This is a genomic window from Novosphingobium taihuense (assembly GCF_007830315.1).
GTDB lineage: Bacteria > Pseudomonadota > Alphaproteobacteria > Sphingomonadales > Sphingomonadaceae > Novosphingobium > Novosphingobium taihuense.
This window is the reverse complement of the sequence record NZ_VLKJ01000004.1, coordinates 169,652-226,486: the sequence shown is the minus strand read 5'-3', so window position 1 is coordinate 226,486 and position 56,835 is coordinate 169,652. Positions and strand designations below refer to the sequence as shown.

General features: G+C 63.1%; 49 protein-coding genes and 2 tRNA genes (2 of these 51 only partly in view). 24 read left to right on the top strand and 27 right to left on the bottom strand.

What is annotated here, in order from left to right; all coding sequences use genetic code 11:
• The 3 genes in view from IQ25_RS10410 to IQ25_RS10400 are tightly spaced (at most 6 nt apart) and all read right to left on the bottom strand, a layout consistent with a single transcriptional unit that may run on beyond the window.
• Positions 1-18: the 5' portion of a DNA polymerase III subunit chi gene (locus IQ25_RS10410; RefSeq protein WP_144905469.1), read on the bottom strand. Its footprint begins 414 nt before the window's first position; 18 of the gene's 432 nt are visible here — the first part of the coding sequence; it begins with the start codon at positions 16-18; its stop codon lies beyond the left edge, outside the window.
• Positions 18-173 carry a DUF2256 domain-containing protein gene (locus IQ25_RS10405; RefSeq protein WP_144905467.1) on the bottom strand — a complete coding sequence of 52 codons (156 nt, stop codon included), beginning with the start codon at positions 171-173 and terminating at the stop codon, positions 18-20. The genes IQ25_RS10410 and IQ25_RS10405 overlap by 1 nt, the downstream gene beginning before the upstream one ends.
• Before the next feature lie 6 nt (positions 174-179).
• Complete coding sequence (locus IQ25_RS10400) at positions 180-1,637, bottom strand: leucyl aminopeptidase (RefSeq protein WP_144905465.1); 1,458 nt, start codon at positions 1,635-1,637, stop codon at positions 180-182.
• Positions 1,638-1,735: 98 nt separating this feature from the next.
• Between IQ25_RS10400 and IQ25_RS10395 the strand changes: the two genes are divergently transcribed.
• The gene (locus IQ25_RS10395; RefSeq protein ID WP_144905462.1) at positions 1,736-4,018 is read left to right on the top strand and encodes an LPS-assembly protein LptD; all 2,283 of its coding nucleotides are present in this window, start codon (positions 1,736-1,738) and stop codon (positions 4,016-4,018) included.
• Between the two features lie 156 nt (positions 4,019-4,174).
• Positions 4,175-5,533, top strand: a complete 1,359-nt coding sequence (locus tag IQ25_RS10390) for a peptidylprolyl isomerase (RefSeq protein ID WP_144905460.1) — start codon at positions 4,175-4,177, stop codon at positions 5,531-5,533.
• Between the two features lie 6 nt (positions 5,534-5,539).
• Here the strand turns inward: IQ25_RS10390 and IQ25_RS10385 are convergent, their stop codons facing one another.
• Positions 5,540-6,559 (bottom strand): DNA topoisomerase IB, encoded by a 1,020-nt coding sequence (locus IQ25_RS10385; protein ID WP_144905458.1) that lies wholly within the window; start codon positions 6,557-6,559, stop codon positions 5,540-5,542.
• 90 nt (positions 6,560-6,649) lie between these two features.
• Between IQ25_RS10385 and yghU the strand changes: the two genes are divergently transcribed.
• Both yghU and IQ25_RS10375 read left to right on the top strand, forming a co-directional pair.
• A complete protein-coding gene (yghU, locus tag IQ25_RS10380; protein ID WP_144905456.1) occupies positions 6,650-7,516 on the top strand; it encodes a glutathione-dependent disulfide-bond oxidoreductase in 867 nt (288 codons plus the stop codon).
• Between the two features lie 100 nt (positions 7,517-7,616).
• Positions 7,617-7,691 (top strand) — tRNA-Gln (locus IQ25_RS10375).
• A 292-nt stretch (positions 7,692-7,983) separates the two neighbouring features.
• Here the strand turns inward: IQ25_RS10375 and IQ25_RS10370 are convergent.
• Positions 7,984-10,554, bottom strand: a complete 2,571-nt coding sequence (locus IQ25_RS10370; RefSeq protein WP_158637729.1) for a beta strand repeat-containing protein — start codon at positions 10,552-10,554, stop codon at positions 7,984-7,986.
• A 564-nt stretch (positions 10,555-11,118) separates the two neighbouring features.
• On the opposite strand from IQ25_RS10370, the gene IQ25_RS10360 reads away from it, so the two are divergent.
• From IQ25_RS10360 to IQ25_RS10340, 5 genes are all read left to right on the top strand, one after another.
• Entirely contained in the window at positions 11,119-11,496 is a 378-nt protein-coding gene (locus IQ25_RS10360) for a hypothetical protein (protein ID WP_144905453.1), read from the top strand.
• A 345-nt stretch (positions 11,497-11,841) separates the two neighbouring features.
• Positions 11,842-13,131 carry an adenylosuccinate synthase gene (locus IQ25_RS10355; RefSeq protein ID WP_144905451.1) on the top strand — a complete coding sequence of 430 codons (1,290 nt, stop codon included), beginning with the start codon at positions 11,842-11,844 and terminating at the stop codon, positions 13,129-13,131.
• Positions 13,132-13,187: 56 nt separating this feature from the next.
• Positions 13,188-13,703: a L,D-transpeptidase family protein gene (locus IQ25_RS10350; protein WP_144905449.1), complete on the top strand. Its 516-nt coding sequence runs from the start codon at positions 13,188-13,190 to the stop codon at positions 13,701-13,703.
• Between the two features lie 87 nt (positions 13,704-13,790).
• A complete protein-coding gene (locus tag IQ25_RS10345; RefSeq protein ID WP_246415484.1) occupies positions 13,791-14,834 on the top strand; it encodes a MarR family winged helix-turn-helix transcriptional regulator in 1,044 nt (347 codons plus the stop codon).
• A 147-nt stretch (positions 14,835-14,981) separates the two neighbouring features.
• Positions 14,982-15,713 (top strand): cupin domain-containing protein, encoded by a 732-nt coding sequence (locus tag IQ25_RS10340; protein WP_144905447.1) that lies wholly within the window; start codon positions 14,982-14,984, stop codon positions 15,711-15,713.
• A gap of 41 nt (positions 15,714-15,754) precedes the next feature.
• Here IQ25_RS10340 and IQ25_RS10335 read toward each other — a convergent pair whose 3' ends face one another.
• The 3 genes from IQ25_RS10335 to IQ25_RS10325 all read right to left on the bottom strand — a co-directional run bounded on the left by IQ25_RS10335 (position 15,755) and on the right by IQ25_RS10325 (position 19,484).
• Positions 15,755-16,381: an SCO family protein gene (locus IQ25_RS10335; protein WP_158637728.1), complete on the bottom strand. Its 627-nt coding sequence runs from the start codon at positions 16,379-16,381 to the stop codon at positions 15,755-15,757.
• Between the two features lie 86 nt (positions 16,382-16,467).
• Positions 16,468-17,997 carry a DUF4139 domain-containing protein gene (locus tag IQ25_RS10330; RefSeq protein WP_258537004.1) on the bottom strand — a complete coding sequence of 510 codons (1,530 nt, stop codon included), beginning with the start codon at positions 17,995-17,997 and terminating at the stop codon, positions 16,468-16,470.
• 8 nt (positions 17,998-18,005) lie between these two features.
• On the bottom strand, positions 18,006-19,484 hold the full coding sequence (locus tag IQ25_RS10325; RefSeq protein WP_144905441.1) for a DUF4139 domain-containing protein: 1,479 nt from the start codon (positions 19,482-19,484) through the stop codon (positions 18,006-18,008).
• 104 nt (positions 19,485-19,588) lie between these two features.
• On the opposite strand from IQ25_RS10325, the gene IQ25_RS10320 reads away from it, so the two are divergent.
• On the top strand, positions 19,589-21,346 hold the full coding sequence (locus IQ25_RS10320) for a cation:proton antiporter domain-containing protein (protein ID WP_144905439.1): 1,758 nt from the start codon (positions 19,589-19,591) through the stop codon (positions 21,344-21,346).
• On the opposite strand, the gene IQ25_RS10315 is transcribed toward IQ25_RS10320, so the two are convergent.
• Positions 21,329-22,231, bottom strand: coding sequence for a LysR substrate-binding domain-containing protein (locus tag IQ25_RS10315; RefSeq protein WP_144905437.1), 903 nt, complete (start codon positions 22,229-22,231; stop codon positions 21,329-21,331). The genes IQ25_RS10320 and IQ25_RS10315 overlap by 18 nt on opposite strands.
• Before the next feature lie 787 nt (positions 22,232-23,018).
• On the bottom strand, positions 23,019-23,885 hold the full coding sequence (locus tag IQ25_RS10310; protein WP_144905435.1) for a LysR substrate-binding domain-containing protein: 867 nt from the start codon (positions 23,883-23,885) through the stop codon (positions 23,019-23,021).
• Positions 23,886-23,986: 101 nt separating this feature from the next.
• On the opposite strand from IQ25_RS10310, the gene IQ25_RS10305 reads away from it, so the two are divergent.
• Both IQ25_RS10305 and IQ25_RS10300 read left to right on the top strand, forming a co-directional pair.
• Positions 23,987-25,381 carry a proton-conducting transporter transmembrane domain-containing protein gene (locus IQ25_RS10305; RefSeq protein WP_158637727.1) on the top strand — a complete coding sequence of 465 codons (1,395 nt, stop codon included), beginning with the start codon at positions 23,987-23,989 and terminating at the stop codon, positions 25,379-25,381.
• A 41-nt stretch (positions 25,382-25,422) separates the two neighbouring features.
• A complete protein-coding gene (locus tag IQ25_RS10300) occupies positions 25,423-27,981 on the top strand; it encodes a DUF2309 domain-containing protein (RefSeq protein ID WP_158637726.1) in 2,559 nt (852 codons plus the stop codon).
• 16 nt (positions 27,982-27,997) lie between these two features.
• On the opposite strand, the gene IQ25_RS10295 is transcribed toward IQ25_RS10300, so the two are convergent.
• The 3 genes from IQ25_RS10295 to IQ25_RS10285 are packed head-to-tail and all read right to left on the bottom strand — an operon-like array spanning position 27,998 to position 32,038.
• Positions 27,998-28,672, bottom strand: a complete 675-nt coding sequence (locus tag IQ25_RS10295; RefSeq protein WP_144905430.1) for a response regulator transcription factor — start codon at positions 28,670-28,672, stop codon at positions 27,998-28,000.
• The gene (locus tag IQ25_RS10290; RefSeq protein WP_246415482.1) at positions 28,669-30,120 is read right to left on the bottom strand and encodes an ATP-binding protein; all 1,452 of its coding nucleotides are present in this window, start codon (positions 30,118-30,120) and stop codon (positions 28,669-28,671) included. The genes IQ25_RS10295 and IQ25_RS10290 overlap by 4 nt, the downstream gene beginning before the upstream one ends.
• Positions 30,110-32,038 (bottom strand): potassium transporter Kup, encoded by a 1,929-nt coding sequence (locus IQ25_RS10285; RefSeq protein WP_144905428.1) that lies wholly within the window; start codon positions 32,036-32,038, stop codon positions 30,110-30,112. Before IQ25_RS10285 ends, IQ25_RS10290 begins: the two co-directional genes overlap by 11 nt.
• Before the next feature lie 170 nt (positions 32,039-32,208).
• Between IQ25_RS10285 and IQ25_RS10280 the strand changes: the two genes are divergently transcribed.
• The 4 genes from IQ25_RS10280 (at position 32,209) to IQ25_RS10265 (ending at position 35,659) form a co-directional block, all read left to right on the top strand.
• Entirely contained in the window at positions 32,209-32,616 is a 408-nt protein-coding gene (locus IQ25_RS10280; RefSeq protein ID WP_144905426.1) for a hypothetical protein, read from the top strand.
• A 90-nt stretch (positions 32,617-32,706) separates the two neighbouring features.
• Positions 32,707-34,698, top strand: coding sequence for a TonB-dependent receptor family protein (locus IQ25_RS10275; RefSeq protein WP_144905424.1), 1,992 nt, complete (start codon positions 32,707-32,709; stop codon positions 34,696-34,698).
• Between the two features lie 96 nt (positions 34,699-34,794).
• Positions 34,795-34,870, top strand: a tRNA-Val gene (locus IQ25_RS10270).
• Positions 34,871-34,984: 114 nt separating this feature from the next.
• Entirely contained in the window at positions 34,985-35,659 is a 675-nt protein-coding gene (locus IQ25_RS10265; protein ID WP_144905422.1) for an extensin family protein, read from the top strand.
• Positions 35,660-35,669: 10 nt separating this feature from the next.
• Here the strand turns inward: IQ25_RS10265 and IQ25_RS10260 are convergent, their stop codons facing one another.
• The 5 genes from IQ25_RS10260 to IQ25_RS10240 form a co-directional block, all read right to left on the bottom strand.
• Positions 35,670-36,290, bottom strand: coding sequence for a response regulator transcription factor (locus IQ25_RS10260; protein WP_144905421.1), 621 nt, complete (start codon positions 36,288-36,290; stop codon positions 35,670-35,672).
• 269 nt (positions 36,291-36,559) lie between these two features.
• On the bottom strand, positions 36,560-37,324 hold the full coding sequence (locus tag IQ25_RS10255) for a proteasome-type protease (RefSeq protein ID WP_144905419.1): 765 nt from the start codon (positions 37,322-37,324) through the stop codon (positions 36,560-36,562).
• 95 nt (positions 37,325-37,419) lie between these two features.
• The gene (locus IQ25_RS10250) at positions 37,420-38,232 is read right to left on the bottom strand and encodes a transglutaminase family protein (protein WP_144905417.1); all 813 of its coding nucleotides are present in this window, start codon (positions 38,230-38,232) and stop codon (positions 37,420-37,422) included.
• Positions 38,233-38,253: 21 nt separating this feature from the next.
• On the bottom strand, positions 38,254-39,201 hold the full coding sequence (locus IQ25_RS10245; RefSeq protein ID WP_144905415.1) for an alpha-E domain-containing protein: 948 nt from the start codon (positions 39,199-39,201) through the stop codon (positions 38,254-38,256).
• Positions 39,201-40,634 (bottom strand): circularly permuted type 2 ATP-grasp protein, encoded by a 1,434-nt coding sequence (locus tag IQ25_RS10240; protein WP_144905413.1) that lies wholly within the window; start codon positions 40,632-40,634, stop codon positions 39,201-39,203. Before IQ25_RS10240 ends, IQ25_RS10245 begins: the two co-directional genes overlap by 1 nt.
• A gap of 179 nt (positions 40,635-40,813) precedes the next feature.
• On the opposite strand from IQ25_RS10240, the gene IQ25_RS10235 reads away from it, so the two are divergent.
• Complete coding sequence (locus tag IQ25_RS10235; RefSeq protein ID WP_144905411.1) at positions 40,814-42,868, top strand: molybdopterin oxidoreductase family protein; 2,055 nt, start codon at positions 40,814-40,816, stop codon at positions 42,866-42,868.
• Here IQ25_RS10235 and IQ25_RS10230 read toward each other — a convergent pair.
• Both IQ25_RS10230 and IQ25_RS10225 read right to left on the bottom strand, forming a co-directional pair.
• The gene (locus IQ25_RS10230; protein ID WP_144905810.1) at positions 42,865-43,659 is read right to left on the bottom strand and encodes an esterase/lipase family protein; all 795 of its coding nucleotides are present in this window, start codon (positions 43,657-43,659) and stop codon (positions 42,865-42,867) included. The two genes, IQ25_RS10235 and IQ25_RS10230, sit on opposite strands and share 4 nt — an antisense overlap.
• A 158-nt stretch (positions 43,660-43,817) precedes the next feature.
• Positions 43,818-44,360 carry a DUF3617 domain-containing protein gene (locus IQ25_RS10225; RefSeq protein ID WP_158637725.1) on the bottom strand — a complete coding sequence of 181 codons (543 nt, stop codon included), beginning with the start codon at positions 44,358-44,360 and terminating at the stop codon, positions 43,818-43,820.
• Between the two features lie 120 nt (positions 44,361-44,480).
• Between IQ25_RS10225 and uvrB the strand changes: the two genes are divergently transcribed.
• The 4 genes from uvrB to IQ25_RS10205 all read left to right on the top strand — a co-directional run bounded on the left by uvrB (position 44,481) and on the right by IQ25_RS10205 (position 47,949).
• On the top strand, positions 44,481-46,670 hold the full coding sequence (uvrB, locus tag IQ25_RS10220) for an excinuclease ABC subunit UvrB (protein WP_144905407.1): 2,190 nt from the start codon (positions 44,481-44,483) through the stop codon (positions 46,668-46,670).
• 131 nt (positions 46,671-46,801) lie between these two features.
• On the top strand, positions 46,802-47,083 hold the full coding sequence (locus tag IQ25_RS10215; RefSeq protein WP_144905405.1) for a type II toxin-antitoxin system RelE/ParE family toxin: 282 nt from the start codon (positions 46,802-46,804) through the stop codon (positions 47,081-47,083).
• Positions 47,058-47,375 (top strand): HigA family addiction module antitoxin, encoded by a 318-nt coding sequence (locus IQ25_RS10210; RefSeq protein ID WP_144905403.1) that lies wholly within the window; start codon positions 47,058-47,060, stop codon positions 47,373-47,375. The genes IQ25_RS10215 and IQ25_RS10210 overlap by 26 nt, the downstream gene beginning before the upstream one ends.
• A 7-nt stretch (positions 47,376-47,382) precedes the next feature.
• Positions 47,383-47,949 (top strand): hypothetical protein, encoded by a 567-nt coding sequence (locus tag IQ25_RS10205; protein ID WP_144905401.1) that lies wholly within the window; start codon positions 47,383-47,385, stop codon positions 47,947-47,949.
• A gap of 3 nt (positions 47,950-47,952) precedes the next feature.
• On the opposite strand, the gene IQ25_RS10200 is transcribed toward IQ25_RS10205, so the two are convergent.
• The 4 genes from IQ25_RS10200 to tsaD are packed head-to-tail and all read right to left on the bottom strand — an operon-like array spanning position 47,953 to position 52,044.
• On the bottom strand, positions 47,953-48,498 hold the full coding sequence (locus IQ25_RS10200) for a hypothetical protein (protein WP_144905808.1): 546 nt from the start codon (positions 48,496-48,498) through the stop codon (positions 47,953-47,955).
• A gap of 12 nt (positions 48,499-48,510) precedes the next feature.
• Positions 48,511-50,007 carry a lipopolysaccharide biosynthesis protein gene (locus tag IQ25_RS10195; RefSeq protein ID WP_144905399.1) on the bottom strand — a complete coding sequence of 499 codons (1,497 nt, stop codon included), beginning with the start codon at positions 50,005-50,007 and terminating at the stop codon, positions 48,511-48,513.
• Complete coding sequence (locus IQ25_RS10190; protein ID WP_144905397.1) at positions 50,000-50,995, bottom strand: NAD(P)H-dependent glycerol-3-phosphate dehydrogenase; 996 nt, start codon at positions 50,993-50,995, stop codon at positions 50,000-50,002. The genes IQ25_RS10195 and IQ25_RS10190 overlap by 8 nt, the downstream gene beginning before the upstream one ends.
• Positions 50,992-52,044, bottom strand: coding sequence for a tRNA (adenosine(37)-N6)-threonylcarbamoyltransferase complex transferase subunit TsaD (tsaD, locus tag IQ25_RS10185; protein ID WP_144905395.1), 1,053 nt, complete (start codon positions 52,042-52,044; stop codon positions 50,992-50,994). The genes IQ25_RS10190 and tsaD overlap by 4 nt, the downstream gene beginning before the upstream one ends.
• A gap of 45 nt (positions 52,045-52,089) precedes the next feature.
• Between tsaD and hemC the strand changes: the two genes are divergently transcribed.
• From hemC to IQ25_RS10170, 3 genes are all read left to right on the top strand, one after another.
• Positions 52,090-53,025: a hydroxymethylbilane synthase gene (hemC, locus tag IQ25_RS10180; protein ID WP_144905392.1), complete on the top strand. Its 936-nt coding sequence runs from the start codon at positions 52,090-52,092 to the stop codon at positions 53,023-53,025.
• On the top strand, positions 53,022-53,714 hold the full coding sequence (locus IQ25_RS10175; RefSeq protein ID WP_144905389.1) for a uroporphyrinogen-III synthase: 693 nt from the start codon (positions 53,022-53,024) through the stop codon (positions 53,712-53,714). The genes hemC and IQ25_RS10175 overlap by 4 nt, the downstream gene beginning before the upstream one ends.
• A gap of 77 nt (positions 53,715-53,791) precedes the next feature.
• Positions 53,792-54,676: an MICOS complex subunit MIC60 gene (locus IQ25_RS10170; RefSeq protein WP_258537003.1), complete on the top strand. Its 885-nt coding sequence runs from the start codon at positions 53,792-53,794 to the stop codon at positions 54,674-54,676.
• Positions 54,677-54,804: 128 nt separating this feature from the next.
• Here IQ25_RS10170 and IQ25_RS10165 read toward each other — a convergent pair whose 3' ends face one another.
• From IQ25_RS10165 to IQ25_RS10155, 3 genes are all read right to left on the bottom strand, one after another.
• Positions 54,805-55,329 (bottom strand): hypothetical protein, encoded by a 525-nt coding sequence (locus tag IQ25_RS10165; protein ID WP_144905386.1) that lies wholly within the window; start codon positions 55,327-55,329, stop codon positions 54,805-54,807.
• Positions 55,330-55,551: 222 nt separating this feature from the next.
• Positions 55,552-56,769, bottom strand: a complete 1,218-nt coding sequence (locus IQ25_RS10160) for a UbiH/UbiF/VisC/COQ6 family ubiquinone biosynthesis hydroxylase (RefSeq protein WP_144905384.1) — start codon at positions 56,767-56,769, stop codon at positions 55,552-55,554.
• A protein-coding gene (locus tag IQ25_RS10155; protein ID WP_144905382.1) for an alkaline phosphatase family protein crosses the window boundary here: on the bottom strand, positions 56,766-56,835 show its 3' portion. It continues 1,610 nt past the right edge of the window; only the last 70 of its 1,680 coding nucleotides appear in the window; its start codon lies off the right edge, out of view — the gene reads right to left on this strand; it ends in the stop codon at positions 56,766-56,768. Before IQ25_RS10155 ends, IQ25_RS10160 begins: the two co-directional genes overlap by 4 nt.

Genomic DNA, 56,835 nt, shown 5'->3' with positions numbered 1-56,835 from the left:
ATAGAAATCGACGCGCATCAGCCTGCCACCTTGCCCTTGCCGCTGCGGCATCGATCGGAACAGAATTTGACGTTGTCCCAATCCCGCTCCCATTTCTTGCGCCAGGTGAACGGCAGGCCGCACGCGGCGCAAGTCTTGGTCGGCAGATCTGACTTGCGCCGCATCTTAGGCATGAAAAATCAGACCTCCAGCACGTCACGGACATAGCGGTCGAGCAGGCGGACACCGTACCCCGTCGCACCCTTGTCCCAAGTCTGGCCCGGCTTGTCGGCCCAGACCATCCCCGCGATATCAAGGTGCGCCCAAGCCACGCCCTTGTCGATGTAGCGCTGCAGGAACTGCGCCGCGGTGATCGAGCCACCAAAGCGGGGCCCAACGTTCTTCATGTCGGCGATCGGGCTATCGATCAGCTTGTCGTAAGCCGCGCCGATCGGGAAGCGCCAAAGCTTGTCGCCACTGCCCTTCCCAGCTGCATCCAGCTTGGCCGCCAGTGCATCATCGTTGCTGAACATGCCGCCATACTCGTGTCCGAGCGAGATGATGATTGCGCCGGTCAGCGTGGCGAGGTCGATCACGGTCTTGGGCGCATACTCCTTCTGGACCCAAGTCAGCGCGTCGCAAAGCACCAGACGGCCTTCGGCGTCGGTATTGATCACTTCGACCGTCTGCCCCGACATTGAGGTCACCACGTCGCCTGGACGCTGGGCGTTGCCATCGGGCATGTTCTCGACCAACCCGCAAACACCAATGACATCAGCCTTCGCCTTGCGCCGGGCGAGCGCGAGCATGGTGCCCGCAACGGCAGCCGCGCCGCCCATGTCCCACTTCATGTCCTCCATGCCGGCCGCTGGCTTGATCGAGATGCCGCCAGTATCGAAAGTCACACCCTTGCCGACGAAGGCGGTGGGCTTATCGGCTTCTGCCCCCTTCCAGCGCATTGCGAGCAGCCTGGGCTCGCGCACCGAGCCTTGGGCAACGCCCAGCAGTGCCCCCATGCCCAGCGCAGTCATTTCAGCCAGACCAAGGACGACGATCTCGACGCCCGTGCCTTCAAGTCGGGCCTTGGCACGTTCGACAAAGCTTTCGGGATAAATGATGTTTGCAGGTTCGGCGACGAGTTCGCGCGTAAACTCGACGCCTTCGGCCAGAGCAGCCTCGATGTCCCAAGCAGCAGCAGTGCCTTCAGGCGCGCCAACCGCCACGATCTCTGTCAGTGAAGGCTTCTGCTCCTGCGCCAGCTTCGTGCGATAGACATCATGCCGCCAGGCGCGAAGGCGCGCACCAAACAGAACCGAGGCAGCCTCTGTCCCGGTCAGACCCGTTCCAGTGAAGTCGATCGCCAGACCCGCTTCGCCCGAGGTCAGGTACTTGGCGGTGAGCGCAGCACCTGCCTTCTCGAGGTTGGCAGTGCGCTCTGCCGCGTCAGCCTTGCCTAGCCCGGCAAGGGCAAGACGCTTCACACCGCCTTCCCCCGCAACAAAGGCCTCGAACACTTGTCCGGTCTTCCCACTAAACCGCGCCACAGCCGCCCCTTCGCGCACCACCGCATCCAGGTCTGCTGGAAGCATATCCTGCGTCACCAACCGGGTGACGAGACGGGGGAGCGGGGCATCGCTGGTGCGGAACACGACCTTCATGGGAACTCCTGTCGGAAAGACGTCACGCTTTGACGCGTATCGGCTAGCGTGAAAAATGTGGAATTGCAGTTAGGGTGCACTGGTGCGATAGGCAACCCATGCAACCCGCCCGGCGGCCGCAGCCGCAAGCCCTTTATCGACGCTTGCGCCTTGCGCGTCTTGCAGCCACCCCTTCAGCGCTGGCGCTGTTGTCCTGCCTTGCGCCATACGCGCAAGCGCAAGAAGCACCACTGGCATCGCCTGCTGGCGACGAATCGTCTGTTGACGATCAGGTGCGCTTCGAAGCCGACAAGGTTCGGTACGACAGCAACGCCGAGAAGGTCTTTGCCGACGGCAACGTCGTCCTGCGCCATGAGACGCAGACCGTGCGGGCAGACAACGTGACGTGGGATCGGAATACCGGCCAGATCCTGGCCACGGGCAACATCCGCTTCGTCGATGAAGACGGCAACATCGTCTATACCGACAAGGTCGAACTGACCGACGAGTTCAAGGCAGGGGCGATTGAGGATCTGCTCGTGGTCCTGCGCACGGGCGGGCGGCTGGCCGCAGAGCGTGGCACGCGCGACGAATTCGGCAATATGACGCTCGAGAACGCTGCCTACTCGGGCTGTGCGGTTGAAGACGGCAAGGGTTGCCCGAAGAAGCCGAGTTGGGAAGTGACCGCAGCCCGCGTCTACTTCGACGCAAAGCAGAAGCGGGTAAAGTATAAGGGCGCGACACTGCGCATGTTCGGCGTGCCGATCCTGCCGCTGCCGGGCCTTGGCCACACATCGGACTTCCGCGCTGAAACCGGCTTGCTCATCCCTGATTTCCGCCTTGGCGCCGCCAACGGCGCAGAAATCAGCGAGACTTGGTACTGGCGCATCGCCGACAACCGCGATCTTGCCGTGACCGGCACGTTCTACACCGGTTCGCTCCCGATGCTGACCGCCAAGTATCGACATCTTACCGATCTTGGCGCGTTTCAGGTTACCGGCTACGCCACCCGCAGCTCGCGCATTCCGCTTGGCAGCACATCGACCGGAACGGCGAATGCCAGCCAACAGTCGTGGCGCGGCTATATCGAGGCGAACGGCAAGCTGCAGTTCTCGCCGCACTGGAGCCTGACGGGCAACGGCCGCCTGGCCTCTGACCGCACGTTCCTGCGTCGCTACGACATCAGCCGCGATGACCGGCTGCGCTCCTCCCTCAACCTCGAGCGAATCGACGACGACAGCTATCTATCTATCGCTGGCTGGGTGACGCAGACCGTGCGAGTCAACGATCCACAGGGCATGGTGCCTCTGGCCCTTCCCGCAATCGACTACCGTCGCCGCATGACTTTCGATGGGGTTCCCGGCAGGTTCGAGTTCGAGGCCAACAGCCTCGCCATCCTCCGCACCGCAGGACAAGACAGTCAGCGAGCCTTTGCAAAGGCGCAGTGGGACCTGCGCACGATAACTGGCCTTGGTCAGGAAGTGACTTTGACCGGATTGGTGCGAGGTGATGCCTATCACAGCGCCGAGAACGAACTCACCACGACCGCTGTCTATCGCGGCCTGCCAGGATGGCAGGCACGCGGCATCGCCACTGCCGCACTTGACGTGAAGTGGCCATTTGTCGGCGGCGTGTTCGGCGGCACACAGGTTTTGACCCCGCGCTTTCAGGTTGTTGCTACTCCAAGCGTGCGCAATTTCGAGATTCCGAACGAAGATTCACGCTCGGTCGATCTTGAAGACACGAACCTGTTCGCGCTCAGCCGGTTTCCCGGCCACGACCGGATCGAGGATGGCGTGCGCTTCACCTATGGCTTCGACTGGAGCTTCCAGCGGCCCGGCTTGCGCATCACTTCGACCATCGGCCAGAGCTATCGCCTGTCAAAGCAGGACACGCTCCTGCCAGACGGGACGGGCCTCACGAACCGGGCATCTGACTACGTCGGCCGCACCACCGTGCGTTTCGGCGACATCATCAAGTTCACGCACCGGTTCCGGCTCGACAAGGACAGCTTTGCCCTGCGGCGCAACGAGTTCGACGCCACCATCGGCAACCATCGTCGCTACATCGAGGCAGGCTATCTCAAGCTGAACCGAAATGTGGTCTCGACATTCGAGGACCTGCAGGATCGCGAGGAGTTGCGCTTTGCAGCACGCACCCCGATCACTCGCACCTTCTCGGTGTTCGGTTCGGCCATCGTCAACCTGACGAACCGCGACGAGGACCCTACGCGCACCTCGGATGGCTTCCAGATGCTGCGTCATCGCATCGGCGTCGCCTACACCGACGACTGCCTTGACCTTTCGTTCACATGGCGGAGGGATTACGTCAACATTGGCGACGCCGTCCGCGGCAACTCATTCCAAGTGTCGCTCTCGCTCAAAAATCTTGGGGTGAAGTAGCGACGATGCCATTCGATGGCGAGTTGCGGTTGCAGACTATTGCCCTTTTGCGTCCGATGCGCCACTCAGCTTGGGTTAAGCCGTGCGCGGCCAGAGAACCGGAATAACAGAAGGCCGCCATCCGAGCGCCAGTTCGACAGGACCAATTCCAAGACCATGACGTCCAAGCTGTACATCACCCGCAAGGCGATTTCGCGCACGCTGGGTTCCACCGCGATGGCGCTTGCCGCCTTCTCATCGGCCGCAGCGCCGGTCCTCGCGCAAGGTGCCAACACTCCGCTGAACATCCCGGCGAACCCGACGATGTTCGGCACAAACGATCCGAATGTGCGACGCGCCACTGCGATCATCAACGGCGAAATCGTCACCGGCACCGATGTCGAACAACGCCTGGCGCTGATCGTATCGGCCAATGGCGGCAAGATCGATGCCGAGGAAAAGGAACGCTTGCGCATGCAGGTGCTGCGCAACCTCATCGACGAGACGCTGCAGATCCAGGAAGCCAAGGCGGCTGACGTCCCTGCTGACGATGCTCAGGTTGACGCAACTTATGAGCGCGTTGCCACCCAAAACTTTGGCCAGTCCCCCGAAGCGATGGAAAAGTATCTGGCGCGCATCGGCTCTTCGGCAACATCGCTCAAGCGACAGATCCGTGGCGAACTGGCTTGGCAGAATCTGCTCCGCCGCAACGTCCAGCCGTTCGTGAACATCTCCGAAGGCGAAGTTCAGGAAGCGATCCAGCGCCTGCAGGCGTCCAAGGGCACCGAGGAATACCGCATCGGCGAGATATTCCTCTCGGCGAACGACGAGAACAAGGCTCAGGTTTTCGCGAACGCAGAAAAGATCGTCGAGCAACTCAAGCAGGGCGGCAGCTTCGTGGCTTACGCGCGCCAATACTCCGAAGCGTCGACCGCTTCGGTCGGCGGTGACCTTGGCTGGATTCGCCTTGCCCAGCTTCCGTCAGAACTTGGCGCGGCCGCCGGAACCATGGCACCCGGTCAGTTGGCAGGGCCTGTCGAAATTCGCGGTGGCTTCTCGATCCTGTACCTGATCGACAAACGTCAGGTGCTGACCGCGGACCCGCGCGATGCCCTGCTCAGCCTCAAGCAGATCTCGATCGAATTTCCCAAGGGCACGACCAGCGATGTTGCAACGAAGCGTGCCGCAGAGTTTGCAGCGACGGTGAAAGCGATCAAGGGCTGTGGCGATGCTGAGGCTCAGGCCAACAAGATCGGGGCAACGGTGGTCGCCAATGACCAGATCAAGGCACGCGATCTACCGGGCGCGCTGCAGGAAACCCTGCTAAACCTGCCCGTCGGCCAGACCACGCCGCCCTTCGGTTCGATCGAGGAAGGCGTGCGCGTGCTGATGCTCTGCGGTCGCGATGATCCGCAGGTGACCAGCGGTCCGAACTTCGACGAAATGATGGCCCAGATGGAAGATGACCGCGTCAATAAGCGCGCTCAGACCTATCTGCGCGACCTTCGACGCGATGCGGTCATCGAATACAACTGATCGGCGTCATCCGGCAGCGGAAAGCAATTCGACCGCTGCCGGACCATCTTCAAGAAAAGCAATCAGCCCGCGTTCATGCCGTGACAGCCAGCGCGAAGCGCGTGGTAGGCGCAATTTCTTGCGCCATTCCTCCTGACCTTCGACCAATGCCAGAACGGCGGGGTGCACGTAACTCTTGCGCGCGATTGCAGGCGTGTTGCCGAGATGGTCTGACACCTCCTCCAGCAGCCCTTTCAGAGGCATGCGCTCCTTGGCATTTGCGAGCACGGCAAAACCCAGGACACTGGCGCGCCATGTACGGAAGTGCTTGGCGGTAAAGTCCTCGCCCATGACTTCACGCAGCCACGCATTGACCTCTGCCGATCCGACTGGACAGGCACAGCCGGTTTCGTCGAGATACTGAAACAGGTGCTGCCCAGGCAGATCCTGCATCTTGCGCACGAAACGGACCAGACCACGGTCGGTAACGCGCATCTCCTGCTCCTTACCGGACTTCGCCCTGAAACGCAGACGCAGGACCTGTCCCTTCACCTCGGCGTGCCGCATCCGCAAGGTCGTTGCCCCGAAGGTGCTGTTGGCTCGCACATAAGCTTCATTTCCGATGCGAATGCCTCCGGTGTCGAGCAGGCGCACGATACTGGCAATACAGCGGTCACGGGTCAGGGCGCGGCAAGCCAGTTCTTCCTCCACCCGCGCGCGAACCAGCGGGAGAAGGCGTCCGAAAACAGCGCAACGGTCAAATTTCTCGCCTTCACGTTCAGCGCGAAAATCTGGGTGATAGCGATATTGCTTGCGCCCTTTGGCATCGACCCCTGTCGCAAGAATATGGCCGTTGGCGGCAGGACAATACCAGGTTTCGGTGTAAGCAGGAGGCAACGCAATCGCATTGAGTCTCGCAATCTCCGCCGGATCGCCAACCCTTTCACCGCGTGCGTTGATATAAACCCAACCCTTTCCCCGTCGCTTTCGTGTGACGCCGGGAAGGTTGTCATCGACATGCACGAGGTTTGGCGCTTTTCTCTCCATATGGCGGCGAACGGATACAGTACCCTTGCGGTTCCTCCGATGAGTCCTCAATATAGTATGCAAGACTAACGATTTTCGAAGGAGCCCCGGATGTCCGAAGAATATGTTCCACCCAAGGTCTGGACTTGGGACAAGGCGAACGGGGGGGCCTTCGCCAGCGTCAACCGCCCGATCGCCGGGCCCACGAGCGAGCGCGAGCTTCCGGTCGGCAAACATCCCTTTCAGGTCTATTCACTTGGCACGCCCAATGGCCAGAAGGCCACGATCATGCTGGAAGAGCTGCTGCAGCTCGGCTTTACCGAGGCCGAGTACGACGCTTGGCTGATCAAGATCTTCGACGGCGACCAGTTCACTTCGGGCTTCGTCGACATCAATCCGAACTCGAAGATTCCGGCGATGGTAGACCGTTCTGGCCCGGAGCCTTTCCGCGTGTTCGAATCGGGTGCGATCCTGATGCACCTTGCAGAAAAGTTCGGCGTACTGCTGCCAACCTCAGGCCCTTCCCGCGCTGAATGCCTATCCTGGCTGTTCTGGCAGGTCGGCTCCGCACCCTTCATCGGTGGCGGATTCGGCCACTTCTACAACTACGCTCCGATCAAGATCGAATATGCAATCGACCGCTATGCAATGGAGACCAAGCGCCTGTTCGACGTCGCAAACCGCCAGCTTGCCAGGACGCGCTTCCTTGCCGGTGATGACTACACCATTGCCGACCTCGCCACCTACACCTGGTTCGGCAACATCTACCGCGGCGAAGCCTATGGCGAGGCCGCGACGTTCCTTTCGATGCATGAGTACGAGAACGTGGGCCGCTGGGTTGCCGAGATCGACGCCCGTCCCGGAGTATTGCGTGGTCGCTTGGTGAACTCACAGAAAGGCATTGCCGAACGCCACGATGCCAGCGATTTCGATGCGCTGCCTCCCGAAAAGCTGCAAGGCATCGTCAAGGGTTTCTGAGTCAGGACGACCGCGGGACGGCAAGCCGGTAGGCACTGTCCCGCAAGTCCCTTATCCCTCTTTTCAAGCGCGCCGACCACGCTATAAGCGCGCCTCCTGTTGGGGCGTCGCCAAGTGGTAAGGCACCGGTTTTTGGTACCGGCATTCGCAGGTTCGAATCCTGCCGCCCCAGCCAGTTTCCAAAAAAGTGCCGACAGAACTGGAAGCAGGGGCCACCTTTCGCTCCCGCAGGGAATCCTTGTCGCACATGTGCGTCCCATGGCCGTGCGTGTCAGAACATGGTGAATAGGCCTGTCGAAGGCGGGCGCCACAAAGTGGGCATGACGTATTCAATCGACTCTGCTGCCGTGCATTCGGCGCCGCGCGACATGCTGTCCGCAAATGTGCCCTTACGACTAACAGGAAATAGAAAAAAGCGGGTCTGCGATGCAGACCCGCTTCTTCCTTTTCAGCCCATGATCGTCAGATCAGAACTTTATGCTGGCTCCGACGCCTGCACCGAAGGCGTCCTTCGAGAAGCCAACGTTCGCGCCGATGCCAACACCGCTCGAGGTGACGGCCTGCGCGCGGATCGCCGCGGCCCACTGGCCCTCGAAGGTACCGACGCCACCGGACAGGCCCGATTCGCCATTGGCGAGGTTCAGCGGAGCTGCCGTCGAAGCGAAGCCCATGGCAACACCCTGGAAGGCCTTGCGGTTGTTGATCTGCAACTGCCCGAAAGTGCTTTCAAGTGCGCTGACCCGGTTGCCCAGCGTGCTGAGCGCGGTGTTTGTCGCGAACAACTGCTGGCCGGTGACCGCATCGGTCGACGTGGCCGAGAGCGTGGCGTTGGCAAGGCCAGAGATCTTGCCGGCATTGCCGGAGTTGATCGTGACGCTGCCTGCCGAGATCGCGCCATTGGCCGAGACATAGTTGCCGGTGACCGTGAAGTTGCCGCCAACCGAAGCGTTCCCAGCAATGCTGGCGGTTCCACCAACGGTGAGGTTGGTGCCAACGCCCGTCGTGCCGGTGGACACCAGCGAGGCGCCCGTGACCGTTCCGGTGCTGGTCGAGATGTTGCCAGACACCGTGAAGTTGCCGCCAACCGAGGCATTGCCCGTCGTCGAGAGCGTGGTCGTGGCAATGTTGCCGGTGTTGGTCAGGCCGTTGGTAGTCGTCGCACCCGTGACCGCCAGCGCACCGCCGACAGAGGCATTGCCCGAAGTCGACAAGGTCGCCGTCGAGATATTGCCCGTGTTGGAGATGTTGCCGGTGTTGCTGATGCCCGCCGTGGTCGTCGCACCCGTCACGTTGAGGGTGTTGTTGACCGTAGTTGCACCGTTCAGCGTGGTTGCGCCGGTCACTGCCAGCGTACCGCCAACCGAGGCTGCACCGGTGGTCGACAGGGTCGTTGTCGCGATGTTGCCAGTGTTGGTGATGCCATTGGTGGTGGTGGAGCCGCCAACGGTAAGGTCGCTGTTCGCGCCGACCAAGGTCACGTCGCCGGTGACGTTCTGGTTGCCCGTCTGCGTCAGGTTGCCGACTAGGGCAACGTTGCCGTTCTGGGTCAGCGTACCGTTGTTGGTAGCGCCGGCCAGGGTCGTCGCACCGGTCACGTTCAGGGTGTTGTTGATGCTGGTCGCGCCGTTGGCAGTCAGAGTGTTGTTGACAGTCGTTGCGCCATTGAGCGTCGAGGTGCCGTTAAGTGTGGTCGCTCCATTCGAGGTTAGGCCACCGGAGCCTGCAACAACCGTGGCGCCCGAGATCGTTCCCGAAGCGGTCACGTTCTGCGAGTTCACGTTGGTGGCGTTGACCGTCGTGATGTTGCCGGTTCCAGCCGTAACGGTGCCGAAGTTGCCGTTGGCACCAGCGACAGTACCCGTGGTGGTGGTGATGTTTCCGCTCAGAGTGCTGATGTTGCCAGACTGCGTGCTGATCGAACCGGTGGTGCTTGCGATCGAGCCTGCACCGGTGGTGATGTCGCCACCGCTGGTGCTGATGTCGCCTCCATTGGTTGCAACACCACCGTTGAGCGACGACAGGCCCGTCACCGTCAGCGCGCCGCCTACAGTGGCATTGTTGGTTACTGCCAGACCGCCGGTGGTGGTCGTGCCGCTGTTGTCGATGGTGGTCGAGTTGACCGTCGTGATGTTGCCGGTGGTTGCGTTCAGTGCATCGACATTGTTGATGTCATCGCCGTTCATGTTCAGGTCGCCGGTCAGCGAAGCGCCTGAAGCCGTCACTGCGCCGGTGAACGTACCGTTGCCGGTGTTGTCGACCGTGAAGGTGGTGCCATTGGTCGTGTCGGACACGGTCATGCCGTTATTGTCCAAGACGACTGTCGTCGACGCGGTACCGCCATGCAGGGTGAGGTCGGTATTGGTGATCTGCACATAGCTGCCACCAACGGCGTTGTCGGCATCAAGCGTCAGCGAACCGCTGCTGCCGGAGACAGAACCAGTCGCGATGTTGCCAGCGTTGGTCAGCCCAGCGGTGGTGGTAGCGCCTGAGACGTCAAGCGTATTGGCCGTGATTGTACCGCCGGTAACATCACCCGTCAGGTTGCCCGTAACGTCACCGGTGAGATTGCCCGTGACATCGCCCGTCAGGTTGCCCGTGACGTCGCCAGTCACATTGCCGGTCACATCGCCGGTCAGGTTGCCCGTCACATCACCCGTGACGTTGCCGGTCAGGTTGCCGGTAACATCACCGGTCACGTTTCCGGTGACGTCGCCCGTCAGGTTGCCGGTAACATCGCCGGTCACGTTTCCGGTGACGTCGCCCGTCAGGTTGCCCGTGACGTCGCCCGTCACATTGCCGGTAAGAGTACCGCCGCCAAGATTGATGTTGCCACCGCCCGTCGTGATGGTTCCACCGCCCGTGCTGACACCGCCACCGCCGGTTTGCACATCGCCGCCTGCAGTCAGAAGGTCACCGCCAACGGTCGTGAAATCGCTGCCAGCAGAGGTAGTGGCGGTCTGCGCCAAGGCAGGACCGGCCATGACCACTGCAATGGGCAGAGTCGTGCTGCGCAACAACTTCGTCTTCAAATTCGCCATGTTAACCTCCCGGTATTTGGGCGCAAAAAATCGCTTCGCGAAATGCGAATTATTCAATGACAGCAGTAGTCATCCATTTCTTCTCGAATTAATATCTCCGAGAAGAATAAATAACTAATACCCATTCAATTTTTTCAAAGTGATGATTATCACCGATGCCTTAAGATCATCGCTTCAAAATGGATTGATCTTGATCTATTTCGGATGTCCCCTCACATTTTAGCGAGGTTAACTTGCCGCATGGCGAAGCCGAGTCAACGTTGATTGCCAGCTCTGACGCAGTAATTACATCGGTTTTGAACTTTGAACGGATGGAAAACCCGGGCGCTGATTGAGAAAGCCCCACGAACTAGGCCTAACTTTCGACATATTCGACCGCAGAGCGGTCAACATAAAATCCAGATTGGAGCAGTTACTCGCTGCCTATCCTGCGTCGCAGCATGGCGCACTCGGATCATTGCAGCTTAAAGGATTGATGTGGATGGAGGCGATTTCCCGACATGCTGCCTCGGGCGGCAACCGGCGGATTATCGAAAGGAACGAATTGTGACTTTTTCGGGCAGAATGCAGATACTTCTATCTGCCTTAGCCATGCTTGGCTCCACGGCAGCCAGCGCGGCCGGCTACGTCAATGATCGCAAGCAGTGGCTCTCGATGAAGCCCGAGGCCCGCGCCGCCTATGCCCAAGGGATGAACGACAGCCAGAATTTCATCTATGCTGATGACACGCTGGCCGAAGCCATGGTCAAGCGTGGCCGCACCAAGTGCCTGCTTGACCTTAAGACGGGGGCCGACACCCTCGCCGAGAACATCACCTTCATGTACAAGAACAACGACTACATGAGCCTGCCGCCATCTGCGATGTACATCATCACCATGGCCAAGATGTGCAAAGTCTACATCGATATCGAACGATCGACGTTCGGCTTGGGACCATCCTGAAGCATCTGCCGCGGAATCACTTCTTGTGGCAGCGGTTCCTCTTGCCGGCTGACTGCAGCGAATCCAATTTCCGCCGGTAGGTGCACCAGCCGGGCAAGCGTTGGCTCTGCGTCTCTCCATGGCTGCCTTGCCAGGATTTGCCGGCTCATCTCTCGTACAACTGGCCGTGGAGAAGTCCGGCAACATGCTGGCCGTCTTATGCACCAAGCTTGACTTTCGCCTGCCTCTGCCCCTAGGGCCCGCACCGAAAACCGGGGCTTACGCCCTGCTCATCCATCCCGTTTCGCCGAGTCCTGTCGAAGGGCGTCTTGAGGATCCACCCTGGCAGGGTGGAGGAGTGTATCCATGGCCAACGTAACCGTGATCGGCGCCCAGTGGGGCGACGAAGGAAAAGGCAAGATCGTCGACTGGCTCGCAAGCCGGGCCGACGCCGTCGTCCGCTTCCAGGGCGGGCATAACGCCGGTCACACGCTGGTCGTGGGAGATCAGGTTTACAAGCTCTCCCTGCTGCCCTCGGGAATCGTTACCGGCACGCTGTCGATCATCGGCAACGGTGTCGTGCTTGATCCATGGGCGCTCAAGGCCGAGATTGAGAAGCTCACGGCCCAGGGCGTAGAAATCGATGCAGATAACTTCGCCATTGCCGACAACTGTCCGTTAATTCTGCCCCTCCATCGCGACCTTGACGGGTTGCGCGAACAAGCTGCTGGCGCTGGCAAGATCGGCACGACTGGCCGCGGCATCGGCCCTGCCTATGAAGACAAGGTCGGCCGCCGCGCCATCCGCGTATGCGACCTTGCCCACCTTGATGCGCTGGATTCCCAGCTGGATCGCCTTTGCGCCCACCACGACGCCTTGCGCGCAGGCTTCGGCCAGCCTCCGGTCGATCGCGAGGCACTGATCAACGAACTTCGCGAAATCGCACCTTACGTGCTGCAATTCGCCCAACCCGTGTGGAAACGCCTCAATCAAGTTCGCAAGGCAGGAGCACGGATCCTGTTCGAAGGCGCTCAGGGCGTGCTGCTCGACGTTGACCACGGCACTTATCCGTTCGTAACCTCGTCTAATACGGTTTCCGGCACTGCTGCATCCGGCTCCGGCCTCGGGCCTTCGTCGACCGGATTCGTACTGGGCATCGTCAAGGCTTACACCACCCGTGTTGGTTCGGGCCCCTTCCCGACCGAGCTCGAAGACGAGGTGGGGCAGCGCCTAGGCGAACGTGGCCATGAGTTCGGCACGGTCACCGGGCGCAAGCGCCGCTGCGGCTGGTTCGATGCCGTGCTCGTCCGCCAGTCCTGCGCCATTTCAGGCGTCACCGGCATCGCGCTGACCAAGGTCGACGTGCTCGACGGGATGGAAAAGGTGAAGATCTGCACCGGCTATCGCCTGCGCGGCAAGGTGCTGGATTACTTCCCCAGCCACGCCGCCGATCAGGCCGAAGTTGAGCCAATCTACGAGGAAATGGACGGCTGGGCGGGCACCACCGCTGGTGCACGTTCGTGGGCAGACCTGCCCGCACAGGCGATCAAGTACATCCAGCGCGTCCAGGAACTGATCGAAACGCCCGTCGCGCTTGTCTCCACCAGTCCCGAGCGCGAAGACACGATCCTGGTGCGCGATCCGTTCGTCGACTGAGAGTTTCTGGCAAGCTTGGTCTTGGGAGCAGGACGGGTCTCGCGTAATCTCGCGCGATGTCCCGCTCCGTCCTGACAATCATTCTTCCGCTGGCCTTGCTGTTGCAGGGCCAGGTTGGATCACGCGCCGAAACTTGGGCCATTTCCGCCGAGGATGTGTCGTCGGTCCGCGTCGAAAAGGCAGCGCGACGCCTCTTGCTGCTCGATGAAAACGGTCGGCCACTCCGCATCATCAACGGAATCCAGCTTGGCGGAGATCCGGTAGGTGCAAAGCACTTCGAAGGTGACGAACGGACGCCCGAAGGTCGCTATGTGATCGACTATGCCAACCCGTCGAGCAGCTATCATCTGTCGCTGCACATCTCATATCCGGCCCCCCGGGACCGCGCTTTTGCCGAATCGCTTGGGGCATCTCCCGGTGGCCAGATTTTCATCCACGGACAGCCAAACTCACTCGAAAGCGGACGCATGGTGGGTGACTGGACCGATGGCTGCATCGCGCTTTCCAATCAGGAAATTGAGGAATTGTGGGAGCTTGTGCCAGATGGAACGCCGATCGAAATCGTGAATTAGTCCAATTTCGAAGCAATCAATCTTGACCTGATCCTCATTTGTTCCACTCATGTTCGCGCTAAGTGTGATTACTGAGGAACAATCGCGATGACACTGGATCAGGCAGCTGCACGGTTCGATTTCGCATGGAACGACGATGCCTATCGGTCGGAAGTTTGCCCGACAGGGGCTGACGTGGCGTGGCTAAGCCCTTGCTCGCCGCTGGCGGTTTCGATCTTCGCTGACCGGGCATACTTGCGCATGGAGATGGCTGAAGATGCGGCTGCAGCAGGCCTGCGTGTTGCTCGCACGGGAGAGATCGCCTCGCTGCTGGCCTCCGCCTCAGAACATCCGTTGGGTGATCTCGTGCTCATCGATTGCCCGGTGCTCGAAGCGGCCGAGATGGCAGCCCTTTCGCTGCTCGATGTGCGGGTTGCGAAGAGCGGTGCACATTTGGTGGTGTCAACCAGCATGGGCTCGCTTGATGACGTATTCGGTTGCCTGGATCAGTCCGCTGCGCAGATTCTCGTCAGCCCCAGCCGTGCCGAACGCGTGATTGCGCTTGGCCACATCCTCTCGATGCCAGAGATGGCCGCTCGCGGCGGGCGCGTGCGCGAACTTTCCGACCACGACCGGATGTCGCTCCTGCGGCTTACCCAGCAGGTGGGCGCGATTGCGCAGCGTCTGGAGTCCCTTTCCGGGTCAGGTACGGAAACCAGCAGGGTCGAAGCATCAGCTTTCGCTTTCGATGCCACGGGAGAACGAGATCGTGCCACGCAGCGTCTCGTTCGCGGGAAGCGCGCATCGCTTCCCGATCCCCGCCTGGTCCGCAAGATCATCCGCCAACGCCAGTTGCGCGCCCGGTTTTTCGAGGGCGACCTGTTTGCTGATCCTGCATGGGACATGCTGCTCGATCTCACGGCGGCGCGGTCGGAACACAAACGTGTGTCGGTTACCTCGCTGTGCATCGCGTCCGGCGTGCCGCCCACAACCGCGTTGCGCTGGATCAGCCAGATGACGGATGCCGGCCTGCTGTGCCGAGCCGAGGACGCCACGGACCGTCGTCGTGCCTTCATTGCGCTATCCGACACGGCGGCCGAGCACATGGCACATTACTTCGCGGAGATCGAAGCCGCGGCTTTGCCATTGTGAACCGGAGCGTTGCACAAGTCTGACAGCAAGCTCTGCCACCAGACATGCTCTCTTCGGCGCTTACTACCGGTGCGCACACCCGATAGCGCAGCACCGCACAACACTATGCTGTAGGTTGGCGCGGTAAACAGCTTGTTGCAGGTACCGATGACCACCACCACGTCCAACGTCCATTCATTCTATGACCTTCGCGCATTCGCAGCCGATGTCCGGTTTGGCGATGCCACGGATGCAGATGTGATAACCGGTTGGGCCGCCGATAGCTGCGCCTTGCCCTTGTCTCAAGGTCCGGTTGCAGTACTTGCAGCGAGGATCGCGCCGAAGGGCAACCACGCGGGGCTGGAAGCGGATGAGTTCGTCTTCGTTCTCGAAGGAAAACTGACTCTTGTAAAAGGGAACCACTCGGTTGCTTTGCCCCGTAATGCCAGCGCAGTGATTCCCGCTGGGAAGCCCTTCGCCTGGCAGGCTGCAGTGGGTACGACGGTAATCATCATGCGTTGCGGCAGCGGTCCGGCTGGAGCGGAAACAATCGTCCCCATCGATGAAAGCATGGACCTTGTTCCCTCCGGGCCGCCGCTTGCTGAATTGCTGGTCGGCGCAACGCCATCATGCCGGAATTTTACAGACTACCGCTCTGCCAATGGCGAGTTTGTGTGCGGCACGTGGGATTCAACACCCTATCATCGCCTTAGCATGCCCTATCGGCACCATGAATTCATGCACCTGCTGGAGGGTGACGTAACTTTCGTCGATGGCAATGGACGCGAGGCAACCTTTTCGCGGGGTGACGCCTTTCTCGTAGAGATGGGCGCACATTGCTCGTGGGAAAGCCGAAACCACGTGAAGAAGGTCTATGCCATCTACCGACCCGCCGCCTGAGGACAGCTAACGCTCAACTCGAAGCGCAGCGCCGAAAACGGTCAGGCTGGTGGATCAGAGGCCGATGCACTTGCAGCGCCCGAAGGGATTGCGAGTACGCCACGCAGTTTTTTGAGCAAGACGGCATTGCTATCACTCGGCGCGATCGTATCCCAGAAGTCGCCATCAGCGTTGTAGAGATAGGCGTTTGTCGTGTGTTCTATGCGGTACGTGCCGTCGGGTTGGGCACGCCTCTCGACAAACACGCCGGCATTGTCGGTCACCCGGTTGACCACCTCGGCACTTCCGGTCAGCGCGATGATGGATTGGCCAAGTGACTTGACGAAGGCTGCCAACCTTTCGTGCGTATCGTGCTTCGGATCGACGGTGATGAAAACGATGGGCAACTGTTGCGGCGCAAGTCGCATTTGCCTGCGCAGGTCTGCCAGGCGCAAAAGCATGGTCGGGCATCGATCAGGGCAAGCGGCATAGCCGAAGTAGGTTATGTAAGGACGCCCCTTGAGGCTTGATCGCGTGAACAGCGTACCGTCGGTTGCAACCAGCTGATAGTTGCCTTTGGTATCGACGCTGGTCTCAGCCACCTGCTTGTCATTGCCATGACAAAACACGACGAAACCTGCCGCAATGACAAGCACCAGCAATACCAAAAAGGGCAAAGCTCTTCGCATTCTCTCCGACTGTTCGTTGCGGCCCGTTATCTCACGATGCCACAGATAACACTGACAGCCATCAGACATATGCGAAGGCACACAATTCAGTCGGATTTAACGATCGCGTAAACGAGTGAGACCGTAGCCATCGGGCCGATGTCGGTTGCCCAGATGCTCCGTCCATCCTTGCGCGAAAGCCTGCCACCAGAAATGGCCTTCACCCCATTTGCGCTGTTGGAGGCTATGCGCGCTTCAAACCTTACCGGGACTGGACGCGCATTGCGAACCGTGAGCCGAACGGTCATCGATCGCTCGTCGGCTTTGATTTCCTCTGCCGAGGCAGTAACTTGAGTTGCCTCAGAGAGCAGGATTTCCACGTCCTCGCCCACCGCGCGATCAGGCAGACCGCCCTCCCCCGAGAGCAGCACTGCATCGCCATGCGCTTCGAACACGGTAAGCGGACCACCCGGCAGAGGGAGGCCGAGCCCATCCTCCTTGCGGTTGCGGGTGCGCAGAATCTGGCGGACTTCGTTGACGTTGTCTTCCCAGACTTCGGCCCGGTAGAGCGCTTCCATCTTCACGCCCACCTTCTGAGCGAGGGCCACCTGCTTCTGCGCATTGGCGGCGACGGTAACGGGCACAGGCACGCGGTAAAGCTTCAGATCGCCCAAGCCCTCCTGCTGCACCGTGACCGGGGCGTTCATAACTGCGTCGTTCCGGCGCTGTGCGGTCACAACGATGTCCGCCATTTCCATCGCAGGGGGAGCCGGTGCCGGCATCGCCAAAGCAGGAGGTGGGACAGGGACGGGCGCCACTGGCGATACAGCACATTGCAGCACCAGTTCCCCTCCCGCAGGCTTGACCCCTTGGTCGCTGTCCTCGCGATTGACCTCCCCAGCGATTACCGCAGTCTCAGCATCGGCAAAACTGGTCGAATCGCTGCTTGCCAGCGTGACCCAGGCCGATAGATCGGCGGTGCGGCCATCAGGATTCATGTGGATCACATAGTTCGATTGCCAATCGAACCCCCAGGCCAGATACGACAGCGACAGAGTTGCCTTCTGCGCCACAGGACTGTCCGTCTCGACGGAGAGCGTCGGCCGCGCCGAAAGGTCCTTTGGTGCTTCGGGATAGAGCAGATCATCCTCGAGACCGCCGCAGTTCACGGCCTCGAAGCCCTGGGAGGTCTGAAGGATCGCCGCGCCATCCGGCCCCGAGCGGATGATCGCGCGCTCCTCGCGCACGACGCCCGTCGCTGGCACTATCCGTCGTAGAATGATCGGCCGTCCATACATGCGCGCATAGAGGCTGCGCGGGGACAGAAGGTCGGCATCGAGGTTCTTTTCGCGCACGCCCGCTGGCAGGCCGGTGACAATGGCGCTTTCCGGAAACAGCCCCGCTGCCACCCCTTCAAAGCGTATCGTCGCCTTGCCTGCGGGGATTTCGACGGTCCGCGTCTCTGTGACGAGCGCGTACCCTTCCAGCCAATCGAGATCCATCGCCTCGTCACTGCCTCGGTCCGGAGCGCGATAGACGCTCACCGAAACCCTATCGGGCGCGGCAGAGGTTATCGGGTCCTGCCCCAGAACCGGAGCCGAACAGAGCACAAGCGCCAGAAAGGAAACGCGGCGCACGAGCGGGCTCAGTACCGGGTGTCGAACTGGACGGTCAGCGTGGTCTCGCCATTGGCCGGCACCGGCACCTGCCAGATGCGCTCGTCAGCAGAGCGCTGTTCGCCCTTGATGCTCTCGGACGGCACGCGGGTATCATGCCACCAGTTGTCGAGCCCGCCCTGCACCACTTCGACGGTAACCGGCGTAGCCTTGGCGTTCGTCACCTTGTAGGTCATGGTCGTGCGCCAGAAGACCTTTTCGGCTTCGACCGTCACCTCGCTGGGTGCCTTGCCCGGCATTGTCACGCGATAGCGCACGCTGCGCTCCCATTCGCCGCTGTCGATCCTGTCGCGCTTTTCCAGCACCGGCTGAACTTTCACATCGAAGGCCTCGCCCGTCTTCAGTGCCAGCGATGATCCCATCGGAGTGTGGCCAATACCGTTCTCGCCAATGAACTGTGGCTGCCCGCGCGCATCGCGCATGTAAACGCGGACCGTACCCGCCGGGAGCGCATCGCCCAGCCCCGCCTCACGCGCGGTCGAGAAGCGCAGCACCGTATCCGCACTCTGCGGCTCGGTCTGGCTGGAGAGCCAGCCGTTGCGGAAGTGATAGGCCTTGGTGGCGGGCGCTCCGGCCACATCGAGGAAGCTGACCTGCTTTTGCTGGGCATTGGCAACGGTGGTTCGCCCGGTGATGGGATAGACGTAGAAATCGCCAAGGCTTTCGCGGTTGGCGCTTTGCGTGCCCATGCGATTGCCGGGCATCACCCGACGCCCGCCACCATAGTTCTGGGCGGCATAGTTCTGCGCGCCATCACCCACGGATCCGGCCACCAGCAGCACCTTGGCCTTGTCGAATGTCGTCCCGCTGTTGTTGTTGAGCGTGATCCAGCCCTGCACGTCGATCTTGCCGGCCGTCTCGTCGAACAGGGCAACATAGTCGGCCTTCCAGCCAAACCCGCGTGACAGGTAGCTCAGCGACACGGGGCGAGCCCCGGGAGTCGTGGTATCGAGCGTGACAGAAAGCGTTGGCCGCGCGCGCAAGCCTGCCGGAAGGCTCGGGAAGATCACGCGTGCACCATATTCGTTGAGCACTTCGATCCGGTCGCCTACGCGCACCACTGTCCCGCCATTGTTGGCAAGGATCGTCGCCGCCTCGCGCGTTTCCACGCCGGTTGCGGGATTGGTGCGGACCAGCGTCACCGTCTGGCCGACCGCCTTGTCCATGAGCTTGGCAGGCGTCAACAGATCGTAGTCGAAGTTCTGCTCGACGATCCCGGTGCCGCCAGCGTTGAGCGTCACCGTCTCGGGCCGGATCGCGGCGGAAACATCGGGAAACTCCTGCCGGGTTCGGCCGAGCGGCAGCGACATCTGCCGCACATCCTGCACCAGCGCGAGATCGTTGTTGTAGATGGTCAGCGAGACGTCGCCCTGGGCAGAAGTCGTCGCAGGCTGTGCGATGGCTGCGGCCGGAATCGTCGCGACTGCCAGTACCAGACCCATTCGCATATCTGCCCCTCCGTCGTTTCCCTTGGGCTAGACCTTCCGCAACGACAGATCAACGCAAGCTGAACGACGGTTGCGATGAAGCGAGAGCGGCCTAAAGAAAGGAAATGGCAGAACATTCCTCCATGCTCCGCGACGGCTTCCTGCTTCTGGGCTTCGCTCTGGCCTTCGTGCTGGTGTTCCGGCGGCTCGGGCTTGGTGCGACTTTGGGCTATTTGCTCGCCGGAGCCGTGGTCGGGCCGCAAGTGCTGGGCTTGGTAGGGGATGCAGAACAGAAGCTAGGCATTGCCGAGCTTGGCATCACTCTGCTGCTGTTCCTCGTCGGTCTTGAACTGAACCCGTCGCGCCTGTGGAAGATGAAGCGCGACATTCTCGGTCTGGGTCTGCTGCAGGTAACCGTTTGCGGTCTTGCCATTGCGGGCATGATCCTGCTGACGACCGAGTTCAGTTGGGAAGCCGCGCTTGCACTGGGTATGCCCTTGGCGCTTTCGTCCACCGCGCAGGTCCTGCCGATGCTCCAATCTTCCGGACGTCTGCGTACGCCGTTTGGCGAGCGGGCCTTTGCCATCCTGCTGTTTCAGGACCTCTCGATCATCCCGATGATCACCATCATTACGGCGATGAGCCGCAATCCGGCCGATGCCGGTGGCCCTCCGGGCTGGCTGATGGTGATCTACACTCTGGCCGCCATAGCCGCGCTGATCGCAGCCGGACGTTATCTGATCCGTCCGCTGTTCCGGCTGATCGGCAATCTCGGCGAGCGCGAAATGTTCGTCGTCGCCGCGCTTTTCACGGTCATGGCCTCGGCAGCGGTCATGGAGCTTTTGGGACTGTCGACCGCGCTGGGCGCGTTCGTTGCAGGCGTGATGCTGGCCGACAGCCCCTATCGCCATGAGCTTGAGGCCGATGTCGAGCCATTCCGTTCGATCCTGCTCGGCCTGTTCTTCCTTGCCGTCGGCATGATGCTGAACCTGCACGCCATTGCCGAGCGGCCGCTGTTCGTGGCGGGGATGGCGGCAGGGCTGATCGCGATCAAGGCGGCGATCATCTTCGGGATTGGGCGCGCTTTCGGAATGCCCTGGCGCGGCGCGCTGGCACTCGGACTTCTGCTCAGCCAAGGCGGCGAATTCGGCTTTGTGTTGTTCGCACAGGCGCAGAACGCGCTGCTGATCGCGCCTGACGCGGCCAGCCTGTTTGGCGCAGTCGTCACCCTGTCGATGGCCACCACGCCGTTCCTGATGATGGCGACGGCCAATTTTCGGCGCGAAGCGGAGGCTGCCAAGGGTGAACGCGAAGGCCCGCAGCCCGATGGCGCGAACGCCGTGGTGGTGGGCTTCGGCCGCTTCGGACAGGGCGTCACACAGATGCTGCTCGCCAGCAACATCCCGGTGACCATGGTCGATACCGACATCGAAATGATCGACGTTGCCGCAGGATTTGGCGCCAAGGTCTATTTTGGCGACGGCACGCGGATCGACCTGTTGCGACAGGCGGGGGCAGAGGAAGCCGAGATGATCTTCTTCTGCATGGACGGTGACCAGATTTCGCCGGAATTCGTCGAGGCGGTGCACGAAGCGTTCCCCCGCGCAGCGATCTACGTCCGCGCCTATGACCGCCGCGCCCTGATCCGCCTGCGCGGAACGCCGGTCGGAGCAGTCGTGCGCGAAGTCATGGAATCCGCAGTGAAGATGGCTCGCATCGCCTTGGCCGATGCTGGACTGTCGCAAGATGCAATTGCGCGGGCAGAAGACATGTTCCGTGCCAACGACCGTGAACGGCTGAAACTGCAGATCGAGGCTGGCGACGTGCGCGTCGCACGTGACCACATCATCACGCAGCCACAGGCGTCAACACAACAGGGATAGCGCTTCGGCTTGGATGCGCTCGGCAAGGGCGCGGTAATCGCCCGCACTTGCGGACTTCGCACGCCATGCCGCAACGATATCGCGGCTGCATTGCCACTTGTCGACTTTCAGTCTGGCCACCAGCGCATCGCCGCCCACGTCTGACCGGAGGTAGAGTTCGGGTAGGATCGCCAACCCCACTCCGCTGCCGACCATCTGGTGGATGCTGTCGAGACTGGTGCCTTCATAGTCGTAGAGAACTTCCGCTCCTAGTTCGGCGCAGGCTCGCTGCACCTGCTGGTGATAGTGATGTCGCGGATCGAGCGTCAGGAAACGCTCACCCGCAAGGTCGCTTCGATCGATGTTGCGCGCGCCGACAAGGTGATGATTGCGCGGGGCAACAATGGTCATAGGCTCCTCGAACAATGGGAGCACTTCAAGGTCCTCGCCCACCACGGGCGCTGGGCCGACCATCATGTCGAGACGTCCCGCGACAAGGTCACGCGCCTGCTCGATGGGAATACCATCCCGGATATACAGACGCAGACCAGGTTGCTCCAAATGGAGACCTCCGATGATAGCTGGAAGGAGGTAAGGACCAAGTGTTGGGGTGACACCGAATCGCACGATACCGGTCAATTGATTGCGTGAACGGGCTGCCAGTGCACGAATATCGCGAATCTCTAGCAGCACTCGCTTCGCCCGCTCGGCAATTTCCCGGCCGATGGGGGTCAGTTCGACCGACTGTGCCGCCCGATCGATCAGAATCGCGCCAAGACGGTCTTCCAATGCACGTAACTGATGACTGAGTGTTGGTTGCGAAATGTTGCAGGCTTGGGCCGCCTTGCCGAAGTGTCGCTGTTCGGAAACGGCCAGGAAATACTCAAGCTGTCGAACTGTCGGCATCGAGCCCCCGATAGATGATTTCTATCGGTTTTTGCTCATCCTTTCGATTAGACGCAACAGACGAATCCCGGCATTCGGGTCAGGCAAGAGATGCGAAGGATGCCCCGCCTGGCCAAACCCGGCAGTTACCTGGCTCCCCCCTCGCCTGAACCGGACGGCCATTCCACCGTCTCTTGCCCGGGAGCGGCACATCTCCAGTCCGTGCCGCTCCCGCCAATGTTTCGAACGCGTCGCGCTTTGCCGCTCGGCCCCGAATTTTGCGGCACGCGACACGCCACGTGAGGAGGAGGCCCGCCCCCGGAAGCGTCGGCCGCCACACGTGGAGCACTGGCGGTGTGCGCCGACGACCCTGGCGGCGCGCATCGCCAGACCAATCCCGCCCCTCGGGGCATGCGAAAGGCCAAGAGCCATGTTGACCATGTTTGCAACTGCACTCGCAACGACTTTGGTCCCCGCCAGCCACTCGATTGGTTTGACGGAAATTGCCGAAAGCGCGCACCAAGGTTTTCGCTTGCCCACAGACCTCTACGTTGGTCCAACAAGCGCCCTCGTTGGCACTACGACAAAGACCTGCCCGACCTCGCAGGTCGTCACGGTCTGTGCAAATGGCTCGGACAACAACCTGCAGTTCCGCGTGCCTAACGAGGAAGTTCGTGCGGGCAACGCCACAAGTCACCATCTGCGCTCGCTCCGAATCCAGCCCAGTCGTTGCGTCAACCCGGTAGAGGAAGGGCTGAGATGCATCCGTCCGGTCCCTGCTGCCCGCATTACATTTGGCAACTGAACGTCATGCTCCCCGCTCAAGCGCCGCGATAATGTGCTGGGCGAGCAGGTGCGCCGTCTCGGAAAGGCCCGGAGCCTCGATCAGGGCGATCTCGGTATCATAGAGCGGGGGAAGGCCCGCATCTTCACCTACCGCCGCAAGTCCGGGCGGGACCATTTCGAGCGGCAGAACCGTCATACCAAGCCCTGCGCGAACGGCTGACAGGCTCCCGGCAAGGCTTGTCGAGGTATAGGCCACGCGCCAAGGACGCCCCATGGCGTCAAGCGCCTCGGTCGCGCGCTTGCGATAGACGCAGGGCTCTGGCGACACGACCAGCGGCACACGTGAGAAGTCAGCCGCAGACTGACGATCACGAGCAACCCAGACCAACGGTTCGCGCCAGACGCGCATCCCATCCTGCTGCTCCTGCGTCGGCTGGCGCTTGACCAGTGCGAGATCGAAATGTCCTGCATGGAACCGGTCCAGAAGATTCAGCGTGAGGTCGCAGGTAACCTCCAGTTCCACCAGCGGATGCGCAGCGGTGAAGGCTGAAAGGACCGTCGGAAGATGGGCTGTCGCGAAGTCCTCAGGCACGCCGATCCGCACAGAGCCCGCAATGTCCGGCTCGAACATCTCGGCCACAGTCGCGTCATGAAGCCTGAGGATCTGTCGCGCCGGACCGATCAGACGCTCTCCGTCTGATGTGATCGCCAGACTGCGCGGACTGCGCAGGAACAGGACGCGGCCGACCTGCTCTTCCAGCCGCTTGAGCTGCAACGAGATCGCCGACTGCGTCCGCCCCAGCCGCTCGCCGGCACGGGTGAAGCTGCCGGTATCGGCAATCGTCACGAAACAACGCAGCAGATCGATGTCGAGATTCCGTAAGGCCATGAGACCGCTATATCATTTACAATTGAAATCTTCAACATTTCACTAATTCGTTTCTACAATGATGCTGGATGCTGCACCTGCACAGGCAAGGAGGCGTTGAAATGAATCAGATCACCATGACCGGAAGCCGGCAAGCAGCAAGCCCTGCGACCCATCGCTCTGCTGCAATCGCACTGCGAACTGCGTTGGCCAACCTGCCGATGATAGCCCTCGGCCTGCTGCTGGGTGCGGCATTCCTGACCGGGCATCTGGCAGCGACGACTGCTGGTCTGGCACTGGCAGGACTGAGCCTGCTCGTCACTGTAGTCGTTCTGGTCTTCGCACGACGCCAGCTTCGCGCCGATCCCCGCAGCGCCTCGTTCGCCCGCCTCGCCGCAGGCCTTGCCATCGCTACATTGATGATGGCGCTTGCCTCTGACGCCCTGCTGCTCACGGCAGCATGGATCGTGACAGGTCGGCTCATGGCGGGCCTTATCGGACACGTTGGCGAATGGAGTGAAGCGCGCGATGCGGCTCGCCGGGCCAACATTTCCTTCGCGATCGGCGATCTGGCGCTGGTCGGTGCCATCGTGATCCTGTCATTGGGTGCGGGTTCGAGCGACATTGCCGCTATCTCGGCAGCAGTCCCCGCAATGGTCGGCCCGCAGCTGACGCTTGCGGCCTTCCTTCTCGTCATTGCGGCGCTTGCCCGCTGCGCCCTGCCGCCGTTCTCGAACTGGCTGATGCGCTCGCTTGCAGCACCCACCCCGGTCTCGGCCCTTATGCATGCAGGCTTCGTCAATGCAGGTGGCTTCCTCCTCATCCGTTTCGCCCCCGCACTGGAGGCCGTCATCACCGCTCGCTCCGCCCTCTTTGTCGCCGGTATCGTTGCCGCCCTCGTCGGCAGCGCGATCATGCTGGTCCGCAGCGACGTGAAAGGCGCGCTTGCTGCCTCAACTGTTGGCCAGATGGGCTTCATGCTCCTCACTGTGGCACTCGGGGCTTACCCCGCTGCACTCTGGCACATGGTCGCCCACGGCCTGTTCAAGGCATGGCTCTTCCTCGGATCGGCTGGCACAATCTGCACTGCGCCAACCCGTGCCAAGAGCCTGCCCAAGCCATGGCCCGCCATCATAGCCCTCGCCACGCTGGCAGCAGCGACCACCCTGATCGAGACGCAGCATGCCGACGCCCTGCTTCCGGTAGGTCTGGCGCTTACCGCCCTGCTGTGCGCCCTGGTCGTAGCAATGCGCGCAATGCCGCGCGGGCCAGTAGGGCTTTTCGTGGCAGTCACCCCGATCGTGCTGATCGCACTCAATGCCGCAGCCCTTGCCATCATGACCGGGCTGCAGCCCTCCGCTGCCCAGCCGCTTGTCTCGCCATACGCTCAGGTCGTGCTGCTCTCGCTCTTCCTTGCAGGCTGGATCTGGCAGCAGCAGGTGGTCAGCGGCGAGAAGGCCCTTCCTCGCCCACTCTACGCCCGCCTGATCCACGCCGGCAGCACCATCCCCGCCTGAAGAATCAAGACATCGGCCAAGCAAAATCAAGGACCAAATCCATGAACATCGCCACCGGAGCTCGGCAAGCGACAAACGGCATTCCCGTCAGCCTCCAGGCCGAACGGCAGGAACTGCAAGCACTTGTCGATATTGCCACGCAGACCGTCGCGCCGCTCTGGCCGCTAGACAGCGCCATCGCCGTAAACCCACTATCCGGTTTTGAAGACCAAGCCTTCGAGCAGGCCCTGCCAGAGGCCGCCGGACTGTTCGGCGCTCGGCCCTCGCTGTCGCTCATCCAGTGGCGCAAGATCATGGACGAAGGCCGCATCGACTACGTCGCCATGCGCAAGGCCGTCGTCAATGCGCTCGGTGGGCTCGAAGAGGCCTTCGCATCGCTCGGGCCTGATCTCAACGCCTACAACCTGCTCGTCGCGCGGCTGACCGAGCTGCCCGCCGAAGAGGTTCCGGCAATCCGGCGCGAGCTTTCCCCAGCCCACGCCATCCTTGCCCGCTGGCTGGCTGCATTCTTCGACCGCAACGCCGCGCTGCGCCTGCCCGGTCGTCACCTTGGCCTCTACGCCTGCCTCAGTACCGCTCTCCGGCAAGATCCCGCCCTCGTCCGCACCGGTGACGCTACCGCTGCACACTGGCTGGAGTTGGTGCCCGCCGATCCCATCGAGATGCTGCTGTTTGCCGCGCGGCGTGATGGCGTAGCGCGCGAACGGAGGCTCGACTGGCTGCGGTCGCTGGTCGTCGCCCTTCCCGGCTGGGCGGCACACCTGCGCTGGCGCAGCGAACATGGTGGCCCTGCTGCCAGCGAGGGTGCGCCTGCAACGATGATCGAATTGATGGCGCTGGTTGCTCTAGTCGACGGCACTGTCCGCAACGGGCCCCGTGGCCTGCCCGATCCCGGCACCGAAGCGCCTGACGTCGAACAAGCCCTGCTCAAACACTTCGGCCTAACATCCGATGCGTCGGCGACATGGTCCGAAGTTGCACGCAATCGTCTCCGGAGCGTCGCTGCCCAGTCGCATGCAGAATTGGGCATGATCTTCCAGGAGGCAGCCGAAGCTTCATTCCTCGCAGAATTCGCCCCGCTGCTCGAAGGCGCGTCGGCCCGGATGACCGCGCCCGTGACAAAGCCTTTCGCCGAGGCACAGGCGGTGTTCTGCATCGACGTCCGCTCGGAACCAATGCGGCGCGCGCTGGAAGCGCAAGGGCGGTACGAAACGCTTGGGTATGCCGGTTTCTTCGGCCTGCCCATCGCAATCAACCCGGCCTGTGAAGCACCGCAGCGCAACCAGCTCCCCGTCCTCCTCTCGCCAGCCCACGTCGTGGCCGAACGCGCCGCCACCGGTCGGGAAGCCGAAGCTGATGCGCTGCTATCCCGGCAGGCTGCCCTTGCTGATGCCCGCGCCATGCTCGACACGACCAAGGGCGGGGCTACCGGCTTTGCTACAGCCGAAGCTGCGGGCCCGCTTGCTGCCGTCGCCCTCCTCGCCCGCACGCTGGCCCCGCGCCTTTCCGACACACTGCGCAAGCGGCTCGTCGGGGAGCGAGCCCATCTGTTGACCCCCTCAGCCAGCAATGATCATGACCAAGCGCACGATCATGGCGCCTGCACAATCCCGCTTGAGCAGCGGATTGCCTATGCGCGCAGCATGTTCGCGCTGACCGGTCTTTCGGCGCAAACCGCGCGGCTCGTGGCACTGGTCGGCCATGGCGGTTGCACCACAAACAATGCCTTTGCCGCGAGCCTCGATTGCGGCGCATGCGGCGGTCATCCCGGTGGCCCCAACGCCCGCCTCATGGCCGCGATCCTCAACGATACTCAGGTGCGCGAAGGCCTCGCCACGGAAGGCCTCGCCTTGCCCGACCACACCTGGTTCATCGCCGCCCAGCATGACACCACGCGAGACGAAGTGGAGATTTTCGACCGCCAACTGGTCCCTGCAAGCCATGCTTCCGACCTCGCCCGGCTCGAGCAAGCTCTGATGCGCGCCGGAGCGCAGTGCCGCGAGGAGCGCGCAGGTCGCTTGGGACGGACTGCCGAAGACCTGCTGACCGGTGCCGCCCACTGGGGCGAAGTCCGCCCCGAGTGGGGCCTGTCGGGCAATGCAGCCTTCATAGTCGGCCCCCGCGCGCTTACTGCGGACATCGATCTTGGCGGCAATGCCTTCCTCCATAGCTATGACTGGATGACGGACGTGGACGGCAGCGCCCTGACCGGCATCATGACCGCGCCGATGATCGTCGCACAGTGGATCAACTGCCAGTACCTGTTCTCGACGATCGACAACGAAGTGTTCGGCGCAGGGGACAAGACCACGCAGAACGTCGTCGGTGGGTTCGGCGTGGTGCAAGGCAGCGGCGGCGACCTCTGCGTCGGACTGCCCCGCCAGTCGCTGTTCCGCGACGATGGCACGCCCTACCACACCCCCCGCCGCCTCGCAGTGATCATCGAGGCACCGCTGCAGCGGGTACAGGACATCGTCCTTGCCCACGATGCGGTCGGTCGCCTGGTCGAGAACGGCTGGATAAACCTCGTCGTGATCGATCCCTGGAAGCACAAGGCGCATCACTGGGTGCGCGGCGAGTGGGCGGCCCGCCCCTGCTGACCAACCGCTCCGGGGATCAGCTCAACCTGTAGCCGATCCCCGGCTCGTTGCGGATAAACTGAGGGCGGGCGGGATCCTCTTCGATCTTGAGCCGCAAGGCGCGGATCACCACGCGCAAGTATTCAACATCGTCACGATGCGCCTTGCCCCATACGCTTTCAAGCAAGGCGCCATGAGTCACTACACGCCCGTCGGCCTCCACCAGTGCCTGAAGCACGGCAAACTCCTTGGGCGTCAGCGCCACAAGCTTGCCTGAAATCCTGGTCTCATGACGGGGAATGTCCATGCTGAGCGGGCCGTGTTCCAAGACCTCGGCCTTGGTAATCGACCGTCCCGAACCACGCAGCGCCACCCGCAAACGCGCCAGCAGTTCGTCCCCGTCAAACGGCTTGGTGACGTAATCGCTCGCCCCAAGATCGAGTGCGGTGACTTTCTCCTGCACTTCGCCACGCGCAGAAACCACCACAACCGGCGCGTCGCATCTTGCCCGGATCAGCCCGAGCAATTCCAGCCCATCCCTATCCGGTAGCCCAAGATCGAGCAGCACCGCGTCAATCGGCCCCTGCGCCAGAGCAGCAAGCGCGGCTCTGGCATTAACTGCAGGCAAAACCTCATGCCCACCCCTGCGCAACACCACCTCCAGCAGACGCAGGATCGCCGGTTCGTCATCGATGCACATAATACGGCTCATGCTTGCCCAACCTTCACGCACGGTGCCGAAACCTCGAACCGCGCGCCACCGCTGGAACCTTGTCCGACCTCCACGTCCATGCCCATCGCATCGGCAAAGTCCTTGACGATGGCAAGGCCCAGACCGCTGCCGTCTGTCCGGTCCGAACCTTCGATCCGCCGGAACCGTTCGAAGATCAACGCACGCTCTGCCTCGGCCACTCCCGTGCCGTCATCCTCCACCGAAATGACCACGCGCCCGCCTTCGTCACGCGCCGCGACGGTCACCTTTGAGCGCGCATGGCGCAGGGCATTGTCGACGAGATTTGCCAGCACGTGATGCAGAAGCACCGGATCTCCCTGCACGAACGGCAAGTCCGCTGCCACTTCGCGGATGATCCTGACCTCTTCTGGTAGAACGAGATGGTCGCATACCCCGCCGATCACGTCGACGAGATCAAGGCTCTCACGCGACACGCTCAGCGATCCGCCCTCGATCCGTGCTGCCGCCAGCAGGTTGGCCATCATGCCATCCAGCCTGCGTGCCGCGATCAGCGCATCGCGGGCATCTGGCCGTTCGCGCTCCAGTTGCTCCAGCCGGCCGGCGATCACGGTGAGCGGCGTGCGAAAATCGTGCGCCAGCGACGCAAGGAACGTGCTGCGCAGCCGGTCGCGCGCTTCGGCAAGTTCGCGTTCGCGCCGCTCGCGCAACAGGTTCTCGCGGTCGCGCGATTGCCCGATCAGAAGGCATAGCGCGGCAACCCCTTCGATGCTGCCGCGCGTCCGGGTCAGGCCGGTCGCAGGCCTCGCCAGCGCAAGCACGGCATCACCCGGCCGGTTGCGCCGTACCAGCGGGAAGAACGTCCAGTCGGCCGCGGCCATCGTCAAAGTGCCGTGCCCAGTAACATCGCCATTGTGCAGGGCCCATGCTGCCGCCGATTGATCGAGCGAAGAGAAGCCGCCCTCACCCGCAGAAGACCCGGCCTCGTCCACCAGCACAACCTGCCCGTACCTCGCGGAAAGATAGCTCAGGGCGCGGTCGATCGCTTCTGTTGCAGGCTCGATCGACAGCAGCCCTGCCAGCGTCGCCGCTTCGGCACTGGCGTCCGCCCGCTCGTTCGCCTCGGCCTCGCGCGCCAGCAACCGGGTCGCCAGCCGCCCTGTCACGACCGCCACCGCGCATAGCACGAACACGCTGACCAGATTGTCGAGCCGATGGACCCGGAACGTGAAGCGCGGCTCCAGCAGGAAGTAGTTATAGGCGGCGGCCCCCGCCAGCGCCGCGATCATTGCCGGCACGGTTCCTCCGCGCGTCGCTGCGATCAGCACCGGCAGCAGGAACAGCAGCGATGCAGACTCCAAACCCACCGTAGGCAAGAGCGCGGACGTCAGCGCGGACACGACGGCCACCGCCAGCAAAGCCTCTAGGGCGGAGGAAAGATAGCGTGGCACGGCGCGTCTATAGCTCAATCTGGCTGCCCAGTTCGACCACCCTGTTCGGTGGAATTGCGAAATAGGCGGTCGGGTCGGACGCATTGCGGTGGAGGAACATGTAGATCACCGTCATCCAACGCGGCAAGCTCGGCCTTGAGGCAAAGCGGATTGCACTGCGCCCGACGAAGAACGAGGTCCCGCCCGGTCGCGCCAGCAGGCCTTCGCTGCGGGCAAGATCGCTCGGCACGTCGATCCGATCCATATAGCCGTAGCTCAAGCGCGCCCGCACGAAGTTTGCGTCGAGCCGCTCCAATGACAACCTGTCAGCGGGATCGACCCAGGGCCGATCCTTGGTCTGGACCTTGAGCACGATCGAGCAGCGATGCAGCACCTTGTTGTGCTTGAGGTTGTGCAGCAACGCGGCCGGAGCGTTCGCAAGATCCTGGGTCAGGAACACCGCCGTTCCCTCGATCAGCACAGGGGGACGCGCGGCAAGCGCCACGGCCATCTCGTCAAGCAGCACGCCCTGTTCCTGCTGACGCTCCAGCGCCGCCTTCCTGCCACGCAACCAGGTGAAAATCACCAGCCCGATCGCCGCAGCCGTCACCAGAGGCACCCAGCCGCCCTCGGTCACGCGCAGGATGTTGGCCCCGAAGAAGAACACGTCGAGTGCAAGGAACGGCGCGATCAGCAGGGCTGCCCACACCGGCTCCCAGTGCCAATGCCGCCAAGCGATGATGAAGGCGAGGCAGGTCGTCACCACCATCGTGCCGGTCACCGCGATGCCATAGGCTGCTGCCATTGCCGAACTGCTGCCAAAGCCAAGGACAAGCACCACCACGCCCGCCAGCAACAGCCAGTTGACTGCAGGAATGTAGATCTGCCCCATCTGCCTCTCGGACGTCTGCCGAATGGCAAGGCGCGGCAGAAGGCCCAGCGCGATAGCCTGGTGGGTCAGCGAGTAGGCGCCGGTAATCACCGCCTGGCTGGCAATGATCGTTGCCAGCGTTGCCAGCACGACCAGCGGCGCGCGCAGCGCATCGGGCGCCATCAGGAAGAACCAGTCGGCATTGGCAAGCGCCTGGCCGGAAGCTTCCGCAGCGGCCAGCGCCTTCAGAGCCATCGCGCCTTGGCCCAGATAATTGAGCGTCAGGGCTGGCCAGACGAGTCCCAGCCAGCCGATGCGGATCGGGCTCGCGCCGAAATGGCCCATGTCGGCAATCAACGCCTCTGCGCCGGTCACAGTCAGGAACACCGCGCCGAGCACAAATAGCCCAGACACCCCGTTCTCTAGCAAAAAGCGCACCGCGTAGAGCGGGTTGAACGCCTCGAGGATCGCAGGTGCATCGGCGATGTGCCACAAGCCCAGCGCAGCGAGCGCAGCAAACCAGACAAGGCAGACCGGGCCGAAAAAGGCGGCAATACCCGCCGTGCCGCGCGCCTGCACCGCAAACAGTCCGGCCAGAATGCCAAGCGTCACGCCAAGGATCATCGGCCCGCTCATGGATTCCATACCCGGTATCGTACGCAGCCCCTCCACTGCCGAAAGCACAGAAAGCGCAGGCGTGATGATCGCATCGCCATAAAACAGCGCCGCACCGGTCGCACCGAGCAACAGCACGATCGGCCATTTTCGGTTCGTTGCCCGCTCGGCCAGCGCCATGAGCGAAAGCACGCCGCCCTCGCCGTTATTGTCCATGCGCATGAGGAAAGCGACGTACTTGAGCGTCACAACCACGATCAGTGCCCACAATGCCAGCGACAGCACGCCGAGAATCTCGGGTCGCGAGATCCCGTCGGCACTTGTCTGCGCCAGCGCCTCGCGGAACGCATAGAGCGGGCTCGTGCCTATGTCCCCATAGACGACGCCAATCGCGCCCAGCGTGAGGATGGCCAGCGAATGGCGTGAAGTCTGATGGGCTTGCTGTGGATGTGGCGGCTGTGCCTCAGTCATGGTCGGTCCTTGCTCTGGAGCCTGCCCCATCGCGCAAAGCCGCATAAAGGCGCCATGCGAATGCCGGGCATGGCGCATAAAGTTCGCGTAAAGATCAACGCAGAGCCCGCCTGATGAAGATCACGTGAAGCGGGATGACTTCGCGGAAAACGCGTCCTAAGGGCGCAGCCATGGGCGGCCTTCGCACATCGCTGACGCTGCATTACCGGCTGGCAATCCTGCTGGTCGCGCTGGCATTGGGTATGAAGGCTCTCGTCCCGGCGGGGTTCATGGTCGAAGGCTCGGCGCGATCGCTGACGGTGCTGGTCTGCGCCGACAGCACCGGCGCACGCTCGTCCGTCGAGATCACGATACCGCAGTCGGGCACCAAGGTCCCCGCCTTAGCCAAGGCGCACGAAAGCTGCGCCTTTTCGACGCTGGGCTTCGCCGCGCTTGCCGCGACCGATCCGGTGCAGCTCGCGATTGCCCTCGTCTTCATCCTTGCGCTTGGCATCCTTGCCCGCGTCACGATTGCGCCGCGCGAGCGCCGCCGCTTGCTGCCGCCGCCCTGCGGCCCACCCTACGGATTGCCTGCCTGACACTCCGCGCCGGAGCAACGCTCTGGCGCAAACGATCCAGCATCGCCGCTGCCTCAAGCGGTCGGCGGCGATTGTCAGAAAGACATTCCCATGAAATCCCAAGTTGTAGCAACGGCCTCACTCGCCATGGCCCTTTCCTTCGCCGGTCCCGCCCATGCCGAAAACGCAGCCGAAGCCGAAGCCGCCAACCCCGTCATCATCGTCACTGGAAACGCGCAGGCGGATGTCGCCGAAGCGCAGGTTGCCGCAACCCCCGGCGGCGCCGATGTCGTCACCTATCAGGATTACGCGGACCGCACCGTCGTCTCGCTGCGCGACGCACTCGCCTTCTCGCCCGGCGTCTACACCCAGCCGCGCTTTGGACAGGAAGTGCGCATTTCTGTGCGCGGTTCAGGCCTCTCGCGCAGCTTTCACATGCGCGGGCTGACGCTGCTGCAGGACGGCGTGCCCATCAACCTGGCCGACGACAACGGAGATTTCCAGGAACTCGAGCCGATCTTCCTAGATCACCTCGAAGTCTATCGCGGCGCCAATGCCCTGCGTTTCGGCTCGGGCACCTTGGGTGGCGCGATCAATGGCGTGACTCCTCGTGGCGATGAGGCGCGCGGCGTCTATGCGCGGTTTGATGGCGGCTCGTTCGATTTCGCGCGCGGTCTCATTTCCGCCGGCTCTGGAGACGAACGCGCCAATGCCTGGGCCGCGATCAGCGCCGACCGCCACGATGGCGACCGCATCCATGCGACGCGCCGCTCGCTCCGCTTCAACGGCAATGTCGGCCTGAAGCTTGGTGAAGGCATCTCCACGCGCTTCTACGCCAGCGCCAACACCATCCACCAGAAACTCCCCGGCGCGCTGAGCCTCACCGATGCGCTCAACGATCCGCGCAAGGGCAACATTGTCGGCGATCAGGCGCGCAACATCGATTCCCTGCGCCTGCAGAACCGTACCACGCTCGACATCGGCGGCGGCAAGCTTGAGTTCGGCGGTTTCTTCAACGCCAAGCAACTCGACCACCCGATCTTCATGGTGATCGACCAGAAGTCCGAGGATCGCGGTCTGTTCGCGCGCGCAGAGTTTGACGCAGGCATCGTATCGCTGACCGTGGGCGGAGAATCCCGCTGGGGCACCACCCGCGCGCGCCAGTTCATGAACCTCAATGGCAAGCGGGGCGCACTAACCTTCCGCGCCTTGCAGAAGGCCCGCACCTCGAACCTTTACGGCGAAATGCGGATATCGCCGGCCGAAAGCTTCAGCCTGATCGTTGGCGGCATCTATGCCGATGGCTGGCGCGAACAGGTCCGCGAAGTGCCATCCACTGTCACCGGGCGCGCATCGTTCGATGCCTTCTCGCCCCGCTTCGGCGCGCTTTGGCGGCCCGCACCTGACGTACAGGTCTATGCCAACTACAGCCGCTCGGCCGAATTCCCGACCTTCGTGGAGCTTGCCCAACAGGCAGCGTTCGTTCCCGTTCGCCCGCAGCGCGCTTGGACAGCGGAAGTCGGCACGAGGGGCCGCATAGGCAGCCTGCACTGGGACATCTCGGCATACCGGGCCGACCTGAGAGGCGAGATGCTGCAATACACGCCCGATGCCAACGTCGGCATTCCCGCTGCCACCTTCAATGCAAGCAAAACCCTTCATCAGGGCATCGAGGCGGGCCTGGCATGGGAGCCGGTCGACTGGCTGCGCCTGCGCCAGATCTGGCAATATTCGGACTTCCGCTTCCAGGACGATGTGCAGTTCGCCAACAATCACCTACCCGTTGTCCCGCGGCACGTCCTGCGCAGCGAAGTGCGGATCGGTCGTGACGCTTTGCACATTGCTCCCAGCCTCGAATGGGTGCCGCAAGGCGCATTTGCCGATTACCGCAACACCACCCGTGCACCCGGCTATGCCCTGCTCTCGCTCAGCGCAGGTGCCACGGTCGCATCGGGGATCGAGATCTTCGCTGACCTGCGCAACCTCACCGGCAAGAAAGCAGTCGGCGACATCGCCGCCGTGATCGGCGCAAGCACATCGAACGCGATCTACTACCCGACTGAGCGCCGCGCGGCCTATGCCGGGGTGCGTGCAAGATTCTGAGCCGACTGGGCGGGCGGGAATATCTCCCGCCCGCCCCCTGGCTCTACCCTTGACCAACCCCGAAAAACCTAGCAATAGCGCCCCACCTCGCAAGAGGGGCGCTTAGCTCAGTTGGTAGAGCATCTCGTTTACACCGAGAGGGTCGGCGGTTCGAGCCCGTCAGCGCCCACCATTGCTTGCCTCGCCCCCAACCCTCTGGCCATCCCGCGCCATGCCGTAGCAGAGCGTCGTCGGATTGCGGTTGGCGCTTGTTGCCTCAATACGCCAGCCGTGCGAATCTCGCCTCATGGCCAGAGCGTCGCATGCCATCCTTGTAGCCTCGCTGGCGGCACTGCTCGCCGGATGCATCGGATCGCCCGAACAGCCTACGCGCAAGCCTTCGCGCAGCAGCACCGGCTCTTCGCTCAGCCAGTCTCCCCAGACACGCGCCTGCCTTGCCAGCCTGGGCACGACTCGCGCAAGCTTCACCCCGCTGGCTGACCAGTATTACGGCGCAGGCTGCGCCACCTTGGGCACGGTCAAACTTGGCTGGCTGCAGGGGGATGACGGGCGGCTCGACATTTCGAACCTCGGCCCTGTCTCGTGCCCTGCGGCCACGGCATTGCAAGGCTGGGCCCGATTCGGGGTGGATCGTGCCGCGCGGCAGATTCTCGGAAGCCCGCTGGCCCGGATCGAAACGATGGGTAGCTATTCGTGCCGCAACGTGGCGGGCACCTCGCGCCTCTCCGCCCACGCCACCGCCAACGCGATCGACATCGCCGGGTTCCGCCTAGCCGACGGGCGCCGCATCATCGTGGCGAACGACTGGAATTCTTCTTCACCGCAGACCCGCGCTTTCCTGCGCACGATCCGCGACAGCGCCTGCAAGCGCTTCGGCACAGTCCTCACACCGGACTACAACGCCGCGCACCGCGATCATCTTCATCTCGAACCCGGCGGTCTCAAGTCCTTCTGTCGCTGAACCGGCGGCTTCAGGCCGCCACGTCATCCAGCCCCGTGGCCTCGATCCGCAGGCGTACCGCCTCGGCGGCGTGGCGCGCACCGAGCTTGCCCATCATTTTCATGCGATGGATTTCCACTGTCCGCGGGCTGATGTCGAGTTCGCGGGCGATAGCCTTGTTGCTGCAGCCTTCGGCCAGCCTGTCGAGCACTTCGCGTTCACGCAGCGACAGACGCGAAATCCGCTGCCGCGCCTCGGCGGCGCGGGCGCGCTGAGCTCGGAATGTGTCGGCTTCACGGGTGGCCCGGGCCACTGCTTCATTCAGAGGAGCGATTTGCGTCGGCTGCGCAAGATAGTCGAGAGCGCCAGCCTTGATTGCCGAGACCACCGCCGCAGTCTGAGGCGCTTCGGCTATGGCGACAACCGGCAGCCAGTGCCCGGCGTGCATCATTGCCGCGATCAGCTTGCGTATCCCTTCGCCCACCGGTTCGTCTTGCGCCAGCACAAGACCGCCCGAAGGCGCGTGCGCAAGAAGCTCCCCGGCGGACGCGTAGATTTCCGCGTGGTGGCCAGCAGCGAAGGCCAATCGTGCGAGCTGCGCACGGCGGGCGGAATCGCTATCGAGAATGTGGAGTGTGACACGATCAACCATGCGGGTAATTAATCACCCTCCTGCAAGAATTGGCCACAGGGGTTAGCTTCGTATTGAACCGAAACCAGCCCGCAAATGACCACTTATACAGGTTCTCCCTAAGGGAGATCGCTTCGGGAACGGATCAATTATATCCCGGTTTACCAAAACCCTCGCCCCGGCAGCGCCGCGAACAAGGGTTTTCTTTCATGTGGTGGTATTTTTTGGAAAGGCGTGATTAACCATCACCTTACCTGCCTGCTGAGTCGCAGGACAATCCTTGGCCGAGTTCAGTTGCCCCCGGCCTGCTCCGCCGGATTGTCGAACGTGTAATCCGGCAACGAATGGAAAGCCTGCCGCAAGGCTTCACTCCAGCTTGACGAGATCGACTTGAAGTAGGGATCGCTGGCAAGGATGCGGCGCTGATGCAACGGCTCGAACCTGTCCCGCTCCATCACCATCAGGTCAAACGGCAGACCCACCGACAGGTTCGCCGCCACCGTGGAATCGAACGAGACCATCATCAGCTTCACCGCGTCCTCGAAGCTCATCGTCCGGTCATAGCCGCGCAGCAGGATCGGACGGCCGTACTTGGTCTCGCCGATCTGGAAGAACGGCGTATCGAAGCTCGCCTCGATAAAGTTGCCTTCGGGATAGATCATGAACAGGCGCGGTTCCATGTCCTTGATCTGGCCCGCCACGATGATCGATGCGGTAAAGCGCGGCCCTTCGGACTTCATTCCGCCTTCCTGCCGCCCTTCGATTACGTTGCGCAGCAGGTTGCCGACAAGAGTCGCCACCTGGAACATGGTCGGCGCTTCAAGGACAGATGGTCTGCGGTCGCTCGGCGCCTTGTTCCGTTCCTCAAGCTGCGAGATCACGGCCTGCGTCGTGGCAAGGTTGCCGGCGGTCATGATCGTGATCTGACGTTCACCAGGAACCGACCAGTGGAACATCTTGCGGAAAACCGAGATATTGTCGACGCCGGAATTGGTGCGCGTGTCGCTCATCATGACAAGCCCCTTGTCGAGCACCATTCCCACGCAATACGTCATTATCCTGCCCCGATTTTTCCCCGTCGCCACGATGCAATCCGGCGCTCTGGCCGAGGCGTAGACCGAATCCACCCGGTCAGGCCTCGCGCGCGGGCTTATTGTTCCACACGCTGTTGCTGCACGGCAAGCTTCACGTGCATCGATTCGTCTCGTGCACCATACCTTATTCCCGTCACCGGCGCAGCATCGCGATAATCGCGACCGGTCGCCACCCGCACATAACGGGCGTCCGGGCTGATTCCGTTGGAGATATCAAAGCCAACCCAGCCCAGTCCCTCGACAAAGGCCTCGGCCCAGGCATGCCCTGCGTCCTGATCGATGCGGTCATCCATCATCAGGTAGCCGCTGACGTAGCGCGCCGGGATACCCAGCGCTCGCGCAGCGCCGATGAATACGTGAGCATGATCCTGACACACCCCGCGACCTGCCAGCAGCACGCCTTCGGCTGTGGTGTCGGAGTCGGTATGGCCAGCCGCATACTCCACCCGACCGCGGATTAACGACGACAGGCCATGAAGTGTCGCCAGCGTGTTCGGCTCGTCCGGCAGGGCTGCGAGCAGGCCTCGCGTCCGCGCCCCTGCACGCGTCAGGTCGGTCTGTTCGACGAACTGCCACAACGGCATGAAGCCCGAATGGCGCCCCATCACGCCGCATTCGTCGCTGGTATCGACCACCCCCTCGCAACGGATGGTCACCTCGGTCACCCCCGGATCGAACGAGATGAGCGTGACGTGGTTGCAGTTGGCGTCGTCGTATTCCACCTGCAGCTGCGCACCTTCGAAATGCATGTTCCATTCGAGAACGCGCTGCCCTGCCGAAGTCTTCGGCATCAGCCGCAACCGCTGCATCCCCCGGCTGACCGGCCCGGAAAAGACGTAATGCGTAGTATGATCGACGCTCAGGCGCATGGGCTGTGTTGTCCTCGGGGCCTAGTCGATGAAACGGTAGTCGCGCTGGATCTGCAGTGCCAGCGCCGTGTTGGAGCGGATGAAGCCGCCGATGAATTCATGCAGGCCCTGCTCGAAGATCGCTTCGATCGTCGCCTGATGGAACCGGCAATCGGCATCGCGCAGGATCTCGTGAGAGTGCATCTCCCCTCCATACTCGCGAGCGAGACTGGCAAGGTTCGACCGCAGCTTGGAATAGCAGAACGCCAGGCTGCGCGGGAAACGCCCGTCGAGGATCAGGAACTCGGCAATGCCACGTGGGTCCATCCGGCCGGCATTGAGCCAGCGATAGGCACGCTCCCCCGCCACGGAACGCAGCACGTTCTCCCACTGCACGTTGTCGAGGCTCGATCCCACGTAGGAAATCGACGGCAGCAGCACGTAGTACTTCACGTCCAGAATGCGGGCGGTGTTGTCGGCCCGCTCGATGAAGCTGCCCAGCCGCGCGAAGTTGTAGATCTCGTTGCGCAGCATGGTGCCTTCCATGGCCCCGCGCACTTGCGTCGACTGGCGACGGACAAGGTCGAGCACATCGCCCAGCCGCGTTTCCGTAACCGGACGTGCCAGCGCCTCCTTCAGCTTCATCCAGCCGTCGTTGACCGATTCCCACACCTCGCGGGTGATGCCGCCGCGCACCATGCGCGCATTGGTCCGTGCCATCTCGGTCATCGCCATGACGCTGCCGGGATTGTCCTTGTCGCGCAGGATGTAGTTGAACACGTGCGGGCCGGTGTATTCCGTCCCGTGCCGCGCCTCGAACCCCGGCCTCAGCCCGAGCGTGACGATCAGCGAGCGCCACTCGTCCGAAGCGTCCGAGGCATCGCGGGTCAGCGCCATGCGGAACCCCGCCTCGATCAGGCGCGAGATGTTCTCCGCACGCTCGAGGTAGCGGAACAGCCAGAATATGCCGTTTGCGGATCTGCCTAACATCAGTCGTCCAGTACCCAGCTGTCCTTGGTCCCGCCGCCCTGCGACGAGTTGACCACCAGCGACCCCTTCTTCAGCGCCACGCGAGTCAATCCGCCGGGCGTGATGTCGATCCCGTTGGGGCTCACCAGCACGAACGGACGCAAGTCCACGTGGCGCGGCGCAAGTCCTGCCTTGGTCAGGATCGGCACGGTCGAGAGCGAGAGCGTGGGCTGCGCGATGTAGTTTTCGGGCTTCGCCCGCAGCTTGGCCTCGAACGCGGCCAGTTCCTTGCGCGAAGAGGTCGGCCCGATCAGCATGCCGTAGCCGCCCGACCCGTGCACTTCCTTGACCACCAGCTCGGCCAGATTGTCGAGCACGTACTTAAGCGAATCCGGCTCGGCACAGCGCCACGTCGGCACGTTCTGCAGGATCGGCTTCTCGCCAGTATAGAACTCGACGATCTCGGGCATGAACGAATAGATCGCCTTGTCGTCGCATATGCCCGTGCCCGGCGCGTTGGCGATAGTGATCCCGCCCGCGCGATAGACGTCCATGATCCCCGATACGCCCAGCACGCTGTTGGGATTGAACGTCAACGGGTCGAGATATTCGTCATCCACCCGGCGATAAAGCACGTCGATCGGCTGGTAGCCGCGCGTGGTGCGCATCGCGATGCGCCCGTTCTCCACACGCAGGTCGCTGCCCTCGACCAGTTCCGCGCCCATCTGGTCGGCAAGGAACGCATGCTCGAAATAGGCCGAATTGTAGATCCCCGGCGTCAGTACCGCGACGACCGGCTTCTTGCCATCGCAGGCCGGCGGCGCACAGGCGGCAAGGCTGCGGGCAAGACGGCGCGGATAGTCCGAAACCTCGCGTACCCGAACCCTGGTGAACAGTTCCGGGAACATTGCCATCATCGTCTCGCGGTTCTCCAGCATGTAGGAGACACCGGACGGCGTGCGGGCATTGTCCTCCAGCACCATGAAATCGTCCTCGCCCGTGCGGACAAGGTCGATGCCGACGATATGCGTATAGACCCCGCCCGGCGGCGTGAAACCGACCATCTCGGGCAGGAACGCCACGTTGTTCTTTAGCAGCCGCGCCGGAAGACGGCCCGACCGGACGATTTCCTGCCGGTGATAGAGATCGTGAAGAAACGCATTTAGCGCCCGAACCCGCTGCTCGATACCACGGGAAAGCTTGCGCCATTGCTGCGCGGTGATGATCCGCGGCACCATGTCGAAGGGAATGAGCCGCTCTTCGGCGTCCTCGTTGCCATAGACATTGAAAGTGATGCCGGTGCGGCGGAAAAAGGCTTCGGCTTCGCTGCCCTTGCGCCGCAGCAGGTCCGGCGGCTGCTGGTCGTACCACTGGCAGTATCCCGCGTAAGCAGGCCGCACCGAGCCATCGGCGTTGAGCATCTCGTCGTAGGACGAGGGCGATGTTGTTTTCATAGGCACATCCCGTCTGCACCCAAGCTTGCACAACGAATCGCCTTTGCCAAGCGCGCCAATGCTGCACTGCGAAATAAAGTTGCACCGCTTTGACTGCCACAATCAGGCAAGCAATTTTCCTTGCCTGATTGCGTCCGGGATGAGAATTAATCGCTCAACTAAATTTCCGGAGAACCGCGATGCCACAAGTTCGCAAGCGCACCTGCCATATCTGCGAAGCCAACTGCGGCGTGCTGGTCGAAGTCGAGGGAACCCGGATTCTCTCGATCAAGGGCGATGCGGATAACCCTTTGTCACGCGGGCATATTTGCCCCAAAGGCACCGCGCTTCAGGACTTGCAGGAAGACCCGGACCGCTTGCGCAAACCCTTGAAGCGCGTTGGATCGGACTGGCAGGAAATCAGCTTCGAACAGGCCTTTGCCGAGATCGGAGAGAAGGTCCGCGCCATCCTCGCGCGCGATCCTGACAGTTCGGCCGTCTACATCGGCAACCCCAACGCGCACTCTTATGGCAACGCGCTCAACGCAGGCTTCCTCGAGAAGGCGCTGCGCACCCGGACCAAGTTTTCCGCCAGCACCGTCGACCAGATGCCGAACCATGTCGCAAACCTGCGGCTCTGGGGCCACGCCAGCATGTTCCCGATTCCCGATGCGGATCGCACGCAGACGCTCGTCATCCTCGGCGGCAATCCGATGGCATCGAACGGATCGCTCTGGACCGTCCCTGATTTCCGCAACCGCATGAAGGACCTGCGCGCGCGCGGCGGCGAACTCGTCGTCATCGACCCGCGCCGCACCGAAACCGCCAAGATCGCCGACCGCCACCTGTTCATCCGCCCGGCAAGCGACGTCTTCTTCCTCGTTGCGTTGCTGAAAGCGGTCATGGCGCGCAAGCCGCACCGCCCGGTGCAGGACTTCGTCACCGGCCTTGATGAAGTCGCCGCCCTGCTTGAGCGCTTCGATAGCGAAGCCTGCGCGCAGGCAAGCGCCGTTCCCCTCGCAGAGATCGAGCGCCTGGCCGACCGCTTCGCCGCAGGACCTGCCGCTCTCTATGGACGGATGGGAACAGCAACCCAGGCCAATGGTACGCTGAATGCCTGGCTTATCTCCTTGATAAACATCGCATCCGGCCAGCTGGACCGCGAAGGCGGCTGGGTCTTCGGCCTGCCTGCGGTCGATACCGTAAACGCCCTTCCTCCCGGCTCGATCGGCAAGTACAGCTCACGCGTATCGGGCCACCGCTCTGTCCTCGGCGAATTTCCTGCCGCCGCCATGGCAGAGGAAATCGAGACACCGGGCCAGGGCCAGATCAAGGCGCTGTTCGTCGTCGCCGGCAATCCTGTCCTGTCCACCCCCAACGGCGCACGCCTGGCCAAGGCCTTGGAATCGCTGGACCTGATGGTCTCGATCGACATCTACCGCAACGCCACCAGCGCCCACGCGCACTACATCCTGCCGCCTGCAGGCCCGCTGGAACGCGATCACTACGGCCTCTTCCTCCTGCCCATGGCCGCACGCACCATCGCGGTCTATTCGCCGCCGACGCTGCCGCAGGCCGAAGGTTCGCTCCATGACTGGGAGATCTTGCGCGGGCTCGCCCATGCGATCAGTGGAGAACCGGTGCAGGCCCCCACCCCGCGCGAGGCGCTTGACGGACTTCTCCAAGCCGGTCCCTACGGCCTCACACTCCAAGAGGTCGAAGCCGTGCCCTCGGGCATCGATCTGGGTCCGCCGCCTGTCGGCCAGTTGCCCGCCCGCCTGCGCTCTGCCTCGAAGAGTGTGCCCTGTGCCATACCAGAGTTCATGGTTTGCCTCGAAGAGTTGGAAGTCCCCAACAGCGAGGTTTCCGAGGGCCTGAGACTGATCGGAAGGCGCCATCTGCGCACCAACAACTCGTGGCTCGCCAACAGTCGCCGCCTCATCAAGGGCCCCGACCGCTGCACGGTGATGATCAATCCGACCGACGCAGAACAGCGCGGCATCGCTGATGGCGCCACCGTCAAGGTCCGCTCAAGTGCCGGAGAAATAAGCCTTTCCGCCGAGGTGACGGACGACATGATGCCCGGCACCGTCTCCATCCCCCACGGCTGGGGCCACGCCCTCCCCGGCGTCGCCATGGCCAACGCGCTGGGCAAACCCGGCGTCAGCGTCAACGACATAACCCTGAACGAAGTCGACCCGCTATCGGGCAACGCGGCGCTGAGCGGGATCGCAGTGGAGGTGGAGGTGGCTTAGTACCCCGCAACCAACCGCTTCAACATCGCCGCCACGTCGGGATGTGCGGCGAAGCCCAGATGCGTGCAACGCATTGGAATTGCTAAGTCTCGCTCGCCCTTGCGGCCGCAGGAGGAGCGGGGGGAGACGATGCCGTCGCGCGCGCTCCAGAGCGCTACGGTCGGCACCGGCGGCTTGGCTGACATGTCCTGCCCGATCGGCGGTTCATCGACCGAGTGCCCGGCGATAAGCTGGTAGGCACGCCAGGCGTTGTTGGCGCGGCGGTCTCCGGAGAAGGGCGTGCCCATGGTGACGACCAGCCGCACGGCTTCAGGATGGGCCTTGGCCACCTCGCGCGCGAAGATTCCGCCGAGGCTCCAGCCGACGAGCACCAGTGACTCACCTTCCCTTCGTGCCATGGTCACGACACGTTCGCACAGGCGTTCGAAGCGATCTTCTGTCGGCCCGAAGTTGAATCCCAGACCCCAGTCGCTGACCCGATGGCCTGCCGCCTCGAGCGCGAGCCGCAAAGGCTTCATCCGCACAGGGTGCGTGCCGAAGCCGGGGAGAAGCATCACGGCCCGGGATGAGGAAGCGGGCTCGTCTGAAACCTGCATCTGGCGCGAGGCCTGCCAATGCTCGACCGGCGTGCGCAATTCGCCCAGCAGCGCCTGCCACTTCGGCCCGCGCACGTCAGCAGGACGCGGCTGAAACGCCAGCGCCCCGCGCCGCGCGATCTCCTCGCGCAGCTGCGCCAGCCGCGCAGTTGCCTGCGCGAATCCGCTTGCCTGTTCCGGTTGATTCAAGATCATCGCCATTGCCTGCGCCCTATCGGCCTAACCGCCGATGAACGCCAGCATTTGGCGATTGTTTCAAATTCGCGTCAAAAAAAGTGACTTTGAATGCGCCATCAGGCCCGGGATGACGGGAGGTGGGTGAGCAGAGCACCCCTCAGGCAAGCCGGTTACCCCTACTCATCCCCCTTGCACTCGCCCTTGTGCTTTGAACTCAGGCCCATCTGCATGACCATGTTCTTGCCGTTGGGGGCAGTGCCGACCATGTCCATGGTCATATCGTAGGTGTCCGGGCTGTAGGTGCCCGCCAGCGTCATCTTGGCCGAATTGCCTGCGTCGTCGCCAGTACCCTTGCAAGTCATGGTCGCATCGATCTTGCCATTGCCCATGGTGAAAGAGTCGTACTTGCAGTCCTCACCCTGCTGGCCGAAGAACTTGCCGTCCGGCTTCTCCGCCTCCTCCTTGGTCAGGCATGAGGCGAATGTCTTGGTCTGGCCGAGCATTTCCTGCATCGCAGCCTTGGCTTCGGGCGGCATGCCTTCAACGTCGAACTTCTTGAACTGCATGGTCAATTCCCAGCGACCGGGATTTAGCTTCATGCCGGCATCGGCCACCGACTTGGCGACCTCGGCGGTGCTCGCGTTCTTCTTCTCGACTGTCGCGTCGTCACCACAGCCTGCAAGCAGCAGCAGCGGTATCAGGGCAGTTGCAGCGCGCATGGGCGTCATCCTCTCTCGTTCCTGCGCAAGAGGCTAACACCCCGGACCAAAAGCGCCAGTGCGCCATATCACCGCTCTCGCCCGGTTGCGCGGACGCGGTTTGTTCCCCATATCCCCGCCATGGCCGAACTCGTTATCCGCAGGGGACTCGAAGAGCCCGACACTTCCGGCACGTTCGTGCCCCACCGCCCCGCCCGCCCCGACAAGATCGAGGGCGGCAGGCCGTTCAAGGTCGTCTCCGAATATCAGCCTGCGGGCGACCAGCCAACTGCGATTGCCGATCTGGTGGCGGCGGCCCGCGATGGCGACCAGACGCAGGTGCTGCTCGGCGTAACCGGTTCGGGCAAGACCTTCACCATGGCCAAGGTGATCGAGGAACTCCAGCGCCCTGCCCTGATCCTTGCGCCCAACAAGATCCTTGCCGCGCAGCTCTATGGCGAGATGAAGAGCTTCTTTCCCGAGAACGCGGTGGAGTACTTCGTCTCGTACTACGACTATTACCAGCCTGAGGCCTACGTCCCCCGGTCTGACACCTACATCGAGAAGGAGAGCTCGACCAACGAGGCGATCGACCGGATGCGACATTCGGCCACGCGGTCGTTGCTCGAACGCGACGACGTGATCATCGTCGCCTCAGTCTCGTGCATCTACGGCATCGGCTCGGTCGAGACCTATTCGGCAATGATCTTCGACCTCAAGGTCGGGCAGAGCGTGGACAGCGGCGAGATTATCCGCAAGCTGGTGGCGCTGCAGTACAAGCGCAACGACGCAGGCTTCGGGCGCGGCAACTTCCGGGTGCGCGGAGACAATCTCGAAATCTTCCCCTCGCATTATGACGATACCGCCTGGCGGATAAGCTTCTTCGGCGACGAGGTGGAGGAGATCGTCGAGTTCGACCCGCTGACCGGCAAGAGCGGCGCGAAACTGAACAACGTGCGTGTCTATGCCAACTCGCACTACGTGACGCCTGGGCCGACGATGCAGCAGGCGGCGCAGGCGATCCGCTTCGAGCTGACCGAGCGGCTCAAGGAGCTGGTCGAGGAAGGCAAGCTGCTGGAGGCCCAGCGGCTGGAGCAGCGTACCAACTTCGATCTGGAAATGATCGCCGCCACCGGATCGTGCGCGGGGATCGAGAATTACAGCCGCTTCCTGACGGGTCGTCTTCCGGGCGAACCGCCGCCGACGCTGTTCGAGTACCTGCCCGACAACTGCCTGCTATTCCTTGACGAAAGCCACCAGACCGTGCCGCAGATCGGCGCGATGGCGCGCGGGGACCACCGCCGCAAGATGACGCTGGCCGAATACGGCTTCCGCCTGCCGAGCTGTATCGACAACCGCCCGCTGCGCTTCAACGAATGGGACGCGATGCGGCCGCAGACCATCGCGGTCTCCGCCACGCCCGCCTCTTGGGAAATGGAGCAGGCAGGCGGTGTCTTTGCCGAGCAGGTCATTCGCCCGACCGGACTGATCGACCCGCCGGTGCTGATCCGCCCGGTCGAGGATCAGGTGCAGGACTGCATCAACGAGTGCAAGCTGACTGCCCAGCAAGGCTACCGCACGCTCGTGACGACGCTGACCAAACGCATGGCCGAAGACCTCACCGAGTTCATGCACGAAGCGGGCCTTCGCGTGCGCTACATGCACTCGGACGTCGAGACGCTGGAGCGCATCGAACTGATCCGCGACTTGCGACTGGGCGTCTATGACGTGCTGGTTGGGATCAACCTGCTGCGCGAGGGCCTCGACATTCCCGAATGCGGGCTGGTGTGCATTCTGGACGCGGACAAGGAAGGCTTCCTGCGCAGCGAAACCTCGCTGATCCAGACCATCGGCCGCGCCGCGCGCAACGTGGATGGCCGCGTGATCCTCTATGCCGACCGCATGACCGGATCGATGGAACGCGCCATCGCGGAGACCGACCGTCGCCGCGCCAAGCAGGAGGAATACAACGCCCTCCACGGCATCACCCCGCAGACGATCAAGCGCAACATCCACGATATCGTGGCGGACACGGCGAGCCGCGACGGCGTGCTGGTCGACATCGACGCGGACGGCGCCAACAACCTCGTCGGCCACAACCTGCGCGCCTACATCGAAGACCTCGAAAAGAAGATGCGCGCGGCAGCGGCGGATCTGGAATTCGAGGAAGCCGGACGGTTGCGCGACGAGATCAGGAAGCTGGAGGCGACCGAATTGGGGCTGCCGGAAGGGGATCGGAAAGCGCCGATCGTCGGGCGGAGCAACGAGGGCAAGCCGGGCACGAGGAAGACGCGGTACGGGAAGAGCCAAAAGACGAAGTGGGGGAAGTAAAATCACGAATATTTTGCCGGTCGAGAAGTCATAGGGCGGCATGGGAATGCCGTTTAAAAGACTCCGTCTTTTGCAGTTGACCCTGAGTCATATTATGTATTTTTAGAAGGCTGCACCAAGGAACCGCAGCCATGATCGTCAGCTTCGCCAACAAGGAAACAGAGGTCCTCTGGTCCGGCCAGCGCAGCCGCAAACTGCCTGCCGAGATCCAGAGCCGCGCCCTCGCAAAGCTGGCCATGCTCGATGCGGCAGCCGAGTTGGACGATCTGAGGAACCCGCCCGGCAACCGCCTTCACGATCTGAAGGACGACCGCGCAGGACAACATTCCATTTCCATTAACAAGCAATGGCGCATATGCTTCGTCTGGAAAGACGGAAATGCCCACGATGTCGAAATCACCGATTACCACTGACGAGGAATGGCTGCACAATCCGCACGCCGGGGAATTGCTGGCGTCTGAGTTCATGGAACCGCTCGGGCTCGATACGCAAGTCTTGGGCGCGGCCATCGGCATCGATGCGAGCCGTCTCGAAGCGATGCTTTCCGGTGCAGCGCGCATCGACGGCGAACTCGATCTGCGGCTCGCCCGCTATTTCCGGATGTCCGAAGGCTTCTTCCTGCGACTTCAGGACCAGTACGAACTGCGTAAGGCCAAACGGGTGCTCCAGTCCGATCTTGACAACATCGTCCCTCGCGCTGCCTGAGACAGTCGTGAAGAAGCTTCTGGTGGCAACCGCCGCCCTCACCCTCGCCGCGTGTTCCAAATCCCCGGCCATGCCCACGCGCGAAGGGGCTCCGGACAATGCCGTGCGGCTGGCCATGCCTGAAGGCGAGGCGCTGCCCGGGGTGCAGGACGGCACGTCACAGGCCTCTTGGGCAGCCGGGGCCGACGGGCTTTCGGCACGCTATGGCTATCCGGGCGAGGGACCGATGGTGTCCGTCACCTGCCGCGAAGGCGTGCTCACCGTCACCCGCCATGCCGCAGCGCCGGTGGGCGCACAGGCCCTGTTTGCGCTGGTGGGGAGCGACGGGATCATGCGCCTGCCGGTGGATGCGACCTCCGTGCCGGGGCAGCGCGGCTATGTCTGGCAGGGCACGATGTCTGCCGATGACAGTCGCACCAAGGTGCTCGGCGGCTCCTACACCGGCACGCTGCCGGGCGCGGGGATGATCAAGGTTTCGGGCGGTGGTGCGGTGCGCGATCTGGTGGCGCGCTGCCGCCGTTCAGCACCAACGGCTGCGTCCGAGCCGGTGGCTCCGGCTGCAACCGCCGAGTAGCCTTCAGACCTTCCCGAACCTCGCTTCGTAGGCCGCAGTGTCGCCGTTGGCGAGAAGCTTGGCCTGCTCCACCCAGTTGTCGCGCTTGGCCCGGCCCGCAAAGGTGCCCAGCTGCGCGTCGATCCTGGCGATATCCTCGTCGGTCCATGCGGCGATCTGGGCGTAGCTGGTCACGCCAAGCGATGTGAGCAAGGCTTTCAGCTTCGGCCCCACGCCCTTGATCCGGCCAAGATCGTCGGCCGCAGCGGCAGGCGCAGGTGCCGCCTCAAGCACTTCCTCGGCCGCAGCAGCCGCGACGACTTCGCCGATGCCCGCCATCGTGCCCACGCCCGGTGGCGGCGTCACCAGCGCGGCGGCGCTTGGCGCGTCGATCAGTGCGCTGTTACGCGCAGCCTTCTCCGCGCCTTCGGAGAGAACGTCGGTATATTCGCGCTTCTTGGGCGCAGGCTTGGTGCGGCCCCGCACCCACCACACCCACCACACCACGAAAGCAACAAGCAGAACGATGCCAGCCAGCAGGATCTGATTGGCTTCGAACATTTCCAGCATCTGCATGACCCCTTATGCGAAAACCTCAGTTCCCGGTTGCTGCTTGCGGAACAGCACCCGATCCTCGGGCCCGAACGCGCGAACCCACAACATGTAGCAATAAATACCCAGGATCGCCGGAATTCCAATCGCCAGCTCTGCCCACTCCGGCAGCCAGGTCACTGCGACCCCGACTGCAACGGCAGGGACAATCGCCCAGGCAAGGCCCCAGCGCCAGTTGCGGATCGAATGGCCGAGAATACGCGTCAGCACCCGCGATTTGACTGCCGAGGACAGTCCCAGAGCTATGGCCAAGGCCAGCGCCGCTGCCGCTGCAACGTACATCGGCCCCATGTCCATCCGCTTGGCAACGAGGATCAGCGCCAACGTCAGAACGGCCTGCAGAGCGATCGTCGCAAGGCTGATCCACAGGTTGCGCATGCGGGCGAGGTAGACCAGCGCCGCCTCGCTAACCACGGCCTTGGATGCCACGACTTCGGCCACCAACAGGAACACCAACGCCGCCGTGCCTGCCACGAAAGCCGGACCACCAAGGCCCATCAGTCCCTCGCCGGGAATGCCCAGTGCCAGCGCGATGCCGATCTGCGCCGCGCCGATCCAGAAGCCGACCTGGCAGACCTGCTTGGCAATCGCGGCGTAGTCCTTGTCCTTGACGCTGCGGGTGATCACCGGGCCCAGCACCGGCTCGAAACTGGTCTTGAGCTTCTGCGGCAATGACGCGATCTGCTGCGCGAAGTAGTAGATTCCGACCGGCGCCTCGCCCACGAAGAAGCGCAGGATGAACACGTCGAGCTTGCGCGTGCCCCACTCCACCGCATCGGCGCCTGCCAGCGGGATGTTGCGCCGGGCGATCTGCCAGAGCGGACCCGGCCTAGGCTTCCACGCATGCGGCAAGCCGTAAGTGCGCAGCAACACGAAGACGGCAACGCCTGTCGCCGCCCATACCGAGGCCAGGTAAGCAAGGCTGAGGCCCGAACTCGGCCAGATGAAGTAGAACGCGCCTGCGGCGATTGAGATCGTCCACGGCTCGACCACCGAACGCGCCCGCACGGTGGTTGCCACATCGAAGCGATAGGCGAGCGCCGCAAGCGCCAGATCGCCAAGTGCAATGCCCGGAATTGCCAGCACCAGCAGTGTATCGGCCAAGGTGAAATTGCCGCTCGGGTACATCGATTCCGGAAAGAGCCAGATCAGCGCGCCCATACCCAGCGCCAGCGACATGGCGAGCAGCACCGCATCGCCCACCACATTGGCGGGCGGCGCGTCGTTCTCGGCCAGCCGCTGCGCAAGCCCACGCTTCTGTCCCAACGTCGCCAACATCCCGGCGAACTCGACCATGACCAGCGCCGAGGCAAAGCGCCCCATCGCAGGCGCGCCGTAAAGGCGGCTGGCGATGAACAGGAACGGGATGCGTGCCAAGAGCCGCAGCAGGAAGCCGAGGAAATTGGTCCGCCCGCCCTTGGCAAGGGCAGCGATGTCCTGCTGCGGAGGCTGATGCCCGTCAGACAAGGACGGCTTCCGCCTTCAACGGACGTGACAGCAGCCCGGCCACGACTTCGCGCGCCGGAGCGCCGCCTTCAAGCAGGGTCACCACGGCCTCGACAATCGGCATCGATATACCCCTGTTTTGCGCGATCTCCGCCAGAACCGGCGCGGTGAAAGCGCCTTCGGCCACCGAATTCTTTGCACCCAACGCATCAGACGCGCGCATCCCTTCGCCTAGCGCCTTACCCAGCGAGAAATTGCGGCTGGAGGTGGACGAACAGGTCAGCACGAGGTCTCCCAACCCCGAAAGCCCGGACAGGGTTTCCGCCCGCGCGCCCAAGGCAAGCCCGAAGCGCTGCATTTCGGCAAAACCACGGCTGATCAGGGCGGCGCGGGCGTTCTGGCCAAGCCCCAGTCCTTCGACCACACCGCAGGCAATGGCGAGCACGTTCTTCACCGCCCCGCCGATCTCGGCACCGGTCACGTCGTCCGAATAGTAGGGCCGGAACGTCGGGCGCGCGATGGCAGGCGACAACCGCTGCCACTGCGTCTCGCCGCCTGCACAGGCCAGCGTCACCGCCGTGGGCAATCCCGCGGCCACTTCATGCGCGAAAGTCGGGCCGGAAAGCACGGCGATCTCCGCCCCCGGCGCGGCAGCGCTCGCCACATCGGCCATCAGCCGCCCGGTGCCTGCCTCGATACCCTTCGAGCACAGCACGACGTCTCCGCCCTCGCGCCTGATCCCGGCAAGCACGTTCGCCAGAAACTGTGCGGGCGTGACCATCAGCAGCACCGGCAACGCGGCCATCTCGGCAAGCTCTGTCGTCGCGCGGATCGACGGGGCAAGACGCGCCGATGGCAGGAACAGGCTGTTGGTGCGGGCAGAGTTGATCTCGTCGACCAGTTCAGCCTCGCGCGCCCACAACAGGACTTCGCGCCCGTCGCTCGCCAGCATCTGGGCAAGCGCAGTGCCCCAAGCCCCTGCGCCAACGACACCTACCCCAGCGGTCATGCCTTCACCCCTGCACCGCGCACCGGCGCGGCATTTTCATCCAACGGCCAGCGCGGCCGCGCCGCCACATCGAGCGGGTCGGTATATCCCAGAGCGAAGCGCTCCACGCCAGCCCAGCCGATCATCGCAGCGTTGTCTGTGCACAGTTTCGGCGGCGGAGCGACCAGTGGCAGGCCATGGTCTGCAGCCAGCGCTACGAGTGCGCCGCGCAACGCCGCGTTGGCAGCAACGCCGCCCGCAACGACAAGCGCGGTCATCCCCGGTGCGGCGACGCTCAAGGCAATCCGCGTCCGATCCACCACGCAATCGAGCGCAGCCTGCTGGAACGAGGCAGCGATATCGGCGTCGGCATGGACGCCCGCATCCTTCGCCCGCATCACTGCGCTCTTAAGCCCTGCGAACGAGAAATGCGGTTCCCCGCTACCCACCAGCGGGCGCGGCAGGGGCACAGCTTTCGGATTTCCTTCACGCGCCAGCCGTTCCACCGCCGGTCCGCCCGGATAGCCGAGCCCGAGGATCTTGGCGGTCTTGTCGAAGGCTTCCCCCAGCGCATCGTCGATGGTCGTCGCAAGGCGGCGATACTGGCCGACGCCAGCCACTTCGAGAATCTGGCAATGCCCGCCCGAAACAAGCAGCAGCAGATAGGGATAGCACAGCGACGGATCAGCCAGCCGTGGCGACAGCGCGTGACCTTCGAGGTGGTTCACTGCCACCAGCGGCTTGTCCGCCGCCATCGCCAGCGCCTTGGCGGTAACAAGCCCGACCATCACCCCGCCGATAAGTCCCGGCCCCGCCGTTGCCGCAATCGCATCGACATCACCCAGCGCCAGCCCGGCATCGGCCAGCACCGCCTCGACCATCGGCCCCAGCACTTCGACATGCGCGCGCGCCGCAATTTCCGGCACTACGCCGCCATAGGGCCGGTGCGCCTCGTCTTGCGAGGCAATGCGTTGCGCGACGATCCGCGTCGCCAGAGTCGCGCCATTGCCGTCGATCACCGCGGCAGCGGTTTCATCGCAGCTGGATTCTATGCCAAGGATCAGGGCCATCTGGCGCTTTCCTCTAGTGATAATCCCCGTTACGGCAAGCAAAGCATGAACACTGCAACGCCCCAGAAGCCGCTAAGGCTCGGAACCCGCCGCTCCCCGCTTGCGATGGCGCAGGCTGAAGAGACCCGCGATCGCCTCTGCGCCGCCCACGGCTGGACGCACGACATGGTCGAGATCGTCCCCGTCACCGCCAGTGGCGACAAGATCCTAGACCGCCCGCTGGCCGAGATCGGTGGCAAGGCGCTGTGGACCAAGGAGCTCGACGCCTGGCTGTTCGAAGGCGAGATCGACTTTGCCGTCCACTCGATGAAGGACGTAGAGACGATCCGGCCTGAACAATTCTCCATCGCCGCCGTCCTTCCCCGCGCCGACGTGCGCGACGTGCTGGTGGGTGCGGCCTCCATCCATGCCATCCTGCCCGGTGCGCGCGTCGGCACCAGCGCGCCGCGCCGCGCCGCACAGATGCTCCACGCCCGGCCCGATCTGACCATCGTCGGCTTCCGCGGCAATGTCGCCACGCGCCTAGCCAAGCTGCAGGCGGGTGAGGCGGACGTGACCTTGCTTGCCGCTGCTGGCCTGCAACGCCTTGGCGAGACCGGCGTCGGCACGCCGCTGTCGCAGTTCGAATGGCTGCCCGCTCCGGCACAAGGCGCCATCGGCATCGAATGCCTTGCCGCGAACGAGGCCGTGCGCGCCTGGCTCTGCGCTATCGATGACCGCGAGACACACGATGCGGTGCTGGCTGAACGCGCCCTGCTCGCAGCGCTGGGCGGCAATTGCCACAGCCCGATCGCGGTGCTGACCACCACGCACGAAAGCTCGCTCACCTTGCGTGCCGCGATCTACAGCCCCGACGGGGCCGAGCGCGTCGAAGCCAGCGAGACGTTCGCTCCGGCAGACAGCGAAGGCCCCCGCCGCCTCGCCCACCGGTTGCTGGCAGCGGCACCCGAATCCGTGACGGTGCATTTCTCCGGCGAATGAGCGGGCCCGGAGCGCCACTGCCGCTCGTCGTCATCCGTCCGGAACCGGGCAACGCCGCCACGTGCGCAGCGGCCCGCGCGCTGGGGCTTGAACCTGCAGGTTTCCCGCTGTTCGACGTTGCCCCGCTGCCGTGGCAGGTGCCGGAAGGCCGGTTCGATGCGATCCTTGCGGGCAGCGCCAACGTGTTCCGCCATGGCGGGGACAAGCTTGCGGCAGTGCGCGCCGTCCCGGTCATCGCGGTGGGTGCCACAACCGCGCAGGCTGCCATCGACGCAGGCTTCACCGTATCGCGCATCGGAGAGGGGGGATTGCAGCCGGTTGTCGCCGAACTGCCGCCGGGATCCTACCTGCGAATCGCTGGCGAGGACCGGGTCGATCTCACCCCGCCAGAGGGCGTGCGAATCGAGACTGCGGTTGCTTATGCGGCGCGCAGATCACCTGTTCGCGGTGCCTTGGCGCACATTCTGTGCCAAGGGGCAGTGGTGCTCCTCCATTCCGGAGAAGCGGCCCGCCATTTCGCCGACGAGTGTCAAAGGCTTGAAATTCCGCGAGAGTCACTCCACCTCGCTTGCCTCGCACCGCGCATAGCATCCATGGCCGGAGCAGGTTGGGCGTCCATCGCCACCGCGCCGGAAAGAACGGATGCCATGTTGCTGGAAACTGCCCGGCGAATGTGCCAGACAGTGTGACTTCGGGGCGACAGGACAAGCGAAAAAGGATGCAGGATCTCGGATATAATCCGCGTGGGAGTGCGCAACGAAGCGGATTGGGCGCGCGCTCTGTTGCCGCCATCGTCGCCGGATGCCTGCTCGCAGGCGCAGCGGGCGCTGCATGGCTCGGCTGGCGCAACGGACTGATCGATGTGCAGATGGGCGATTCGGGAATCCCCCAGCTCGTCACTTCGCCCACCACCCCGCCATCGCCCAGCGCCACCGCCGCCGAGGTCGCTGCCACGCAGGCCCAGATCGACGCGCAGATTGACAGTACCGCCGCCAAGGTCGCCGTGCTCGAACAGCGCCTTGCCGAACTGAACCAGCAGGCCATCGCCGCATCGGGCAACGCCACCCACGCCGAATCGCTGCTCCTTGCCTTTGCCGCCCGCCGTGCGCTGGAGCGCGGCCAGCCACTCGGCTGGATCGAGGGGCAATTGCGCGCCCGCTTCGGCACCACGCAGGGTGCGGCGGTCGACAAGGTCATTGCCGCCGGGGCCATGCCGGTCACGCTCAGCCAGCTTGGCGAACAGTTCGAACTGCTTGCCCCCACGCTTGCAGGTGGCCGCGCCGACGAAGGCACGTGGGACTGGCTCAGCCGCGAAGTGGCCGACCTCTTCGTGATCCGCCACGACGATTCGCCCTCCCCAGCGCCCGAACGCAGGCTCGAACGCGCCCGCGCTTTCCTTGCAGGCGGCAAGGTTGAAGCTGCCGTCGCCGAAGTCGAAAAGATGCCCGGCCACGACGCCGCCGCAGACTGGCTAACCCGCGCCCGCGACTACATGACCGCCCAACGCGCGCTGGACCAACTGGAAGCCGCAGCCCTGATGGGCGCGCAACCCGTCAGCGCGCCTGCGCAGACGGTGATGCCCGCGCCGACAGCCAGCGCATCACCTGCGGTGCCACCACTGCCACCGGCGGGGTCTACGCCGGAGGTTTGAGGTGATTAGTGTCAGGGGTGGAAAGCACAGTCCGCTTTTCCGTTTTTCACACCAAGAGCTGCCGTTCAGGACACGACGCCATTGCGGACATTGTTCAACCCACGAAATTGGTGATTAGGTTTTGATTTTTATGGCGTTGTGACCGAATATGAGTTTACGCAAGTCTCAGTTTCAGCCTCGCTAAATGCTGCAAATCCTAAGCGAGTTCTGGTGGGAACGAACTTATCATTGTAAAAAGACCAAACAGCGCGTCTGCTGCCCTCGTAGGTATTGTGACTTTGCGGATTGTCGTTTGCCAATTCTAATGCGAAGTTTGCAGTAAGACCTTGGCAGATACCGTCAAACTTACGATCCCAAGCGATCTGCTTGGACGCCTCGAAGTCCCAATCTTTCATTGACTTGATTAATTTTAGGCGGGCTCGGCCACTTTTACATTCAACTGCGAAAAGGCAGGCACCGTTGCCCGGTGCGCGGTTCGCGATATACGAGTTCGCGGATTGGATGAGTTTATCTTTGGAAAGCTGAGACCAGCTTTGGTAGCGCAGCCCCCAATTAACTGGTCCAGCTATTAACAGCAAAATCGCAAATGGAAGGGCAAGAGCCAGCATGCATCCGTGTTGCGTGACGTTGAAGCGCATATTCTCAAAAACCATGCTTATTGTCGGCGCACAAGGAGATTGGAGCGTATACTGGCAGCTAACCACCCCATTCCTGCCATTCAGCCCTCGGCAGTGAGTTCCCAAAACCCGTCGTCCCGGACTCGATCCGGGACCCCGCTTCTCTTCTTCAACGCTCGGCCAAGAGAACAGCGGGATCCCGGGTCGAGCCCGGGATGACGAAACAGGAAGTGGCGGTTGATCGGGTTAGTCCCCCAATCACGCCGCGCGCAGCAGCTTCGGCAGATCCCCGCTCATCCCGCGCGCTTCGTCCATGAACCAGCGCTTGAGCGGCGCGGCGCGCTGGACGCCTGCCATGCCGAGACGTCGGACTGCAGAGGGCAGCTTGCCGGGGATGCCGAACAGGCGGGTGAGTACGTCGGTCGCCGTCGCCACCATGAAGGTATCGGCCGCGCGCCAGCGTTCGTAGCGGGCGAGGAGTTGCGCATCGCCCACGTCCAGCCCCAGCCGCAACCCGTCCGACAATACCTCGACCAGCGCCGCCACATCGCGCAGGCCGACGTTGAGGCCCTGCCCCGCGATCGGGTGCATGCCGTGCGCGGCATCGCCGACCAGCGCCAGTCGGTCCTCGACGATCCGCGCGGTGTGGTGGAAGTTGAGCGGATAGGACGAGCGCGGGCTGGCAAGCTCAATCTTGCCGAAGATGCCGTGCATGCGGCTGGCAACCTCGTTCAGGAACATCGCCTCGGGCATTGCCAACACGGCGGCGGCGTCCTTTTCGGCCACGGTCCAGACCAGCGCCGAGCGGTGCTTGCCGCCTTCATCCAGCAGCGGCAGCAGCGCAAAGGGGCCTGCCGGATAGAACACTTCCCACGCCACGTTACCGTGCGGCTTCTCGTGGGTGAGGCCTGCAATGATCGCGCGGTGGCCGTAGTCCCACTTGGCGGGGGTGAACCCGGCTTCGTCGCGCGTCGGGCTCTTGCGCCCTTCTGCGGCGACCATCAGCCGCCCTTTCAGCACGCGGCCATCGGAGAGCGTCACCGCCACCCCATGCTCACCGCGTTCGCGGGCGACGACGTGGCTGTTGGGGTGGAAGGTGATCGCCTCTTCCCGCGCCGCCACGCCATACATCGCGATGCGCAGATCCCGGTTGGCGTACATCCGCCCCAGCGAGCCATCTGCCTCGCCCGGTTGGAAATCGATCCGCCCGGGCTTCATCCCGTCGGTCACCGCGATCGATGCAATCGGGCAGCCCTTGGGCGCAAGGTCCTCCGCCATGCCGAGGTTGGTGTAGAGGTTCCAGCTGGCGGTGGAGATCGCCGAAGCGCGCCCGTCAAAACCTTCGGCGGTCTGCGCCGCAGGATCGGAATTGTCGACGACGTGAGAGGTGATCCCCGCCTTGGCGAGGCCGATGGCGAGCGTCATGCCCACCAGGCCACCGCCAAGAATCACGACATCGGCATTCAGTTCGTTCACTTGACCGCTCCACACGTATTGCCGGTGCCACCATCCAGATCGAGGCAGCGCCCGTCAAATGCACCT

What these genes read in the sequence shown, in the direction of transcription:
- IQ25_RS10250 (WP_144905417.1), bottom strand. Translation starts at nt 38,232, where the DNA reads ATGCGCCTGAGCGTCGATCATACTACGCATTACGTCTTTTCCGGGCCG.
- IQ25_RS10255 (WP_144905419.1), bottom strand. Translation starts at nt 37,324, where the DNA reads ATGACGTATTGCGTGGGAATGGTGCTCGACAAGGGGCTTGTCATGATG.
- IQ25_RS10235 (WP_144905411.1), top strand. Translation starts at nt 40,814, where the DNA reads ATGCCACAAGTTCGCAAGCGCACCTGCCATATCTGCGAAGCCAACTGC.
- IQ25_RS10300 (WP_158637726.1), top strand. Translation starts at nt 25,423, where the DNA reads ATGAACATCGCCACCGGAGCTCGGCAAGCGACAAACGGCATTCCCGTC.
- IQ25_RS10310 (WP_144905435.1), bottom strand. Translation starts at nt 23,885, where the DNA reads ATGGCCTTACGGAATCTCGACATCGATCTGCTGCGTTGTTTCGTGACG.
- IQ25_RS10305 (WP_158637727.1), top strand. Translation starts at nt 23,987, where the DNA reads ATGAATCAGATCACCATGACCGGAAGCCGGCAAGCAGCAAGCCCTGCG.
- IQ25_RS10175 (WP_144905389.1), top strand. Translation starts at nt 53,022, where the DNA reads ATGAGCGGGCCCGGAGCGCCACTGCCGCTCGTCGTCATCCGTCCGGAA.
- IQ25_RS10265 (WP_144905422.1), top strand. Translation starts at nt 34,985, where the DNA reads ATGGCCAGAGCGTCGCATGCCATCCTTGTAGCCTCGCTGGCGGCACTG.
- IQ25_RS10345 (WP_246415484.1), top strand. Translation starts at nt 13,791, where the DNA reads ATGACACTGGATCAGGCAGCTGCACGGTTCGATTTCGCATGGAACGAC.
- IQ25_RS10350 (WP_144905449.1), top strand. Translation starts at nt 13,188, where the DNA reads ATGTCCCGCTCCGTCCTGACAATCATTCTTCCGCTGGCCTTGCTGTTG.
- IQ25_RS10295 (WP_144905430.1), bottom strand. Translation starts at nt 28,672, where the DNA reads ATGAGCCGTATTATGTGCATCGATGACGAACCGGCGATCCTGCGTCTG.
- IQ25_RS10240 (WP_144905413.1), bottom strand. Translation starts at nt 40,634, where the DNA reads ATGAAAACAACATCGCCCTCGTCCTACGACGAGATGCTCAACGCCGAT.
- IQ25_RS10230 (WP_144905810.1), bottom strand. Translation starts at nt 43,659, where the DNA reads ATGATCTTGAATCAACCGGAACAGGCAAGCGGATTCGCGCAGGCAACT.
- IQ25_RS10370 (WP_158637729.1), bottom strand. Translation starts at nt 10,554, where the DNA reads ATGGCGAATTTGAAGACGAAGTTGTTGCGCAGCACGACTCTGCCCATT.
- IQ25_RS10360 (WP_144905453.1), top strand. Translation starts at nt 11,119, where the DNA reads ATGCAGATACTTCTATCTGCCTTAGCCATGCTTGGCTCCACGGCAGCC.
- IQ25_RS10320 (WP_144905439.1), top strand. Translation starts at nt 19,589, where the DNA reads ATGGCAGAACATTCCTCCATGCTCCGCGACGGCTTCCTGCTTCTGGGC.
- IQ25_RS10280 (WP_144905426.1), top strand. Translation starts at nt 32,209, where the DNA reads ATGGGCGGCCTTCGCACATCGCTGACGCTGCATTACCGGCTGGCAATC.
- IQ25_RS10200 (WP_144905808.1), bottom strand. Translation starts at nt 48,498, where the DNA reads ATGCTGGAAATGTTCGAAGCCAATCAGATCCTGCTGGCTGGCATCGTT.
- IQ25_RS10260 (WP_144905421.1), bottom strand. Translation starts at nt 36,290, where the DNA reads ATGGTTGATCGTGTCACACTCCACATTCTCGATAGCGATTCCGCCCGC.
- IQ25_RS10405 (WP_144905467.1), bottom strand. Translation starts at nt 173, where the DNA reads ATGCCTAAGATGCGGCGCAAGTCAGATCTGCCGACCAAGACTTGCGCC.
- hemC (WP_144905392.1), top strand. Translation starts at nt 52,090, where the DNA reads ATGAACACTGCAACGCCCCAGAAGCCGCTAAGGCTCGGAACCCGCCGC.
- IQ25_RS10285 (WP_144905428.1), bottom strand. Translation starts at nt 32,038, where the DNA reads ATGACTGAGGCACAGCCGCCACATCCACAGCAAGCCCATCAGACTTCA.
- IQ25_RS10340 (WP_144905447.1), top strand. Translation starts at nt 14,982, where the DNA reads ATGACCACCACCACGTCCAACGTCCATTCATTCTATGACCTTCGCGCA.
- IQ25_RS10165 (WP_144905386.1), bottom strand. Translation starts at nt 55,329, where the DNA reads ATGGTTTTTGAGAATATGCGCTTCAACGTCACGCAACACGGATGCATG.
- tsaD (WP_144905395.1), bottom strand. Translation starts at nt 52,044, where the DNA reads ATGGCCCTGATCCTTGGCATAGAATCCAGCTGCGATGAAACCGCTGCC.
- IQ25_RS10395 (WP_144905462.1), top strand. Translation starts at nt 1,736, where the DNA reads ATGCAACCCGCCCGGCGGCCGCAGCCGCAAGCCCTTTATCGACGCTTG.
- IQ25_RS10190 (WP_144905397.1), bottom strand. Translation starts at nt 50,995, where the DNA reads ATGACCGCTGGGGTAGGTGTCGTTGGCGCAGGGGCTTGGGGCACTGCG.
- IQ25_RS10335 (WP_158637728.1), bottom strand. Translation starts at nt 16,381, where the DNA reads ATGCGAAGAGCTTTGCCCTTTTTGGTATTGCTGGTGCTTGTCATTGCG.
- IQ25_RS10275 (WP_144905424.1), top strand. Translation starts at nt 32,707, where the DNA reads ATGAAATCCCAAGTTGTAGCAACGGCCTCACTCGCCATGGCCCTTTCC.
- IQ25_RS10215 (WP_144905405.1), top strand. Translation starts at nt 46,802, where the DNA reads ATGATCGTCAGCTTCGCCAACAAGGAAACAGAGGTCCTCTGGTCCGGC.
- IQ25_RS10325 (WP_144905441.1), bottom strand. Translation starts at nt 19,484, where the DNA reads ATGCGAATGGGTCTGGTACTGGCAGTCGCGACGATTCCGGCCGCAGCC.
- IQ25_RS10400 (WP_144905465.1), bottom strand. Translation starts at nt 1,637, where the DNA reads ATGAAGGTCGTGTTCCGCACCAGCGATGCCCCGCTCCCCCGTCTCGTC.
- IQ25_RS10315 (WP_144905437.1), bottom strand. Translation starts at nt 22,231, where the DNA reads ATGCCGACAGTTCGACAGCTTGAGTATTTCCTGGCCGTTTCCGAACAG.
- yghU (WP_144905456.1), top strand. Translation starts at nt 6,650, where the DNA reads ATGTCCGAAGAATATGTTCCACCCAAGGTCTGGACTTGGGACAAGGCG.
- IQ25_RS10390 (WP_144905460.1), top strand. Translation starts at nt 4,175, where the DNA reads ATGACGTCCAAGCTGTACATCACCCGCAAGGCGATTTCGCGCACGCTG.
- IQ25_RS10355 (WP_144905451.1), top strand. Translation starts at nt 11,842, where the DNA reads ATGGCCAACGTAACCGTGATCGGCGCCCAGTGGGGCGACGAAGGAAAA.
- IQ25_RS10225 (WP_158637725.1), bottom strand. Translation starts at nt 44,360, where the DNA reads ATGCGCGCTGCAACTGCCCTGATACCGCTGCTGCTGCTTGCAGGCTGT.
- IQ25_RS10210 (WP_144905403.1), top strand. Translation starts at nt 47,058, where the DNA reads ATGTCGAAATCACCGATTACCACTGACGAGGAATGGCTGCACAATCCG.
- IQ25_RS10385 (WP_144905458.1), bottom strand. Translation starts at nt 6,559, where the DNA reads ATGGAGAGAAAAGCGCCAAACCTCGTGCATGTCGATGACAACCTTCCC.
- IQ25_RS10245 (WP_144905415.1), bottom strand. Translation starts at nt 39,201, where the DNA reads ATGTTAGGCAGATCCGCAAACGGCATATTCTGGCTGTTCCGCTACCTC.
- uvrB (WP_144905407.1), top strand. Translation starts at nt 44,481, where the DNA reads ATGGCCGAACTCGTTATCCGCAGGGGACTCGAAGAGCCCGACACTTCC.